This is a genomic window from Nonomuraea sp. B5E05 (genome assembly GCF_039880665.1).
Taxonomy (GTDB): Bacteria; Actinomycetota; Actinomycetes; order Streptosporangiales; family Streptosporangiaceae; genus Nonomuraea.
Genome location: NZ_JBDPMJ010000047.1, coordinates 1 through 43331 on the forward strand (window position 1 = coordinate 1; position 43331 = coordinate 43331).

Sequence of the window (43331 nt, forward strand, 5' to 3'; positions counted from 1 at the left end):
CACGGCATGGTGCCGGTCCAGGTGGAGGCGATGCCCACCACGGGGCGGCGCATGTCCTCGTCCGACAGGCCCATGGCGTAGAGGTGGGAGCGGGCGGGTGCGCGGTCGGGATCGTCGGCGATGCTCAAGGGGTCAACCTCCGGTGTACGGGTTGTCGCACCTCAATGATCCTGTGCCCGCTTGCGGTGGTTTCCTCCGGCCCCCTCACTGCTCGCGCAGGCCCCACGGTGAGCCGTACGCCACCAGCAGGTCCAGGAACGGACGTGGCTCGAACGCCTCCGGCCCCAGCACGCCCGTGCCCTTCCACACCCCGCCGGCCAGCAGTTCGAGGGCGACGACGGGATTGACGGCGGTCTGCCAGACCACGGCCTGGCAGCCGTACTCGTGCATCGACCAGGCGTTGTCCACCACGTGGTACAGGTACACCTCGCGCGGCCGCCCGTCCTTGACGCCCTTCACCCAGGTCCCGGCGCAGGTCCTGCCGCGCATGCGGTCGCCGAGCCCCGCCGGATCGGGCAGCACGGCGGCGACCACGTCGCGCGGGGCCACCAGGGCGGTGCCCTGGCCGGACCTGATCTCGACCGGCTCGGTGCCGGTCAGGCCGAGGGTGTGCAGCGTCTTGAGCTTGTCGATGAAGTCCTGGCCGAGGCCGTACTTGAAGGTGACCCGGCCGGCGTCCACCCAGCGGGGGACCAGCACGACCTCCTCGTGCTCGACGTTCACGCACTCGACCGGGCCGATGCCCTCGGGAAAGTCGAAGATCTCCGGCTCGCTGAACGGCTCCGTGGTGTGCCAGCCGCGGCCCTTCTCGTAGACGACCGGCGGGTTGAGGCATTCCTCGATGGTGGTCCAGATGGAGAACGACGGCGCGAACGCGTAACCCTCGACGGTCAGGTCGCCGCCGTCCCTGACGCCGATCTCCTCGATCTCGTCGAAGAGCTCGTCGGCGGCGTACCTGGCGAAGACGTCGGCGAGGCCCGGCTCCACGCCCATGCCGACCAGGGCGAGCCGCCCGGACGCGGACCACGCGTCCGCGCGGGCGAACTGCTCGTCGCCCAGCTTCACCCCCACCTCCTCGTACGGCCGGTCGGGGTGCGGCCGCGACATCGACATCGCCATGTCGAGATAGTCGGCTCCGGCCGCGAGCGCCGCCTCGAACAGCGGCAGCACGAAACGGGGGTCGGTGGCGTTCAGCAGGACGTCGCAGCGGTGCGCCGCGAGCAGCGCGGTCACGGCGGCGGTGTCGCCGGCGTCGATCCTGGCCGGGGTGAACCTGGCCGCCCGCCCGTCCAGCGCGGCGATGGCCGCCTCGGCGCGGGAGAGGTCGTAGTCGGCGACGACCATGTGCTCGAAGAACGGGCGGCGCGCCGCGATGCTGGTGATGGCGGTGCCCACGCCGCCGGATCCCACGAGAAGGATGCGCATGACGAAAAACCCCTTTTGGGTGGATTGGAGGGATGTGTCGTCTATCCAATGCCGGTAGGCTCAACAACGTCAATGGTGTTGACATAAGGGGCAGGCCATGGCCGAACGGGTGGTCGGCGAGGCGTCGCGCAGGCGGCGGCGCCCCACCAAACAGGGGCAGGTCCTGACCCACCGGCTCATCGTCGAGACCGCGCTGCGCATGTTGCGCGAGCACGGCGCGGCGGGACTCACCGCCCGCCGGCTCGGCCTCGCGCTCGGGGCCGACGCCAGCGCCGTCTACCGCTACTTCCGCGGCATGGACGACCTCGTCCTCGCGATCGCGGACGAGCTGTACGGCCACGCCATGGCCGGCTGGGCGGCCACCGGCGACTGGCGGGCCGACCTGCGCGACCTCGGCCTGCGCATCCACCACGCCTACCTCGCCCACCCGCAGGCCGCCCTGCTGACCGCCAGCCGCGTCACCGGCCGGCCGAACGAGGTGGCGGGCGACGAGACGATCCTCGGCATCCTGCGTGGCGCCGGCTTCCCCGACGACGACGCCGTCCGGATCTACCACGCGTTCATCGACCAGAGCCTGGCCTTCGCCATCCTCGACGCCGCCACCCTGGCCCTCCCCGAGGTGGCGCGGGAGGCCGACGAGGAGGTGTGGCGCGACACGTACGCCCGGCTGCCCGCCAGCACCCACCCCAACATCGCCGCCACCGCGCCGCTCCTGGTCGCCCGCATGAACGACAGCGCCTACCCGACGGCGCTCGACATGCTGCTGTCCAGCGCTTCGGCCCAGCTCAGCGGGTAGATCGCAGGTATGCCCGAAGGCCACCTCATCCATCGCCACGCCGACGAGCAGCACGCGGCGCTGTCCGGCCGCGTGGTGCGCGCCACGAGCCCCCAGGGCCGCTTCGACGCCCGCCCCTACGACGGGCGGGCCGTCACGGAGGTGGAGGCCCTGGGCAAGCACCTCCTCTACCACGTCGACGGCGCCCCCGCCATCCACGTGCACCTCGGGATGCGCGGCCTCTTCCTGCGCCACGCCGACCCCTCGGCCGTCCCGAAACGCGGCACCCGGCTCCGGCTGGCCACGGACGAGGTGGCGTACGACCTCATCGCCCCCATCCAGTGCGAGCCGCTCGGCCCGCAGGCCCTCGCCGCCCTGCGCGCCTCGCTCGGCCCCGACCCGCTCCGCGGGGACGCCTCGCCCTCCGAAGCGGTCGAACGGCTCATCGCCTTCCGCGGCCCCGTCGGCGCCGCCGTGCTCGACCAGGGCGTGTGGGCGGGCATCGGCAACGCGTGGCGGGCGGAACTGCTGTTCCTGACGGGCCTGCACCCGGGGGCGCGCGGCATCGGCCCTGACGCCGCCGCCCGCCTGTGGGAGGCGGCGACCGCGTACATGCCGCTCGGCAGGGACGCCGGGCAGGTCGTCAGCGACCCGGACGCCCCGGACGAGCGCTGGGTCTACAAGCGTGAACGTTGCCGCCGGTGCGGGGCCGCCGTACGGACCTGGCAGCTCGCCTCCAGAACCGCGTATGCCTGCCCGGTGGACCAGCCCGGGTAGCCTGGCAGCAGGAGTGACATGAGCATCACCACACGTGACCACCTGCTGGACATCCGGCGCATCTACCTCGAACCTGCGGCCGCCGAGCTGCGCCGGGGCCAGGAGATCCTCGCCCGCTACCCCGACGCCGAACACATCGAGATCGCCGGCCACCACCGCATCCCCGAGCTCTACGGCGACGAGCGCAACATCGCCCGATGGGTGCGCATCAAGACCGAGGCGCTGGTGCTCGGGGTGAAGAAGTCGCTGACGGCCCGCCCCAACGGCCGCTCCGCCGACTTCATCGCCCCTTCCACGGCCAACGGCTGCGCGATGGCCTGCGCCTACTGCTACGTGCCGCGTCGCAAGGGATACAGCAACCCGATCACCGTCTTCGCCAACATCGACAAGATCATCGCCTACCTCCGGCGTCACGCCGCCCGGCAGGGCGTCAAGTCCGAGCCCAACCAGGTCGACCCCCACGACTGGGTCTACGACATCGGCGAGAACTCCGACTGCTCCGTCGACGCCACGATCTCCCGGAACGTCCGCGACCTGGTGGAGACGTTCCGCGACCTCCCCGGCGCCAAGGCCAGCTTCGCCACCAAGTACGTCAACCGCGACCTGCTCGACTGGGACCCTCGGTCGAGCACCAGGATCCGCTTCAGCCTCATGCCCGCCGCCGACTCCAAGCTCCTCGACATCCGCACCTCACCCCTTACCGACAGGATCGCGGCGATCAACGACTTCGTCGCCGCCGGGTACGAAGTGCACGTCAACCTCAGCCCGGTCGTGGTCCGCGACGGCTGGCTGGAGAGCTGGGCCGAACTGCTGGAGCAACTCGACGACGCCCTCAACGCCGAGGCACGCCGGCAGCTCGCCGCCGAGATCGTGTTCCTCACCCACAACGAACGCCTCCACGAGGTCAACCTGGGCTGGCATCCCCAGGCGGAGGAGGTGCTGTGGCGGCCGGACGTGCAGCAGGCCAAACGGTCGCAGACGGGCGGCTGGAACGTCCGCTACCGCACCGGCCTCAAGGGCCGCTACGTGGCCGCCCTCACCGACCTGATCACCGCCAGGCTTCCCTACTGCCGCATCCGCTACGCCTTCTGAGCTCCGGTGCACAACGGGGTGGACATCCCGTATACCGCCCGGCGCGCCGAAGACCGATGGAGTTCACCTCAATGCGGTGCGAACTTTCGCGAAGAAGTCGGGATCCGTCGCCATTCGAACCAGGAACTGCTGGTGAGCATAGCTGCGCATTCCGGAGAGCCAGGTCGTCTCGGGCAGCCGCCGCAGTGCGAGGACGGTCTCGCGCGGCCTCTGATCCGGCCGGACGATGTACATGGCCTCGCTGATGACGCCGGGCAGGGAGCCGCCCTTGGTGCCGATGAGGAGCGTGTCGGGATCGGTGCCGGGCTGGCGCATCGGCCATTCCAGATGCCTGCTCGCCGTCTTGTCCGTCCTGAGGCCGGCCAGCACTCTGCGCAGAACGCCAGGATCGACGCGGGTCACGGTTTCGCTCCAGGAGGCCTGCTGGGCGAAGCCGGGAAGCGTGAGCCGCACCGGCTTTCCGGCCTTGACGTAGTTCTTCAGGCAGACGTCGGCGGCGAACATGCAGCCGCCGAAGGCGCGGAGCATCTCGCCGTTGATGGTGCCGACGCGCGTTCGCGCGATCTTGCGCAGCGCGCCGGGGCCGAGGCGCTCGCGCAACAGGTCGGCGGCGGCGTTGTCGCTTTCCTCGATCATGGCGGAGACGAGTTGGTCGAGCGTGACGCTCGTACCGGGCTTGAGCCGTTGAAGAGCCGCTTCGTGGGCGCCGCCATCGGTGCCAGGCAGGTGGTAGGAGTTCCACAGGGCCACGGAAACACGTTCGTCCGGCTCGATCTTTCCCTTGTGGACGGCGGCGGTGAAGGCGGCGAGGTGGATGATCTTGATGGTCGACGCTACGGGGGTGAGGCGATCGGCATTGTGGCTGATGCCCTGCGTCACCAGCGCGACGTCGTCGGGGTGAGCGCGGATGTAGGAGAGTACGGCCTCAGCGTCCTTCAGGTCGGCCGGGGCAGCGCTCGTCGGGGAGACCAGCAGCGAGGGCAGGAGCATGGCGAAAAGAGCTTTCATCTATCAAGCCGCCTTTCGAGATGATCAGTCGGTTTCTTGTGCTCGTGCGCGAGAGGTGCCCTCCGTGATCTGCCGAAGGGTGGCCATGTAGCTCTGGAAGGCGTCACGCCCGGCGTCGGTCAGCGACAGCCAGGTTCGAGGACGCTTGCCGACGAAGCCTTTCGTCACCCGCACATAACCCGCCTTCTCCAGCGTCTGGATGTGCTTGGACAGCAGCGAGTCGCTGACCTCGATCGTGTCCCTCAGGTAGCTGAACTCGACCGTGTCCGCCGCCGCGAGCATGGCCGTGATGGACAGCCGTACGGGCGCGTGGATGATCTCGTCCAGCTCGTGCCGAGGGTGGCTCACCGATCACTCACCGGAGCGGAACACGCGCACCGCGGCGTACAGCAGGGGAGCGCCCGCGATCAGCGTGACCACGACGTCGGGCACCACCCACTCCGGCCCCGGCTCCATCGGGCGCAGGAACATGTTGTAGAGGGACGCGAGCACGACCGTCCCCACGAATGCCCCGGTGACAGGGTAGATGATCCGGGACACCAGCCGGCTGTAGACCCGCTCGCGGAAGACGAGGCGAGCGCCGAGCACCGCGCCGACGACGAGGAAAAACCCCAGGCCGTTGTAGTCCTGGACCGCGCTGCGAGAAACGCGTGGGCGCGACCGGCTACGGGCAGGCGTTACATCGGCGCGTCCGCACAGGGACGGGTTCTCGGCGAGACGTGTGTGGGCCGGGGAGCTGATCGGGGTTGCTGGACGGCTATGGGGAAATGTGTGGTCGCCCAGGTTTGATCAGGGCTCGAGGCGGCTCTGGGCGATGCGTTTGCCCAGTCCGGCCAGGGAGTCGTCGGCCATGAGCGCGGGCAGGCGCGGCGCGTCCTCGTCGATCCGGCGCAGCACCGCGGGATGGTCGCCGCTGAAACGACTCCACGCCCTGACCACCTCCGGCATCGCCGCGATGGCCGCCTCCGAAAGGATCGCCTCCCGGGGCAACCACGACGTCAGGAACGCCGAGACCCGTTGCGGGCTCCACCACAGCGGCCGGTCCCCGACGAACTCGGCCAGCTTCTCGAACGCCTCCCGCGCCCCCTGCATCTCCGGCAGGTCCCGGAACCGGGCCAAGGTGTCGTCGGACGCGCCACGCACCAGCCCCGGGACGCCCTGGGCCCGGGTGATCGCCAGCGGCCGCACGCTCGCCAGCGTGTCCGCGACCTGCACCCCCATGATCCGGTCACCCAGCTCGAACGCGTCCAGGATCCGCCCGGCCACCGTCCCCGGCTCCGCTTCCGCCAGCCCCAGATCGTCGAGGAACTTCACCTCCTCGACCAGCGCGTCGACCGCCAGCCCGCCATGGGGTTGGTCGATGCCGACGACCAGGAGGTGCGGCTCCTTACCGTTGTCGTAACGGAAGGAGAGCACGGCCAGCACCTGCTCACCGTAGGGGTCGGCCTTGCCGTACCAGGCGCCCTCGCACGTCACCCGCCCCATCCGGCGCACCCACCCGGCAAGCGTCCCGGCCAGCCCGCGGGCGGCCTCGGCGTAGACCTCGGCGCCCGCCTCCGCCGTCGCGTCACCCGCCGGGGCGGCCACGTCCGGCAAACCCGGGGCGCCGGGAGGAGACAGCGGACGGCCCGCGTTGACCGCCGCGATGGCGACCAGCGTGAGCCGCGCCTCCGGACCGCCGTCCACCGCCAGCTCGCTCAGGAACGGCCGGATCTGCGCCGGATCCAACCCGGCCGTGATCCTGGCCGCCCAGAGCTCGGTCCGCAGCGGCGAACGCCACCTCAGCAGGTCACGCGCCTGGGTGACAGCCGTGGAAAACGTCTCTGTGCTCACCATCCGACCGTACCGCCCCTGCCGCCCCCGTCGCGAACAGCCTCAGCCCCGCAGCCGGAGCGCTCGCACACACTTCAGGCATGAGCGTTGCGCGCAGCGAGCCCGCGGAACGACGGTGGACGCAGAGCTAAGAAACGAGGGCTGTCGCTCAACAATGTGCACGGGCGCTTGGGCAGTCTGGAGCCGGCACCCCACCGAACACCGAGGTCGGCCACCTTGAAGGCTGTTGCCGATCCGCCAGCCGTTGAAGGGAACCTACGTGCCCAAGCTCTCCACCCGCCTGACGGCATTCTGCGTCGCCGCCGTGACCACCATCAGCCTGGCCGCCACGGCAAACCCAGCCCAGGCAGCCGCCGCCGAGACGCTGCCCCCCATGCGTCTCCAGCGCCGGAAACGCCTCGGTGTACGTCTACTACACCAACGGCGGCAGGACGATCGAACGACGGCGTGCGCAATTCCGCGAGAAGAACTACTCCCGCGGCCACGATGGCCGGGCGCGCCGGATCCAGCTGACCCCCACCGGGGAAGCTGTGGCCAGACGACGTCGGGCGGCGGACAGCGCAGAGCGACGCGATAGCCGTTCGCGCCGTCTGGTCAGGCTGCTTCGCCCGGCCGAGTGACCCGTCCGGCCGGGTGACTCTGGTCGGGTCGGCCCGTCCGGTCGGGTCATCGGGTCCCCGGCCGGGGGCCGGGTGAAGTGCTGCGGAGGTCAGTTGTCGCCGCCCAAGCCCGCCTTGCGCAGGGCCTCGGCCATGGCGCCCGTGGGTGCGGGGCGGCGCTGGCCGCCGCGCCCGCGCTGGCCGTCGCCGCGCTGTCCGTTGCCTCTGCCACCGTCGCCGCGACGGTCGTCGCGACCGCCCTGGCCTCGGTCGTCACCACGAGCGCCCTTGCCGCCTTGGCCGTCGCCGCGCGTGCCCTGCCCGTCGCCACGGCCGCCCTGGCCGCGTCCGCGCTGGCCGTCGCCACGGCCGCCGTTGCCTCGGCTGCTGTCGCGACCGTCGTCGGCGCCGCGGGGGCCCTGGCGGGCTGGGCCGCGGCGGGAGCCGTCGGCCGGGGAGTCGGTGGTGATCTCGTCTTCCAGGCGCAGCGTCAGGGAGATGCGCTTGCGGGGGATGTCGACGTCGAGGACCTTGACCCGCACGATGTCTCCGGGCTTGACCACGTCGCGGGGGTCTTTGACGTAGGTGCGGGACATGGCGGACACGTGGACGAGGCCGTCCTGGTGCACTCCGACGTCCACGAAGGCGCCGAACGCGGCCACGTTGGTGACGACGCCCTCCAGGATCATGCCCGGCGTCAGGTCGGAGAGCTTCTCGACGCCCTCCTTGAAGGTGGCCGTCTTGAACGCGGGCCTCGGGTCACGGCCCGGCTTCTCCAGCTCGCGCAGGATGTCGGTGACCGTGGGCAGGCCGAACGTGTCGTCGGTGAAGTCGTCGGGCCTGAGCGAGCGCAGTGCCGCGGTGTTGCCGATCAGCGTTTTGAGGTCGCTCTTGACGGCTCCGAGGATGCGCCGCACCACGGGGTAGGCCTCAGGGTGCACGCTGGACACGTCGAGCGGGTCGTCGCCGCCGCGGATGCGCAGGAAGCCGGCGCACTGCTCGAACGCCTTGGGCCCGAGCCTGGGCACGCTCTTCAGCGCCGACCGCGCGCGGAAGGGGCCGTTGGCGTCGCGGTGGCGGACGATGCTCTCGGCCAGCGTCGAGCCGATGCCGGACACGCGCGTGAGCAGCGGTGCCGACGCGGTGTTGACGTCGACCCCCACGGCGTTGACACAGTCTTCGACCACCGCGTCGAGCGAGCGGGAGAGCTTGGATTCGGCGAGGTCGTGCTGGTATTGGCCGACGCCGATCGACTTGGGGTCGATCTTGACCAGCTCGGCCAGCGGATCTTGCAGCCTGCGGGCGATGGAGACCGCCCCGCGCAGCGACACGTCAAGCTCGGGCAACTCCTGCGAGGCGTAGGGCGAGGCGGAGTAGACAGAGGCTCCGGCCTCGGAGACGACGATCTTCGTCACCGACGGCATGTGCTGGACCAGCTCGCCGGCCAGCTTGTCGGTCTCGCGCGACGCGGTGCCGTTGCCGATGGCGATCAGCTCGACGCCGTGCCGCTGCGCCAGCGCGCCCAGCACGGCGAGCGACTCGGACCACTGCCGCTTGGGCTCGTGGGGGTAGATCGTCGCCGTTTCGACGACCTTGCCCGTGGCGTCGACCACGGCGACCTTCACGCCCGTACGCAGCCCGGGGTCGAGCCCCATCGTCGGCCGCGCGCCGGCCGGAGCGGCGAGCAGCAGGTCGCGCAGGTTGGCCGCGAACACCCGCACCGCTTCGTCCTCGGCGGCCTGCCACAGCCGCATGCGCAGGTCGATGCCCAGGTGCACCAGGATGCGCGTGCGCCAGGCCCAGCGCACGGTCTCGGTCAGCCACTTGTCAGCCGGTCGGCCCTGGTCGGAGACGCCGAACCGGGAGGCGACGCGCATCTCGTAGTCGGGGCTGTCGTCGGGCTCGAGGGTGACGGAGAGGATCTCTTCCTTCTCGCCCCTGAACATGGCCAGGATGCGGTGGGAGGGCAGCTTCGTGAACGGCTCGCCGAAGTCGAAGTAGTCGGAGAACTTGGCCCCCGCCTCCTCCTTGCCCTCGCGCACCTTGGACACCAGCCGGCCGCGGTTCCACAGCTGCTCGCGCAGGGCGCCGATGAGGTCGGCGTCTTCGGCGAAGCGCTCGATCAGGATCGCCCTCGCGCCTTCGAGGGCCGCGGCCGTGTCGGCCACCCCCTCGGTGACGAAGCCCTCAGCGGTGGCCGCCGGGTCACACGAGGGATCGGCGAGCAGCTGGTCGGCCAGCGGCTCGAGCCCCAGCTCCCGGGCGATCTGCGCCTTGGTGCGCCGCTTGGGCTTGTAAGGCAGGTAGATGTCTTCGAGCCTGGCCTTGGTCTCCGCCGCCATGATCTGCTCGCGCAGCTCGTCGTCGAGCTTGCCCTGCGACTCGATCGACTCCAGGATGGCCGCCCTGCGCTCCTCCAGCTCGCGCAGGTAGCGCAGCCGCTCCTCGAGCGTGCGCAACTGCGCGTCGTCGAGGGCGCCGGTGGCCTCTTTGCGGTATCGCGCGATGAACGGCACGGTCGCGCCGCCGTCGAGCAGATCGACGGCCGCCTGCACCTGCCCGTCGCGTACGCCGAGCTCTGCCGCGATCCGCTGGTGAATAGAGAGCACTTGCCTGCCTTTCGATGGTCCCGCCGGTCAATTGTGCAGGACTACGCCGTCTTTCATGACCAGAGTGCGCCCAGGGTGAACGACCACGGCCTCCGCCGGGCCTCCCGAGGGCACGACCACCAGGTCGGCCCGGTCACCCTCGGCCAGGCCGTAGCCCGTCAGCCCCAGCGCGCGGGCGCCGCCGTAGGTGGCGGCCTCCAGCGCCAGCTCGATGTCCTCGTCCGCACGGAACGTGCTGCGGTAGGCGAGGTGCATCGCCCGCTCCAGCATGTCGCCGCTGCCGTAGGGGCCCCACAGGTCGCGGATGCCGTCGTGCCCGCACGCGATCGTGACGCCCGCGGCCCGCAACTTCTTGATCGGCGGCACGGGGTAGTTGTAGACGGCCCCGGTCGCCAGCGCCACGCCCGCATCGGCGAAGCCCTGCGCCAGCCGGTCGACATAGGCCGCATCGAGCTGGCCGAGCGCGTAGGCGTGGCTGACCGTGACCCGGCCGCCCAACCCGAGCACCCTGGTGCGCTCGGTGATGAGCTCGAGCTCCCAGCCGCCCAGCGAACCGCCGTCGTGCAGGTGGATGTCGAGATGCGTGCCGTAGCGCCCGGCCAGGCCGAAGATCAGGTCGAGGTGGCGCACCGGGTCGCGGTCGATGCCCGCGGGGTCGAGCCCGCCGACCGCCTCGACGCCGCCCTTCAGCGCCTCTTCGAGCAGCTCGGCGGTGCCCGGGCTGGTCAGCACGCCGTGTTGCGGGAAGGCGACCTGGCGCACGTCGAGAGGGGAGCGCGCGGCGGCCTCGCGCACAGCCTCCACGCCGCGCAGGCCGACCTCGGGATCGATGTCGGTGTGGGTGCGCACATGGGTGGTGCCGGCCGCGCTCATGCGCTCCAGCAGCGCGCCGATCCGCTCGACGCTCGGCACGCCCAGCTCGGCCCGGCGGGCGAGGTCGTTGCCGATGCGGCCGGCGAGCGTGTCGCCGGCGGAGTGGGGCACCCACGGCCCGCCATAGAGCGTCTTGTCGAGGTGGCAGTGGGACTCGACGAGGCCGGGTAGCACCAGCTGGCCCGTGACGTCGACGACCCGGGCGGCGGGCGCGTCGATGCCCTGGCCGACCCGGGCGATCCGGCCGCCGCGGACGAGGACGTCGGCGGGTGCGCCGAGCCCCCAGGGGAGCCCGCCACGGAGCAGCACGTCGGTCATGCCCAGCACCCTAAACGGCCGGGCCGACGATTTCCGTGTCGCCGCTGTGACGGTTCCGGACCGCCGGCGGGCGACGCGGGCTCATCCACATTGACGGCCGGGCCGGGTGAACGGGGTCAGCTGGGATTGCGGGCGAAGAGTTCGAGATGGTGGCACGTACGGCAGCGGTAGGCCTCGACCTGCCACTTGGGCCGGCCGAAGAGCTTGGCTCCGCCGAACAGTCCGCGTTCGAGCGCGCCCTCCACCCATCTGACGTACCCCTGGGAGCTCTGGCCGGAGTCCATGATGAACCCGGGCTCCAGCGACTCTTCTCCGCAATGCGTGCACCGCAAAATGGACATGCGGCCCGAGCGTAGTCAGATCTCGTCGAGATGGGAGACGTTCGCCATATCGGCGGCGTCGGTGCTGGGCCGCCCCTCGAACCAGGCGTCGAGGATCTCACCGAGCACCACGTCGGACGTCAGCCGGAGGCTGAGCGCGAGCACGTTGGCGTCGTTCCACGTGCGGGCGCCGTCGGCGGTGTAGGCGTCGACGCAGAGCGCGGCCCGCACGCCGGGCACCTTGTTCGCCGCGATGGACGCGCCCGTGCCCGTCCAGCAGCAGACGACCGCCTGGTCGGCACGCCCTTCGCTGACGTCTCTCGCGGCGAGTTCGCAGGCCCACGCCCAGTCGGCGCGTTCGCCGTCGCCGAGCGCGCCGTGGGCGACCACCTCGTGCCCGCGCCTGCGCAGCTCCGCCACGACCCGCTCGGCCACGCCGTCCTTGCTGTCGGCGGCCACCGAAATCCGCATGTGTCCTCCCGGCTGCTCACCTCAGATGTACCAGCGCCCCCGGCTGGAATCGAACCAGCGGCCCGCTGTTCCGGAAACAGGCGCGCTCTCCGCTGCGCCACGAGGGCCCGTGGCGGGTGCGGGAATCGAACCCGCCTGAAGCGACGTATGAAATCGCCGGGCACACCAGCGCCCCCACCCGCCTGGGAAGACGTCCGGGCGGGGCCGGGGCCGGAGGTCAGCCTCGACGCGCCCGGGACACGCCCGTGCGGCGCCGCATGCGCATTCGCCGGGTGGTCATGGGAGGTCCTTTCGCTGGATCAGGTGCCGGTATCGAGCATGGTGGTCGTACGCGCGACGGCGCAACGCGTTTATCCCGCACATGTCAGACTGGCGCATTGGGGCGGTATGTGCTTGGTTGTGCAGCCATATGAGCATTGACGAGAGTGACATCCCGGCGCTCGCCCGGGGGTGCGCGATCCTGGGCACCGGCGGCGGGGGAGACGTGCGTACGGGGTCGCTGGCCGCGGTCGGGGCCATCCGGGCGTACGGCGAGGTGCCGCTGGTCGAGCTGGCCGACCTGCCCGGCGACGCGCTGGTCGTGCCGCTGTCCGGGATCGGGGCGCCGACGGTCGGCCACGAGATGATCCATGGCGAGGACGAGCCCAAGCGCGTCGCCGAGGAGGTGGAGCGGCTCTTCGGCCGGCCGCCGAGCGCGATCATGTCCTCCGAGATCGGCGGCTCGAACGGGGTCGCGCCCGTCGCCTGGGCCGCGCGCCTCGGCGTGCCGCTGCTCGACGCCGACGGCATGGGCCGGGCGTTCCCCGAGGTCCAGATGGTGTCGATGTACGTGGCCGGGCTCCCGGCCGACCTGGTGATCATGTCTGACATCGTGGGAAACGTCGTGACCATCCGTCCGATCGACGGGCTCTGGTCCGAGCGTCTGGCGCGGGCCGTGTGCGTGGCCGCCGGCTCGCACGCGCTGATGGCCGACTACGTCCTCACCGCCGGCCGGGCCCGCGGCGCGGTCATCGAGGGCACGGTCACCCGTGCGCTGGCGATCGGCAGGGCCACGGAGGGCGCGGCCGACCCGCTCGGAGCGCTCCAGGACCGGCTCGGAGCGGTACGCCTGATCACCGGCAAGCTGACCGACGTGGAGCGGCGCACCACCGGCGGTTTCGTCCGGGGGACGGCCACGATCGAGGGCACCGGCGACGAGCGCGGCCGCCGCCTCACCGTGGAACTGCAGAACGAGAACCTCGTCGCCGTCGAGGACGGCGCCGTGCGGGCCATGGTCCCCGACCTCATCACGATCGTGGACACCGAGACCGCCGCCGCCGTCCAGACAGAGAGCCTGCGGTACGGCCAGCGTGTCAGCGTGCTCGCCTGGCCCTGCGACCCGCTCTGGCGCACGCCCAAAGGGCTGGAGACGGCCGGGCCCAGGGCGTTCGGCCACGACCTCGACTACGTACCCGTCGAGGAGCTGACGGCGCATGGCTGACCTGCGGATAGGGATCGACGTCGGCGGCACGAACACCGACGCGGTCGTGCTCGGCGCCGGCGGCCGGGTGGTGGCCAAGGCCAAGCGGCCGACGAGCAGGGACGTGACCGGAGGGTTGCGGGCGGCCATGGACGCGGTGCTCGCGGAGCTGGAAGGGGCCGCGGAACCGCGGACGCCGGACGGCGGCCTGCGGAGCCGGGTGGGCCGGGTCATGCTGGGCACCACCCACGCGACCAACGCGATCCTGGAGCGCATGAACCTCGGCCGGGTCGCCGTGCTCAGGCTCGGCGCGCCCGCCACCACCGCCGTGCCCCCGCTCTCCGGCTGGCCGGACGACCTGCGCGAGGCCGTGTCGGCGGGGGAGGCCATCGTCCCCGGCGGGCACTACGTCGACGGCCGCGAGATCAGCGCGCCCGACCTCGGCGCCGTCCGCCGCTTCCTGGACGGCGTGGAGGCCGACGCGGTGGCCGTCACCAGCGTCTTCAGCCCGGCGAGCGACGGGCACGAGCGGCTCGTCGCCGAGTTGGTCATCTCCGAGTACGGCCTGCCGGTCTCGCTGAGCCACGAGATCGGCACGCTGGGGCTGCTCGAACGCGAGAACGCCACCGTGTTGAACGCCGCCCTGTACGGCGTCGCCGCCCACGTGACCGGCGCGCTGACCGCCGTCCTGGCCGAGAGCGGGCTGGACGCGCGCCCGTACCTGGCGCAGAACGACGGCACGCTCATGACGGTGGAGCACGCCGCGCGGCTGCCGGTCGCGACGATCGGGTCGGGCCCGGCCAACTCCTTGCGCGGCGCCGCGTTCCTGTCCGGCGTGGCGGACGCGGTCGTGGTGGACGTCGGCGGCACGTCCACCGATCTCGGGGTGCTGGCCGGCGGCTTCCCCCGCGAGTCGGCTGCGGCGGTCGAGATCGGCGGGGTGCTCACCAACTTCCGCATGCCGGACATCCTCGCCATCGCCCTCGGTGGCGGGAGCGTGGTGCGCGGGCGCGGAGTCGGCCCCGACTCCGTCGGCTACCGGATCGCCGGTGAGGCGCTGGTCTTCGGCGGGGCCACGGCGACGATGACCGACGCGGCGGTGGCGGCGGGCCGCACCCCGCCGGGGGCCGCCGCATGGCGCGGGCGTCTCCCCGCGGCCGTCCTGGCCCGCGCGGCCGCACGACAGAACGGCGCGGACCCGCGGGCAGCGCCGGCGGGCGACGGCACGGGCGACGGCACGGGTGACGGGACGGGTGACGGGACGGAGACGATCGCCGACCTCCTGGCGAGGGCGATCGCCGTCGCGGACGAGATGGTCATCGACGCCGTGGACCGCATGGCACTCGGCAGGACCGACCGGCCCCTGGTCGCGGTGGGTGGCGGGGCGTTCATCCTGCCCGCCCGCATCCCTGGCGTGAGCCGGATGATCCGTCCCGAGCACGCCGAGGTGGCCAACGCCGTGGGAGCGGCCATCGCCCTCGCGAGCGGCAGAGTCGATACGATCTTGCCCGCGGGAGATAGTCGGCCAAAAGCGATCGAAAGGGCCAAGGAAGAGGCGGTGGCGCGAGCCGTGGCGGCGGGGGCGGATCCCTCCGGCGTCGAGATCGTCGATCTCCTCGAGGTGCCGCTGAGCTATCTCTCCGAGCCCGCCGTACGCGTACACGTCAAAGCAGCCGGACCCCTTGCCCGGTGAAAGATCGAAAGGATCCCCCCACCATGCGCTGGCACAAGCGCTTGCTCGTAGCCGGCCTCACCGGCGCCCTGGCCCTGACCGCAGCCGCGTGCGCGGGCGGCCAGGTGCGCGGCGCCGGAGGCACGCCGGAGCCGGCGAAGAGCTCCGGCCCGGCCGCCACGCAGACCGCGAAGGCCAACGACAACACGTTCGTCTACGTCCCGAACCTCGACGTGGTCACCGACTGGGACCCGGCGACCTCCTACTCCAACGAGATCGTCGCCCTGTCGAACATCTACGAGGGCCTGACCCGTTACAACTTCCAGTCCCGCGAGGCCGAGCCGCGCCTGGCCACCGAGTGGACCTCGGCCGACGGCGGCAAGGAGTGGACGTTCAAGCTGCGCCAGGGCGTGAAGTTCCACTCGGGCGCCACGCTCGACGCCGAGGCGGCCAAGAAGGCGATCGAGCGGACGATCGAGAAGAAGGGCGGCGCCGCCTACATCTGGGACTCGGTCGACACGATCGAGGCCGTGGACGCGACCACGCTGAAGTTCACGCTCAAGCGCGCCGCGCCGCTCGACCTGATCGCCTCCTCGGGCTACGCCGCCTACATCTACGACGTGGGCGCGGTGGACGCCGACGGCAAGACGACCGCCGGCACCGGCCCGTACACGATCGACTCCTGGCAGAAGGGCAAGGAGACCGAGCTCACGCTGAAGGCGTTCGAGGACTACTGGGGCGGCTGGACGCCCGAGCAGTACAAGAAGGTCGCCTTCCGGGTCACCCCCGAGACCACCACCGCGTGGCAACTGCTGCAGAAGGGCGAGGTCAACTTCGTCCAGCGGCTGAACCCGCAGCTGTTCGAGCAGGCCGGCATGACCGACAACGTCCAGACCGCGCGGTCGCCCTCGTTCCAGAACCTGCTGGTGTTGTTCAACACGGCCGCGGGCCCGACGAAGGACGTCAGGGTACGGAAGGCGCTCCAGCTCGCGATCGACTACGACGGCCTGGCGGCCGCGCTGAAGGGCGCGGGGCTGAAGGCCGGCGGCCTGGTGCCGGAAGGGCTGCTCGGCCACGTGAACGGCATGGAGCCCGAGCACGACCCGGCCAGGGCGCAGGCACTGCTCGCCGAGGCCGGGTACGGCCCCGACCTCGCCGAGCTCAAGCTCTCCCTCACCTACGCGCAGGGCGACGAGGACCAGAAGATGCTGGTCACGCTGCTGAGCTCGGCGCTGAAGAATCTCAACATCACGCTGCAGGCCAAGCCCATGACGTGGAGCGCCCAGTGGGACCTGGGGAAGAAGCAGGGGCAGGACATCTTCGTCATGTACTGGTATCCGGACTATCCGGACGCCTACTCGTGGTTCCTCAACGTGTTCAAGAGCGAGGACGAGCCGCGGTTCAACCTGTCGTACCTGAAGGACCGCGAGATCGACGCGGCCATCGACAAGCTGCCCGGGCTCATGGCGACCGACGCGCTCAAGGCGGAGGACGCGTTCGAGGAGCTGCAGAAGAAGATCATCGGGGAGCAGGCGGCGGTGGCGGTGCCGTACGTGCAGACCTACCAGCGCGCGCTGACCGCTGACGTCAAGGGATATGTGGACAACCCCGCCTATCCCAACGTCGTCTTCTTCTATGACCTCGAACGCGCACGCTGACCCCATGCTGCGCTATCTGGCCCGCCGGCTCGGCCAGGCCCTCCTGGTCGTCGCCGGCGTGGTCGTGCTCACGTTCGCCGTCATGCGGCTGGTTCCGGGGGATCCGGCGGTGGCGTTCGCCGGGCCGAAGGCCTCGCCGGAGGAGCTCGCCGCGGCGCGCGAGAGATTCGGGCTGGACGATCCGCTCCCGGCGCAGCTCTTCGCCTACGTGCGCGACCTGTTCACCGGTGACTGGGGGGTCAGCCTGCGCACCCGGCAACCCGTGCGCGAGGATCTCTATCTCGCCTTCCCCGCCTCGCTCGAACTGGTCGGGGCGGCATTGCTGATCGCGGTGGTGGTGGGGATCCCGGTCGGCGTGCTGGCCGCCCGCTACAAGACGAGATTTCCGGACCTGGGGGTGCGGTTCGGCAGCATGCTGGCCGTCTCCGTCCCCGTCTTCTGGCTGGCCCTGGCCCTGCAACTGATCTTCGCCGGCAAGCTCGACTGGTTCCCCGTGGCCGGTGAGTACGACTCCTCGCTCGACACCACCAGCCCTCTCACCCTGTGGACGAACATCACCGTCGTCGACGCCCTCATCACCGGAAACTGGCCCATCCTCACCAGCACCCTCCACCACCTGGCGCTGCCCGCCCTGGTCGTGGCCGCCTACCCCACGGGCGTCATCGCCCAGATGACCAGGGCGACCCTCATCGAGGAGTCCGGCCAGGACCACGCCAGGCTGGAACGCGCGCTCGGGTTCGGCGAGACGTCCATCCTGACCAAGTTCGCCCTCAGACCGGCGCTGAGCCCCGTGTTGTCGCTGATCGCCCTGGTCTTCGCCTACTCCCTCGTCAACGGCTTCCTCGTCGAGGCGATCTTCAACTGGCCGGGCCTGGGCCGCTACGCCGCCGAGTCGATCCGCTCGCGCGACACGCCGGCCATCGCGGGCGTCACGCTCCTGGTCGCCCTCGTCTACGTTCTGGCCAACCTGGTCGTGGACGTGCTCCAGGGCCTCCTCGACCCCCGGGCGAGGACCCGATGACGGGGGTGCCGCTGCGGCGCGTCCTGCCGCGGGTCCCCGACCGGTTCGCCGCCGTCGGGGCGGTGCTCATCGTGCTCGTCGTGCTGGCCGCGGTCATGGCGCCGTGGCTCGCCCCGTACCCGGACGAGCCTCGCCCGCTGGAGGGGTCGCTGCCGCCGAGCGGCGCGCACTGGTTCGGCACCGACCAGCTCGGCCGCGACGTGCTCACGAGGATCCTGTACGGCGGCCGCACCTCGCTGGCCATCGCGGTGTCCGTGCTGGCGGTCTCGGCGCTGGGCGGTGTCACGCTGGGCGTGGTGGCCGGGTACGCGGGCGGCTGGGTCAGGGACGTGATCATGCGGGTCACGGACGTGTTCCTGGCCTTCCCCGCGCTGCTGCTCTCGCTGGCGCTGGCGGTCGTGCTGCCGCCGAGCGTGAACACGGTCATCCTGGCCATCGCGGTGACCTGGTGGCCGTGGTACACCCGGCTGGCCGCGTCCGTGGCCGCCTCGATCGCCACCCGCCCGTACGTGGACGCCGCCCGGTGCCTCGGCGTGCCCGCGCCGCTGATCGTCCTGCGGCACGTGCTGCCGAACTCGCTCACCCCCGTCCTGGTCCAGATCTCGCTGGACGCGGGCGGCGTGATCCTCACCGCGGCGGCCCTGTCGTACCTGGGTCTGGGCGCGCAGGAGCCGACGGCGGAGTGGGGGCTGATGGTGCAGCAGGGACAGACGCTGTTCACCACGAACTGGTGGATCGGCACGTTCCCCGGGCTGGCGATCCTGGTGACGGCGTTCGCGTTCAACATGCTGGGGGAAGGGCTGCGCAACGCGCTCGACCCCAGGGCGAGGAGGGTCACGTGATCGAGGTGCGTGACCTCCAGGTGCGCTACGCGGGGCGGTTGGCGGCCGACGTCCCCGAGCTGGACGTGGGCGCGGGCGAGTGCGTCGCGATCGTGGGGGAGAGCGGCTCGGGCAAGTCCACGACGCTGCTCTCTCTCCTGGGTCTCACCGAGGGAGCCGAGGTCTCGGGACACGTCATGGTCTGCGGGGTCGACGTGCTCGCCGCCCCGCCGCGCCGGCTGCGCGAGATCCGCGGGGCCAGGGCGGCGCTGGTGATGCAGTCACCTCAGTCGGCGCTCAGCCCCGCCACCCGTCTCGGGGTGCTGATGCGCCGCGCGCTCAAGCTCCACGGCGTCGGCGGCGGCGCCGGCCGGGGCGGGAGCCTGGACGAGATCATGGCGGAGTCCGTGGCGGCGGTCATGCTCGACCGCGCGATCCTGCGGCGCTACCCTCACGAGATCTCCGGCGGCCAGGCCCAGCGCTTCGCCATCGCGCTGGCCATCGCCCTGGGCGCCGAGGTGATCCTCGCCGACGAGCCGACCAGCGCCCTCGACGTGACCGTGCAGGCCGAGGTGGTCGGGGTGCTCCACCGGCTCAGGGCGGAACGAGGGCTGGCGCTCCTGCTCGTCTCCCATGACCTGGCCCTGGTCTCGACGATCGCCGACCGGGTGCTCGTCATGAAGGACGGGGAGGTGGTGGAGTCGGGTCCCGCCGCGAGGGTGCTGACCGAGCCGTCGCACCCGTACACGCGCGAGCTGCTGGAGGCGCTGCCGTGACCATGCTCAGGGCCGAGCGGGTGACCCTCGGGTACGCCGGGCGCGCGGTCGTGCACGACGTGAGCCTGGACGTCACCGCGGGCGGCGTCGGACTGATCGGGGAGAGCGGCTCCGGCAAGACGACCCTGGCGCGCGCGTTCCTGGGCCTCCTCACCCCCATGGCCGGAAATATCTGGTACGGCGACCAAATCCTCAAAAAAGCGGACATGCGGGCGTTCCGGAAGGACGTCCAGCCCGTCTTCCAGGCCGAGGCCCTCGACCCCCGAATGCGGATCGGCGCCTCCGTCGCCGAGGCCCTGCCGGTGCGGGGGCCCCGCTCCGCCCGGGCCAGGGTGCCGGAGCTGCTCGAACAGGTCGGACTCGACCCCGGGCTTGCCGCCCGCAGGCCGCACCAGCTCTCGGGAGGCCAGCGCCAGCGGGTGGTGATCGCCAGGGCCCTGGCGGCCGGCCCCCGCCTGCTCATCCTGGACGAGCCCACGAGCGCGCTCGACGTCACCGTCCAGGCCAGGATCCTCGACCTGATCGCCTCTCTGGACACCGAGCGCCTGCTGATCACCCACAATCTCGCCGTGGTGCGGCGGCTCTGCCGCACCTCGCACGTGTTGTTCGCGGGCCGGGTCGTCGAGTCGGGCCCCACGCGCGACCTCCTGGCGCACCCGGCCCACCCCTACACCCGCGCCCTGCGCGACGCCGTGCCCGAGCTCGGCGGCTCGCCGCCGCGGGCCAGGGGCACGACGGAGGCTGTTCCTGCGGAGACGGGCTGCCCGTTCAGGCTGCGCTGCCCGCTGGCCGCGCCCGAATGCGAGCGGCCGCCCGCGCTCAGGGACGTGAGGGGCCGTCGGGTGGCCTGCCACCGGGCGGAGGACGTGCTGGTCACCTAGCCGGGAAGCGCGCCTTGAGGTGCGCGGTGAAGTCTTCGGCGAGCTTGTCCATCAGCCTCGCCGGCTCAGCGCGCTCCGCCGGGGCCACCCGGCCGTGGCGCCCTCGAACCACTCGGCCGTCACCTGGCGGCACCTGCTCGCGGCCTCGGCTCCGTCCTCGGTGAGCGCGATGCGCCAGGCGCGGCCGCCGCGGCTCAACCGCCGGGCGGTCACAGCGCCTTCAGCCCGCTGATCACCTCGAGCAGCACCTTCGCGTCGGGGGCCGGGGGCGGGTGTTCGACCTGCACGAGCTGGCGCGCGTGCAGGTCGCCGACCAGCACCCTGATCACGCCGATGGGCAGGTTGAGCTCGGCCGCCACGTCCACGAGCCGGGTCGGCTGGGTGCACTTCTGCAGGATGATCAGATGTTCGGGGTCGAGGCCGCGCGGCGTCGTCAGGCCGCCGGATGTGATGATCACCGCGATGAGGTCGATGGCCTCGCTCGCGGGCACCGTACGGCCCCTCGTCAGCAGATAGGCCGGGACGATCGGACCGGCGTCCTCGTCCAGCCAGCGCTCTTCTGGCCTGTCACTCACTGCGCACCACCCGCATGGGTCGAGCGGGTTCCTTGACGTGGGGATCCGGGTCCGGATCGGCCACGTGCTCAGCCGGGATCAACACGATCGCGGTGGTCCCTCCATATGGTGAACCGCGTAGTGTCACGCGGATGTCATGCCTGGCGGCCAGGCGGGAGACGACGAAAAGGCCGAGCCTGTCGGTGTCGGCCAGGTCGAACTCCGGCGGGCTGGCCAGCCGCTCGTTGAGTTCGTCCAGCACCTCCGGGCTCATTCCGAGCCCGCGGTCCTCGACCTCGAAGACGAACCCCCTGGCCGCCTCCTCGCCCCGCACGATGACCTGGGTGTGGGTGGGGGAGTAGACGGTGGCGTTCTCGATCAGTTCCGCGACGAGGTGGATCACGTCGCCGACGACGGGGCCCGCCAGGCGCTGGCCGGACATCGGCTCGACGGTGACCCGCGGGTAGTCCTCCACCTCGGCGGCCGCCCCGCGGGCGACGTCGAGCAGCGGCACCGGGCGGCTCCAGCCACGGCCCGGAGTGGCGCCCGACAGGATGATCAGGCCCTCGGCGTGGCGGCGCATGCGGGTGGTGAGGTGGTCGAGCTTGAACAGGTCCTCGAGGGCGTCCGGGTCGGTCGCGCGGTGCTGCATGTCCTCCAGCTGGATGCGCTGGCGGTGCAGCAACGTCTGGCTGCGCCTGGCCAGGTTGCGGAAGACGTGGCCGACGCCCTCGTTGAGCCGCGCCTGCCCGATGGCGGCCTCGACGGCGGTCTGCTGCACCGTGGAGAAGGCCTGCCCGACGTCGTCGATCTCGACGGTGGTGCTCGCCACCGACACCTCGGGCAGCTCGATCCGCTCGCCCCTGCGCAGCTTGCCGACCACGTGCGGCAGGCGCTCCTGCGCCACCTCCAGGGCGGCCAGCCGGAGCGCGCCGAGCTCCCGCGACAGCCGGTTGCCCATCCGCAACGAGAACACGATCGACACGACCACCAGCACCAGGGCCGTCCCCGCCAGCAGGTGCGCCCGGGCGAGCACCTGGTCGGCCACCGGGTCGGCGCGCCCGTTCAGGTTGGCGCTGGCCCGCATCTGGGCCGCCTGGAACGACTTGGCCAGCTCCTCCGTGACGCTCAGCCAGTCACGCGGCGAGCGGCCGGAGATGATCTGGTCCTCCATCATCCGCATCCGCTGGTAGGCGGCGGAGGTGATCAGGGCGATCTGGGGGTCGCGCAGCGGCGGGTCGAGCTCTCCGAGCGCCTGGTCGACGAGGAAGCGCCGGTTGCCGACGATCTGCGTGAACGTCCTGCGCTCCACGGCCGTGGTCGGCCCGAGCGCGATGGCCTGCTCCCGGGTGAGCAACTCCTTGGCGTAACTCATGTCGATGACCACGCGCGACTGCTCGTAGATCGGGATGTCGTCGATGAGCGCGACGCGGCGGTGCAGGCCGAACAGCGCGTCGGCGATCTCGTCGTAGGACTCCACTGCGTGCAGGCGGTCACTCAGGCTCGTGTCGATCTCTCTTCTGATCACGTCGAGCCTGTTCAGTTGCGTGTACACCGCGTTCACCTGCGTGCGGATCTCTTCCGATCTGTCCTTGGAGTTGCCCGAGAGCCGCGTGAAGGTGGCTTCAGCGGCGTCGGTACGGCTACGCTGCGCCTCCACCGCGGTCTGGGCCGCCATGTGGCGCAGGTGCTTGGCCGAGACGAGACGCTCTCGCTGGATCTCGTTGATCAGTTTGTACGCTGGATGGCGGAGGTTCGTCCAGAGGGTCTTGTACTCGCGCAGCTCCAAGCTCTCGGTGGCGGTGACGGCGGTGATGACGCCCCACAACACCACCATGGAGGTCAGAGGCACCAGTAGGAGTCCGACGATCTTCATGCGGATCGTTCGGCTACGACCCATGGCACCTCACTCCGGTCGGTCCCCTGCTGGCAACCCCGGACGGGACAAGCCCCGAGGATAGCAATTCGATCACCAGATTGCCCAATTTTTCGGGAGTTTTGGACATGTTTTCATGATCATGCAGTAGGTTTCCCCGGGTACATCGGTGATGGAGGAGGACGCGTTGCGCAGTCGTCTCGTTGCGGCCGCGGCGCTGGTGCTCCTCGCGGCGTGCGCAGCCCCCACGGAGGTGCGCCAGGCGCCGGAAGGCACGGCGCCTTTCGTGCATGTCTACAACACCGACGTGATCACCGAGTGGGATCCGAGCCGCTCCCACTCCAACGAGATCATCGCCTTCCAGAACATCTACGAGACCCTCACCCTCTGGAACCCGGTCACCAAGATCGCCACCCCCCGCCTGGCCACGTCCTGGCGCGCCTCGGCCGACGGCCGCACCTGGACGTTCACCATCCGCTCAGGCGTGACCTTCCACACGGGCAGACCGGTGGACGCGGCGGCCGTCAAGGCCTCGATCGAGCGCACCATCAAGTCCAGGACCGGAGCCTCCTACATCTGGAACGCCGTCTCCTCCATCAGGGTCGACGACCCCCAGACGGTGACCTTCACGCTGCGCTACGCCGTCCCGCTCGACCTGGTGGCCTCCGCCGGGTACGCCGCCTACATCTACGACACGAAGGCGGCCCCCGACCTGACGAAGTGGTTCGCGCAGGGAAGGGACGCGGGCTCCGGACCGTACACCGTGGCCCGGTGGCAGAAGGGCGCGGAGGAGGAACTCACGCTCACCGCCTACGACGGCTACTGGGGTGGCTGGCGCAGGCCGCACTACAACACCGTCAAGTTCCGTGCCGTGCCCGACCCCGTCAGGGCGTACCGGATGCTGACGGAAGGCGAGGCGACCTTCGTCGGCCGGCTCTCACCCCGGTTGTTCGCCAGGGCCTCGGCGACGCCGGGCATCCGCACGTCGGAGGCGCGCTCGTTCACCACGGCGATGATGTTGTTCAACACCGCGCGCGGCCCGATGAAGGACATCCGGGTGCGCCGCGCCATCCAGAAGGCCGTCGACTACCAGGGCGTGGTGCGGGCGCTCCGGGGCGCCGCGGGCCCGGCGAGCGGCGTCGTGCCGGAAGGGCTGCTGGGCCACGTGCCGGGCAGGGAGCCCCGGCAGGACCTGGAGGGCGCCGCCAGGCTGCTGGAGAAGGCGGGCTACGGGCCCGGCGGCCAGCCGCTGCGCCTGCGCGTGACGTACGGGCGGGGTCAGCACGACCAGCAGGTGCTCGTCGCGAGGTTGCGGGCGGCGCTGCGCCCGCTCAACGTCACCCTCGACGCCCTGCCCATGCACTGGAACGCGCAGTGGGAGCTGGGCAGGAAACGCGGCCAGGACATCTTCATCATGTACTGGTGGCCCGACTACGCCGACGGCTACTCCTACTTCGGCAACGTCTTCCACAGCTCGGACAAGCCGGAGTTCAACCTGTCCTACCTCCGCGACAAAGCCCTGGACACGCTGCTCTATCCAGTGCCCGAGCTGGCCATGACCGACAAGGCGGCGGCGCAGCAGGCCTACGAGCAGGCCACGGTCAGAGTGCTCGACCAGCGGGTGGCCGCGGCGGTGCCGTGGGTGGTCTACTCGCAACGCGCCTACCTGGGCGGCGTCGAGGGATATGAGGACAACCCGGCCTATCCCGACGTGGTCTTCGTGCACGGCCTCAGGCCGTCGGCGTGACCTCCTCTGAGGTGTCACCGCGGGTGGCGTCGACCCGCTCGCGCAGGCGGGCCCTGATCTCCTCGGGCGTGTAGGCGCGGCGGCGCCGCTCCGCCCGCGCGATCACCACTCCCGTGGCGGCCACTCCCATGATTCCGGCCAGACCGAGCATCTTCCACCAGCGCATGTGCCTAGGCTAACGGTGTGCTGACTCTCGACGAGGCCGTCAAGGTGACGCGCACCGGCGACCTGTGGATCTTCCGCGGACGCTCGGTGCCCGACCGTGCCATCCAGACGGTGACCAACAGCCCGGTCAACCACGTGGGCATGGCGATCGTGATCGAGGACCTGCCGCCCATGATGTGGCACGCCGAGCTGGGCCGGTCGCTGCCCGACCTGTGGGCGGGCACGCACCAGCGCGGAGTGCAACTGCACGACCTGCGCGACGCCGTGACGGTCTGGGCCGACCGGTACGACCAGCGGCCGTGGCTGCGCCAGCTCGACCCTGAGGCGACGCGCGAGATGGAGGACGCCGCCCTGCGCACGGTCGCCCGGCTCGACGGCACCCCGTTCCCCTCCACCACCCGGCTGGCCGCCCGCTGGGCCAGGGGCCGGATCCCGCGCCGCCGCCGGGAGCAGACGCTGGAGAGCGCCTACTGCGCCGAGGTCGTGGCGGTCACCTACGAGGAGATGGGGCTGCTGCCCGCCGGTCGCCGGCCCAACTGGTACGACCCCGGCAGGTTCTGGAGCGGCGACGACCTGGGGCTGCTCATGGGGTTCCGGCTCGGCAACGAGATCACCGTGGGCGTCGAGCGCGCGCGGCGCTAGATCGTAAAAAACCGGCAAAGGTCGCAGGCGTCTGAGTCGGCCCTGCCCGCTGACGGTGGCCCGTGGCCCCGTCGGCGGGCGTGCTCCCGGCGCAGATGCGAAGATGACGAACGTTTGACGCATTAGGCTCGGACACGATGGACATCCGCGTGCTCGGCCCGGTCGAAGTGCACGACCACGGTGCTGAGATCCCGATCGAGGGCGCCCAGCAACAGTGCGTGCTCGGGCTCCTCGCGGCCTGCCACGGCGCCTACGTACCGGTCGACCGGCTGATCGAGGCGCTGTGGGAGGAAGACCCGCCCAAGACCGCCAAGACCATCGTCCAGCTCAAGGTCTCCCAGCTGCGCAAGACGCTGGGCGGGCGCATCGCCAGCACCACGGCCGGCTACTCGCTCGCCGTGCCCGACGACGAGATCGACGTGCGCCGCTTCCGCCGCCTGGCCGCCGAGGGGCGGGCGGCGACCCGGCCGGAGCACGCCGCCGCGGTCTGGGAGCGGGCGCTCTCCCTGTGGCGCGGGCAGCCCCTGCAGGGGGTCGGCACCACCTGGGTCGACCAGCGCGTACGCGGCCCGCTGACCGGCGAGCGGTGGGACCTCGTCGAGGAGTACGCCGCCGCCCTCATCGAGCTGGGCCGCCACCGCGAGGTGCCCGCGCTGCTGCAGGAGCTCAGGGACGAAGAGCCGCTCAGGGAGACGCCGCACGCGCTGGCCATGACGGCGCTGTGGCACGACGGGCGGACGGCGGAGGCCCTGGAACTGTTCCACAGGGTGCAGCGGCTGCTCGCGGGGGAGCTGGGCGTGGACCCCGGGCCCCGGCTGAGCGACCTGCACCAACGCATCGTCGAAGGTCACCGGCCGGTGGTGCCGCGCCAGCTCCCGCGCGACGTCGCCGGCTTCGTCGGCAGGCAGGCCGAGACCGAGCGCGTGCGCGAGCTGCTGCGAGAGGGCCGCGTCGCCGTGGTCACCGGCGCGGCGGGCATCGGCAAGTCGGCGCTGGCCGTGCACGTCGGCCACCGGGTCGCCGCCGAGTTCCCCGACGGCCAGCTCCACGTCGACCTCAACGGCTACGGGCAGGGCGAGCCGCTGCCGCCCGAGCGGGTGCTGACCCGGCTGCTCGGCGCTCTGGGCGTGCCTGCGCCGAACAGCATCGCCGAGCAGCTCGACCTCTACCGCTCGACGCTGGCCACCAGGCGGGTGCTGCTCCTGCTCGACAACGCCGCCGACGCCGAGCAGGTGCGCCCGCTGCTGCCCGGCGGCTCCTGCGGGGTGATCGTCACCAGCCGTGACACGCTGCGCGGCCTCATCCTGCAGGGGGCGCAGAGCGTACGCCTGGCCACGCTCACCCCCACCGAGGCCCGCGACCTGCTCGCCGACCTGGTGGGCAAGGACGTCGTCCACACCGACCCCGAGGCCGTCGCCGAGCTGGCCGAGCTCTGCGGGCACCTGCCGCTCGCCCTGGCCATCGCGGGCGCCAACCTCATCGGCCGGGCCGACCTGCGCGAATACATCAAGGAGCTGCACGCCGACCGCTGGAGCACGCTGGCCGTCGAAGGAGACGCGCAGGCCACGGTCGCCACGGCGTTCGCCAGCTCGTACGCCGCGCTCCCCGACGACGCGCGCATGTTGTTCAGGCGCTTCGGGCTGGTCCCCGGCTGCGACTTCACCGCCCACTCCGCCGCCCGCCTGGCCGGCACCGACCCGGCCACGGCCACCCGGCTGCTGACCAGGCTCGCCTCCGCCCATCTCGTGGAGGAGCACACGCCAGGCCGTTACCGGCTGCACGACCTGGTCGCCCTCTACGCCCGCGAGCACTGCACGGCGGGTGACGACGACCCCGCCCGGCTGCACGCCTACTACCTGCACACCGCGCGGGCGGCCGCGCCGCTCCTCGCGCCCTCCATCGAGCTGCTGCCGCTCACGCCCGAAGACCCGCCGTACGACGCGGAGGAGTTCGCCGACGCCGGCGCGGCCACCGCCTGGCTGGACGCCGAGCAGCACAACCTGCTGGCGGTGATGGACCACGCCTCGGGACGCATGCTGTGGCGGCTGATCGAGACCCTGCGGGCCTTCATGTACGGCACGTACCAGCCCGACGTGATCGCGGCCCTGGCGCGGAAGGGCCTGGCCGCCGCCGAACGCGACGGCGACCTCGCCGGGCAGGCCAGCATGCACCACACGCAGGCCAACACCCGCTTCGTCCTGAACGAACCGCGCGCGGCCCTGCGCCACTACGAGCTCGCCGCCGAGCTCTACGAACGGATCGGCTGGGGCACGGGAACACTCCTGGCGCTGACCAACTTCGTCGTGGCCACCTCCAGCCTCGGCGACTTCCACGAGGGCGCGGCCAGGCATGAGCGCATCGTCCGGCTGTGGGAGGCGCTGGAGCCCTCCACGAAGCTCGCCGCCACGCTGGAGAACCACGCCATCGTGCTGCTGTGGTCAGGGCGCGCCCGCGAGGCACTGGAACAGCAACTACGCGCCAACCGCATGCGGGAGAGGCTCGGCGAGCCGCCCGCCTGGCGGGCCAGGGCCTGCTCCATCGTCGGCGACATCCGGCTGGCGATGGGCGACCTCGACGCGGCCGCGGAGGCGTTCGAAGAGGGCCTGAAGTCCGCCTATGCGGGCCGGCTGCCGGGAACGTTGTCGAGCGCGGCCATGGCGTACCACCTGAAGGGCGAGGACGCCAGGGCGGCCGACCTGGCGCGGCGGGCCGTGCAGACGGCCAGGGCCAGCGGATTGCGCAGCGAGTACGACGAGGCGCGCAGCACGCTCGCCCTGGTGGACGACTCCATCGAGCTCGGCGTGCGCATCTCCATGCTCAAGGAGGTGATCGCCTCCTATCGCTACCGCACCTATCCCTATCTCGACGCCCGCGTGCGCGTCTGGCTGGCCGAGGTCTGCCTGCGCGGCGGCCGGCACGCCGAGGCCGCCGAAGCGGCGGGGCAGGCGCTCGACGCGGCCACCCGGCACGGCCTGCGGCGGCTCGAAGGGCTGGCGCTCACCCTGCTCGCCCGGGCCGACCTGCTCGACGGACGCCCCGACGCGGCGCGCGAACACGCCAGGCGGGCCGCCGAGGTGCACGCAGAATGGGGACACCGGCTCGACGAGGCCGCCGCGCGGGCCGTGCTCGACGAACTCTGAGCCCGCTCAGGCCTGGGCGGACAACAACGACTCGAAGGTGCTGCGGAGCTCCCGGCCCGGGTCCACACCGAGCTGGTCGGCCAGCAGGCGGCGGGTGCGCTCGTACAGCTCCAGTGCCTCCGCCTGCCGCCCCACCTGGTAGAAGGCCGTCATGAGCAACGACACCAGCCGCTCCCGGTGCGGGTTGGCCGTCACGCTCGCGCGCAGCGGCGCGACCAGCCGCTCCGGTTCCCCCAGCCGGAGCCTCCTGCGCGCCAGCTCCTCGACGGCGGCCAGCCGCGCCTCCTCCAGCTCGACCGCCGCCACCTCCAGCGACCTGCCGCCTCCCGACCCGCCGAGCGCAGGACCGCGCCACAGGGCCAGCGCCTCGTCCAGCAGATCGGCGCCGGACCCGTCGTCGCGCCGCGCCGCCTCGGCGAGCAGCCGGCGAAAACGCAGCGCGTCCACCGACTCGGGGTCGGCCAGCAGCACGTACCCCGACGAGTCGGTCTCCACCCGGGCGCCGACCAGCGTCCTGCGCAACCGGTACACGTGTCCCTGCACGGTCATCCGCGCGCTGTCCGGGGGATCACCCTCCCACACGGCGTCGATCAGCCGCTCCACCGGCACCGGACGGTTCAGGTCCAGCAGCAGCGCGGCCAGGACGTAACGACGCTTACGCGGCCCGGTATCCAGGCGGCGTCCCCCGACACAGGCGTCAATGGACCCGAGCAGGCGAAACTCCAAGCGATCCATTCCGGACAGCCTGCCGGAACGCGCTAAAGGGCGGCTAAACACCACGGTGCCAACAGAACGCCAACACCTTCTGTCAGGGTCTACCCCTCACGATCTTCGCCCGACAGGAAGAGAACCATAGTGATCACGAAGAAGGCCGCGATCGCCGTCATGGCGGGCTCGCTCATCGCGGGGCCGATGGCCACCGTCGCCATGGCGCAGCCGAGCAACGCCGCCGTCGTCGCGAAGGACCGCCTCGGTCCCGGCGACTGGCTGCTGCCCGGACAGTCGCTGACCTCCGGCCGGTTCAAGCTCATCCAGCAGGCGCAGGGGAACTTGGTGTTCTACGACGGCACCAAAGCGCTGTGGAGCTCGCCCACCGCGGGCAAGCCGGGCGCCCGGACGACCATGCAGAAAGAGGGCAACCTCGTCATCTACGGCCTCGACAACAAGCCGCTGTGGTCCACGCAGACCGTCGGCAACCCCGGGGCCTACCTCAAGCTGCCCAAGCAGAGCGGCAACCTGGTGATCTACTCCAGGACCAACAAGCCGCTGTGGTCCACCATGGCCTACATCAGCAAGCTGCCCTCCGGCCAGGTGCTGCGCCCCGGGCAGTTCATCCAGTCGCACAACGGCCGCTACAAGCTGATCCAGCAGAAGGAGGGCAACGCGGTCCTGTACGACGGGCGGCGCAGCCTGTTCACCACGCCGACGGCGGGGCACCCGGGCGCGCGCTCGATCATGCAGAAGGAAGGCAACTGGGTCGTCGTCGACAACAACAATAAGGCCCTGTGGACCACCAAGACCGCGGGAAACCCCGGCGCCTGGCTCTCGGTCAGCAACGACGGCCGCGTCATCATCTACTCGGCCGCCAACAAGCCGCTCTGGACCAGCGAGATGCGCTGACCGGCTCGCGGGGGCGCTGCCTGCCTGCCGCCCCCGCCGGTGGCAGGCTGGAGGCATGCGCCTGGCTACCTGGAACGTGAACTCGGTCAAGGCACGACTGCCTCGCCTGCTCGAATGGCTGGCCGAGGTCAAACCCGACATCGTCTGCCTGCAAGAGACCAAATGCCCCGCGGAGGCGTTCCCCGCGGCGGAGGTGGGCGCGCTCGGCTACGCCGCCGCGGCCCACGGCGACGGGCGGTGGAACGGCGTCGCGCTGCTGTCCGCGGCCGGGCTCGACGAGGTGACCCTGAGCTTCCCCGGCGAGCCCGGATTCGCGGAGCTCGACGGGGTCGGCGCCGCCCGCCCCGAGGCCCGGGCCATCGGCGCCACCTGCGGCGGCATGCGGGTGTGGTCCCTGTACGCGCCGAACGGGCGCACGGTCGACTCGCCGCACTACGCGTACAAGCTGGACTGGTTCGCGGCGCTGCGCGACGCGCTCGAAGCCGAACTGGCCGCCGGGCCCCTGGTGGCGTGCGGCGACTACAACGTGGCGCCGTCCGACGCCGACGTGTGGGATCCCGCGCTCTTCGTCGGCTCCACCCACGTCACCCCGGCAGAACGCCAGGCGCTGGCCGACCTCCGCGCCCTGGGACTGCACGACGTCGTGCCGACGCCGATGAAAGGGCCGCACCCGTTCACGTACTGGGACTACCGGGCCGGGATGTTCCACCAGAACAAGGGCATGCGCATCGACCTGGTCTACGCGAGCGAGGACGTCGCGGGGCGGGTGCGGTCGGCGTACGTCGATCGCGAGGCCCGCAAAGGGAAGGGGCCGTCCGACCACGCGCCGATCGTGGTGGATCTGCGGCCATGAACTTATTCCGATTCACGGCCATCCGAGTATTCTGTGGTCTCGAATGTTTCGGGGGTGTTAAGAACCATCAAGGCCCACAGGGGGAGCTCCGTGGAACCTGCAGACGGCCGTGTCATTCTCTTCATCCTCATCGCCCTCGCCGTGTTCGCCCTCGGCCGCCGCTTCCAGACCATGGTCATCATGCGCCAGGTGTGGAAGCAGAGCGCCAGGCAGGTCAGCGCCAGGAAGGCCGTCGCGAACAACGCCGCCAAGTCGATGATCGGCATCACCCTGCTCGCGATATTCGTCGTCTGGCTGGTGCTCAACCTGAATCGCGTCATGTGAAAAAGGTTTTCGGTGATTACCGCGCAATTGCACCGAGCGGAGCAATCACCGGATTCCCGGCCCGACCGATCAGTGGCGGTGACGGCGGAGGCGGAGAGCCCAGGTGGCGAGCACGGCCGTGCCCGCGGCGGCCAGGGTGACGGCGCGGGTCAGGCGTACGGCCCGGCGGATGTCCTTGACGTCGGGCTCGGGCCCGTCACCCATCGTCGGACGGTGCTCGACCCTGCCCTCGTAGACGTTCGTGCCGCCCAGCGTGACGCCCAGCGCGCCGGCGAACGCGGCCTCGCAGCGGCCGGCGTTCGGGCTGGGGTGGCGGTGGCCGTCCCTCCTGAGCGCGGCCAGCGCGCCGCGCGGGTCCGGCCCTGTCAGGACGGCGAGCAGGCCGGTCAGCCGCGCGGGCACGTAGTTCGCCACGTCGTCGAGCCTCGCCGCGGCCCAGCCGAACCGCTCGTAACGCGGCGAGCGGTGGCCGACCATGGCGTCCAGCGTGTTGACGGCGCGGTAGGCCAGCAGCCCCGGCACGCCCGCCACCGCGCCCCAGAACAGCGGGGCCACGACGGCGTCGGAGGTGTTCTCGGCCAGCGACTCGACCGTGGCCCGCGCCAGCTCCTTGGCCTCCAGCCGGGAAGGGTCGCGGCCGCACAGGTGGGGGAGGCGGGCCCGGGCGCGTCGGAGGTCGTCGTGTTCGAGGGCGGCGGCCATGTACGAGCCCTCGCGGGCCAGGGTGGTGCCTCCCAGCACGGCCCAGGTGGCGACGGCCGTCACGACCGTACGCGCGGGCCGGCCGGGGATGCGCTGGGCCAGCACGCCGAGCGCGGTCGCGCCGCCGACGCACACGGCGACGTGCAGGACTCCGCGCGACCGCGCGTCCTGGTAGAGCGAACGTTCCAGCCTCGCCGCGGCACGCCCGAAAAGGGCCACCGGGTGGGCGGGAGTGCGGGGGTCGGCGACGAGCCGGTCGAGCGCCACGCCGAGAGCGAGGCCGAGAGGGTCAGACCAGGTGGGCATGGAGCTCATCTTCGTGCACGTCCAGCCATGCGGCGGCACGACGGATGCGCTCGCCGGCGCCGCTCGCCCACATCCTCGCCCAGTTGCCGCCGGCCGAGGCGCGGGTGCGCATGACGGTGTAGGAGCGGTGGAAGCGGAGCCTGGCCAGATCGAGGAGGCGGCGCCGGTCACGGGGCAGGACGCCGTACGCGTCGCAGAACAGGCGCAGGCGCTCGCCCACGTCGAGGGCGCGGAGGAGCGGAGGGCGGTCGATGGGGTCGGCGATCGGGGCCCAGTGGCGGAGGGCGGTGACGATGTCGAAGAGCCGCGTGGTCGGCCGGGCCAGATCGAAGTCGATCAACGCGTACGGCCGCCCCGCCCGAAAAATCACGTTATCCATCGTTAAGTCACAATGACCGATGACTTCCGGCGCTTTATCATCATTTGATCCCCCCTCCCAGCCGTCCATCACCAGCGGAAACCCCGCGGTCGCATCGTGGAACTCCCGCACCAGCACCGCGAGTCCGGCCAGCACCTCATCGCTCGCGCTCTCCCGCCGCAACCCGGTCGTGCCCGGCACGTACGTGAGGACCTGGCGCCCTAGCTCGTCCATCCCCACCACCCGTGGCGCCCCCTCGAACCCCGCCGCCTCAAGGTGCCTGAGCAGGGCGTGCACGGAGGGCGTGGACGTACTGGCCGGTCGGCGCACGGTGTCACCGACGCGCACCACCCCGTCAGTCACATCCCCGCCCTGCAAGGGAATCTCATGCAGGAGCGCCGCGACCATGCCACGGAAGCTTAGACTTTCCGCCCCGCTTCCGCCCGATCTTTTCGCCGGTTCCGGCAACAAGATCGCCCTTGTCGACGCCGTACCCTCCAGGGGTGGATGCCGCCGGCTTCCCTCTCCTCGGGTATCCTCCCTGTGGCCCGCACGCCCAGACAGAACACCGGCTGGACCGTGCGGCCATGGTCGCGGCGATCCTGTTCATGCCGGGTGTGATCGGGTCGACAGACTGACACGGGGAAAACGTGTGCGTGACATGTCGCCGGATCATGCACAATAAGGCGGGAGCGCCCTTAGCTCAGCTGGATAGAGCACCGGACTTCTAATCCGACGGTCGCAGGTTCGAATCCTGCAGGGCGCGCTGTGATCATGGTTTTACCTGTGGCAATGCGGGATCGGACTCGTTCTAGAATTTTCGTCTAGCGCCTACGTGCTCCAAACGCGCTCGCCCGCACCAACCCCGCACACTTCATGATCCATTGGCACCTCCGGCTGGTGCGGCAAGAACGGCGGCCCCGCCTCGCCGCGAGCAGGCGGCGAACGCGGGGCCGGACGTTTAATCCGACTGTTCAGCTCCTCAGCGAGATGAGTTTGCCCGGTTCGGTCTGGTCTTCCTCTCCGAAGAGCAGGGCGGCGGTCTTCTCGGCCGCGGCCATGGCCACCTGCGGGTAGACGGAGGTGTAGGTGTCGGCGGTGAAGGCGCTAGAGGTGTGTCCCAGCGTTTCCTGGACCACCTTCATTTCCACTCCGGCCGCGAGCATCAGTGAGGCTGCCCCGTGGCGGAGGTCGTGAAGGCGGATGGGTGGCAGGCCGGCGAGGTAGGCGAGCCAGAGGAACTGGTCGGAGATGTGCTGAGGGTGAAGCCGGGTGCCGTCGGGCTGGGTGAAGACGAACCCGGTGTCCGTCCACGCCTCACCCATGGCCAGCCGTTCCTGCAGTTGCTGTTGCCGATGGGCACGCAGCAGTTGTGCGGTGTCGCTGTCCAAGGCGATGGTCCGCACCGAGGCGTCGGTCTTCGGGGTGCCCTCATGAACTGCCCAAGCCAGCTGCACGAGCTGCCAGTTCACGGTCAAGACGTGGCCGTCGAGATTGACCTCCTTCCAGCGCAGCCCGCACGCCTCGCCGCGCCGCAGCCCGCGTAGCGCGATCAGCTGGTAGAGGGCGAACAGGCGGTGAGCTTTGGCTTCCCTGAGAAACCGTCGGGTGTGCGCGGGCGTCCAGACCATGACCGGGGAGGGGCGGGGCACGCTGGTGTAGGCGTCGATGGGATCGACTCGCCGCCCGCCCCGGCGCTGTTTCTCTGTCTCCCGGTAGGTGCGAAAATCCTCCTGCCAGGCGCGGACTCGGTCCTCGGTCCACACCATCGGCTTGGGCCGGGTGTAGGCGGCCATCTCCAGCACGGCGGCGGGGTTGAAGTCGATCAGCCGGTCTTGGCGCATGGCCATGTTGAGCGCGTGCCGCAGGGTGGCGCGGATGCGGTGCATGGTGGCGATGCTGATCGGTCGCCGGTACTTCACCGTGGCCCGCACCTGTGGGTCGGGGTCGGCGCGGCGTTCGGCGATGGTGTCGTTGAACTCCTCGATCTGCTCGAACATCAACGCGATGTCGCTGACCTTGAGCTGCTCCAACCGCAGCCGCCCCAGATACGGGGTGAGGTAGAGGCGGATGTGGCCCTCGTAGGAGCGGCGGGTGGTCGCCTCGATCTTCCGCTTGCGGTTGAGGAACTCGGCCAGCCACTGCTCGACGGTGATCTCCTGAGTCAGATGCTGCCCGGTCTTGACCTTACGGCGGACCGTCTCCACGTCCGGGAGCGTGTCGGTCTCGGCCAGCGTCCGCTTGATCAGATCGGCGATCTGGGTGCGGGTGGCGGGCTCGCGCGGGTCGGCCAGCGCGAGCAGGTCGCGCACCTGCCCGAGTTCGGCCTTGGCGGCGTCCTGGGTGGCGAACCCGCCCCTCCGTAGCGGTCCGCGCCGCTTGCCGTCGGTGCCTGGCGGGAGTTCGATCTGGTAGTTCCAGATGCCGTGCCGGTAGCTCCATCCGCCGTCAGCGCGGCGCAGCTTGGGGCATCGCTGCCCGAGTGCCTTGCCGTCGCTGTCGCGGCAGGAACAGCGTTTGAACGTGCTGCCTTCAGCCATCGGTTGTCCTGTCCTCCTCGATGAGGGTGTGATCGCCGAGCAGCGCGAGCAGGGCGGCGGTGGGCACCAGGTATCTCTTGCCGATGCGGATGATCCGGCAGGGGAACTGGCCGTCCCTGGCGAGTTGGTAGGCCGTGGTGCGTCCCAATCCGAGCGCCCGTCCTGCGGTGACCGCGTCGACCACAGCCGGCAGTTGCTGGATCTCGGCCAACGTCAGCGCGCGCCTCATCGCCGACCTCCAGGCCGGGAAGGAAGCGCGACTGCCGCCAGCCCGCCCGGCACGGCCACAGCGGTGCAGGAAATCGGGCAAGCATGATGCACGCCACCACCGACCGCCCCGAGCGCCGTGCCAGGCACGACGTATCGACACCCACCTCGGCACCAGCACTCAAGCCCCACTTGACCGCCGCTACGGGAGCCACGCATCGCGCGACGCTGTGAAGCACCGTGACGCTGCTGGGCAGCCCTTCGGGGGCGCCGACGTGGATTGGGAGGTTGTGCGTTCGGGGAGGGTTGCGCACGGCGGACGAGCAAGAGCGAGCCAGATCTGGTGCCGGCCACTGGTGCGAGGTGCTCAGCCGATCCTTGGTCGCGTTGAGGCAGCCCGGACAAGCCGTTCGGCGCCGTATGCCAGGGCACCTTCCCGCTGAGGCTGTCGACCCTGATGGGCGTGGTGGATGGCGGACGTCGAAGGGTGCTGTAGTTGGGTCCTGTCATGGTGATGTGACCCGATCATCCGAGCCACCTGGTCCCTGTCGCCTTCTAAATACCTGCCTCCAGGCGCGAATTCGGACATGAAGGCAGGCAAAGACCAGGCAAGATCGCGCTCCGCAACTCGGGTGTACTGCTTCCGGGGCAGGCTGCTGCCCATGCGCTCCGCTACAGCGCGAGACTACGCGTCTGACTCGCTGACACCTGGAGGCGAGTCACAACCTCCGATCCACCCCTGGTCCATGTCGTGTTGAGCGTCCGACTTGCAGCGCCGTTGACCTGGAACAAGAGGGCTCGCATTAGGAGAGCTCGAGTCGAACGGAGTTCGATTTATCTACTAATGGGCCATATGTGGTTGTTGCTCGGCGTGCATTGGCTCCACAGTAAGGACCTCCCCACTGTCCATCGCTGGGCGGGTGTTTGCCCTGGTGGAAGCGATACTCCCGCCGGAACCTTGTAGGGCGGTCCCGCTCTTCACGTGCGGGCGTCTTCGCGGAAGTGGTATTCCAAGCAGTCCGCTCAGGGGCACTCGTGCTGTGCTCTCGGCTGCGCTTACCTGGAGGCGACCATTCGGTTGCCTACGATGACGGGCGCACGTGCCCCATCTGGTGCTTCTTCGGGGTGGCGCGCGGGCGTGGCCGATTATGCTCGTCGCTGGTCATTCGACTCGCTGACGCCCCGGCCTCGATCGCTGCCAGAGGCATCGCGGTGCAAGGCCTGGGCGGCAAGGCATCCCCCTCGCTGGCAGTGGCGGCATGGCAGTGACTATAGGTCGCCTTGCCGATTCATCGCGGATTGGCTCTTTCCGGTTACAAAAACGATCTTTACTTTTAGTCTGACCTCATGTGATGATCGCTCAGATTTGCCACATCTGTTCGAAAGGCTGTGAGTGAACCTACGCCAACCGGCGTCCGGCTTATCTGCCCGGACGCGCCGCCGTGCTGCCCTGATCACCGCACTGACACTGCCCATCTCGCTTATGACAGCACCGGCGACAGCCCAGGGGCCCATGTCGTCTCCTACTCCCACTCCCCAGCAGGCTGCCGCCAACACGCCCACGAGTGCGAAGCTCGCCCAGGCGAAGAAAGACAACAAGCGTGTCGAGATCGAGGCACTGCGCTCTGAGACGGGTACATACTATGCCAACCCCGACGGCAAAACGCTTACTGCTGAGGTGTCCAGCGCCCCCGTTCGGGTGAAGAAGAATGGCGACTGGCAGCCGCTTGACCCGACCCTGATCGAAGAGAACGGCGTTCTGCGGCCTAAAGTCGCTAAGGGCGACATCACGCTATCGCTCGGCGGCGACAAGACCGCCGTTGCCTACAAGGGCGACAAGGGTGAGGGGAGCGTCTCCGTCCCGGCCGTGTTGCCGAAGCCGGTGGTCAAGGGCAACACTGCCACCTACCCCGACGCCTATGGAGCTGGCGCTGACCTCGTCATCCGCACTCACTCGACAGGATTTCGGCACGAGATCGTACTCCGGCAACGCCCTGCCAAGGAGCTGAACCTCCGCGTCCCGCTCACCCTGCCCAAGGGGCTCAAACTGGGCAAGGGCAGCGACAAGACGCCGGGAGTGCTGGACAGCAAGGGCAAGGAGATCGCCGACCTGGCCTCCGCGCTCGTGCTGGATGCCACCGAGATGCGCGAACCCGCCACCGGTCACATGAGCCAGGCCGAGACCAGCCTAGAAGGCGACGGCACTCTGGTGCTCAAGCCAGACGCTGAGTTCCTGGCCGATCCGGCCGTCACCTATCCGGTCACGCTGGCCGCGCCGCTGGAGGACTGGGTCGGAACGGGTATTGCCGGCGACACGTTCGTCAGTCACAGCTATCCCAGCAGTGCCAGCAACAAGGGTCTCAACCGGATCATCGTGGGCCGGTCAAACAGCGGCACGGTGACCTGGCGCGGCTACATACGCTTTAACATCAAGGGCACCCCGCTGGAAGGCGGCACGGTCGACAACGCCGACCTGCGGCTGTGGAACTACGACACCAACGACTGCAGCGACACCGCCACTGCCGGCATCGTCGCGCGCCGCATCACCAAAGACTGGGACATCAACACGATGACGTGGGGCAGCGGACAGCCCGACGTTTCCCCCAACGGCCAGAGCGGCGAAAAGGGCGCCTACGGGGTGGACTGCCCCGAAGGCGAGGGCGAGATATGGCACACGTTGGAGGACATCACCCAGGAATGGATGAACGGCGCCGATGACTACGGCGTCCAACTGTCCTCTGCCAGCGAAAGTGTGCCCACCAACTGGCGTTGGTACCGATCCGACGAATACGGCGGCTACGACACCTACCCGTACACTCCGCGCGGGCCCGTCCTCATCATCAAGTACGAGCCTGCCGTTGTGCAATCTCGTGGCTACGTCCTGCCGTACTACGACAATCCGACGCTCAGCGAGATCAAGGCCGAAACGTACTACACCGACACTGTTCCGGCATTCCCGGAGGTCACGGAGGAGGATGCGCGCGCTGTGCGCGAAAACTCCGTGGAGTACGCGCTGGAGGATTCTTCCGTCGGGTTCAACGTTCCAACGGACATGACCCGTGAAGAGTGGCTGGAATCACTCGATGTGGAGCCGGTTACTCCCAACCCGAGTCCTTCCCCCGTCCCAACTCCCACTCCGCTGCCTACGCCGGCGGGCCGGTGGTCGTTCGAAGAGGGGATCGGGCGGACCGCCGCTGATTCCGCGGGAAGCGGACACGATGCCACACTCGGTGCCACGACGAGGTGGGTGCCCGGCAGAACAGGGACCGCTCTGTCGAACTCGACTGCCGAGCAGGGTGTAGCTGCACTTCATCAACCGGCTCCCCTGGATGGTCGCGCGGCAGCCGCGCGAGAGGCGGCGAGTTCCGGACAGCGTGTGACGGTGCTTGAGGAAACAACAGACTCGTCCATCACCTACGCAGCTCCTGACGGAAAGACGTTCACAACCGAATACGCCACAGGCCCAGTACGGACGAAGAAGAAGGGCTCGTGGGTTCCCATCGACACCACTTTGGTCGATGACGGCGGGACCTGGCGGCCCCGCGCAATCGCCCAAGGCGTAGAGGTGAAGATTTCTGCCGGTGGAGATGCCCCGTTCGCGAGGATGAGTGCTGGCGGGCACAGCTACGCCCTCCGTTGGCCGACGCCGCTGCCCAAGCCGAGGATCCATCGCAATACCGCAACCTATGCCGATGCTGCGGGAACCGGTGGCGACCTGGTCGTGACGGCGTTGCCAACCGGGTTCCGGCATGAAGTGGTGCTGCGTCAGCGGCCCGCTAAGACGGTAGAGCTGCGGATCGGACTTGAGGACGAGGGCCTGGCCCTATCGGAGGGCAAGGACGGCCGCCTGCTACTCAAGGGCAAGGACGACAAGCTGATCGCCACGGGGACACGGCCGGTCGTGTCGGACGGCAGCGGCGAAGGACGGCGCCCGCTGACCAAGCTTGGCAAGGTCGGCACAGAGGTGTTCAGCGAAGACGGTCGTACGGAACTGGTGGTCAAGCCGGACCAGGCGTTCCTGGCCGACGCCAGCACCACGTACCCGGTGCGGGTGGCCGCGGCGGTCACCCTGCCTGTCAGCGCCGACATGGAGGTCACCACGCACGACACGGTCGACTCGCCCGCCTTGCCGGACACCTCGATCATCATGGCTGGCACCATGGCGGGCTGGATCAAGTCCCGGACGCATCTGAAGTTTGACACTCCCAGCCTGCAAGGCAGCACGGTGACCAACGCCATGCTGTCCATGAACACCGTCGACAGCCATAACTGCGGTACGGCGCTGGCCCGCGGCATCCAGGTCGCCCGGCTGACCGGTGGCTGGGATCCGGAGAACCTGTACTGGGGCGGCATGCCGGCCTTCACCACGGAGGACGCCTCCACCAACTTCAAGGGCGTCAACTCCGACTGTGCGGTCTGGCCGGACAGGATGGAGTGGGATGTCACCGGCATCGCCCAGGACTGGGCCGCTGGCGCCGCCAACCATGGGCTGGTGCTCAAGTCGCCTGGCGAGGCGGACGTCGACAACTACCGGGCGTTCACCTCTTCGGAGGACACGGACTTCAACGCGCCGCCGACGCTTACCATCATCACCAGCGGGTCGGCACAGCCGCCGACCGCCACAGAGCTTGCCATGTCACCCGCGCAGAACGTCAACGGTGCCATCGTCACCAGTTCCGTGACTCCGCAACTGGCGGCGACCGTCTCCGACATCGGGGAAGCCAGCCTGACGGCTGAGTTCGAGGTCGAGCACGATCCTTCGGCGACCAGCCAGGGAACGGGCCAGATCTGGGCCGGGACCTCGGTTGCCACCGCCTCCGGAGGTCGGGCGACTGTTGTCGTCCCGGCGGGCAAGCTGGTGGACGGATGGAAGGCACGCTGGCGCGTACGAGCGGTGAACGGCGCCACCTCCGCCACATCGGACTGGTCCGAATGGCAGTCCTTCAGCATCGAGACCGAATCGAGCGATTCGGGGCCCATGGCGATGACCTCCGGTCCGGTGCTGCGTACGAACGACAGCTTCACCATCGCTGCCTGGCTTCGATGGAGTGACAAGGACGGCGACTTCACCGTACTGGAGCAGAAGGGGGACAATGTCGCGCCGTTCCGTTTCGGCAACGACCCCGAGCACGGTCTCGTGTTCACCCTTAGAGGCGCTGACAGCACTGATGCGGCTTCTGAAGGGGTCGTCTCCGGGACCGAACCTCCAGTGAACGAGTGGTTCCATCTGGCCGGCGTCTACGACGCCACCGCCGGCTTGGCCACGCTCTACCTCAACGGCGCTCCACTCCTGTCCGAGCCGGTCACGCAAGCGGCATGGAACGCCGCAACCGCGCTGTCGCTGGGTACTCGGATGGACGGTAACCTCGACGAGGTCGTAGTCTTTCAGCAGGCGCTGACCGCTGCAGAGGTGTCCACGCTCCCCACGCTCGCCGCGCCCGCCGAAGAGACGGCGACCGCCGCGCCACGTGCTGGGGAGTCCGCGACCGCCGCCCCACGTACCGCAGCGGCAGCCAGCTCGGCGTTCCCCTACCAGCGGCTGTCTCACAAGGAATGTCAGGACGAGATCGCCAAGCGCCCCAATCGCCCCGCCGCCATCTACAAGAACGCCTTCAACATGTGCTGGGTGATGCGCATCGGTGAGGTGAAGGACAACAGTGACGACAACGAGCTCGGCGATGTCTTCATGTACACGGCCAAGCTCACCGTCGTCATGCACTCCTATGTGGGAATCGGCTGGAAGGCTGCCGGAAGCGGAATGCCGGCCAGGGACGCTGCGGCCGGCGTCAACAGCAGGCAGATCAAGGCCTGGGTCCGGATCGACAACTGGGACGCCCTGGACGACGACTACCTGGAACGCTCGGTGGCGGTCGGGCTGGGAGTCGGTGGAAGCGGGTGCACGACCAACTTCCCGAACGGCCGGACCGCCACTCTCGAGCAGTGGATCAATGAATCGAAGTCGAGCCCGGAGAATGGCTTCGAGATGACGATCGGTGCTCCAGGCTCAGGTACAGGGGATCAGATCAGGTACTGCAAGATCAGCCCGTGGGTCAATTATCAGCAGGCCGATCTCGAGTCTCGTCACTATCACCTGCACCCCACGAAGAATCCCGCGCTCTTCCGCTGCGACACGTCGTCGAAGATCAGAGCGTACAAGGGTGGCTGCATCGTCTGGCACATCCGGCCGATCTTCATGCTCGACGAGAATGACGATCTCGTCACCAAATCGGCTTCGCACATCGCGGCGGCACTCTACAATCCGCAGACCACCATTCCCAAGGCCGGGAACGGAGTACCGAAGAAGATACCCGGTGCGTTTCAATGGTGGGCACCGGGGTGCACCTACGGTGGCTGTCTGAAGGTGACCAGAGCTAGTGCGAAGGTGAAGGGGACGATCCCCTACAACAACCGGAAGAAGGCAATCTCCACCTGCAAGCTGTTCATTCGCCAGTACTGGGATCCGGACAGCTGCGATGAATATCCATTCGCATCGACTCTGCAGGGCGCGAGCCAAACAGATTACCATTTCTCGGTAGCGGTGATCGAAGGAGAAGACAACTGTCTGGCGGGCAGCAGGCTGGGTCACTGGTATAACCGGGTTCGACTGTTGGAGACCGACGAGTTCTGGGTTGACACGATCGCTAGAAACACGTCCAGTCCGAGGAGCGGCGCCCCCGGATATGTGGCGACCAACCCGACTCCGGAGGAGCTCTTCCACCTGGACGGCTGTACCGTAGACGGTTAGGATCATCTGGCTGATTTGGATCCGGTTGCGGCACGATCGCGTATGCACGATCGTGCCGCACCCTCCTTGTGGAGTCATGATGAGCGAAATATTCGATGTCTATGAAGCGACGGCGCACCTGCTCTTCGAAGAACCAACCTGCATCACGTGGATCGGTGGCCTATCCTTACCAGAATGCGTCCGCCGTTTCGGCGGAGATCCGCTCCAGATACGTGAGGCCGATTTCGAGGACATATACGAGGAAGGGTATGACCTCGACCCTGACGACCCGCGCGACGGCGCCATCCTGCTCGATCAGCAGGGCGACTGGGTCGTGGTGGTGGAGCCGACGAGCCATCGCGGAATCTCGTCCGCGTTGCTGCGGCGGCTCTCCTCGGACGGAGCCGCCTTGAGTGTCTACTGGACCGTCAACGGGGATGCCTACGTCAAGTGGGCCGAGCGCGGCCATGTCCTTTATTCCTTTGACCCGGTGGCCCTCGATTCCGTGAACCCCGATGAGGCAGAGGTGGGCTGGGTCGTCGATCATGGTGTGGGCCTCGACGCCTGGGCTCAGGACTGGTTTGCAGCAACGCTGACGCTGGCCGAGAAGATCACCTCGGTGCGCTTCGATTCGGCGTGGCCCGGGCGTACTCACCTGGGGGTGACCGTCGGTCCTATACCCACGGCATGAGCCGGGCGGCCGAGAGCACGGGACATTTCCAGTCGCTTATGCGGGTTGCGGCCTGGCCACCTACCGGTATCGAAGACGACCTCCTCAGCGAGGGTGCCGTCCGCCAGGTCATGACGTGATGATGGCCCACTCAAGCAGAGCGACCTCGTGGAGTTCCTGATCGATGAACGGCTCACGGCGCTCGTCGGCGTCGGACCACGCCGGCGTCTGCTCGACGTACTCCCAGCCGCTCATCGCGGCCGTCGTGTCGATGGTGTGCCAGCCGATCGACAGCTCATCGAACTTCCAGTGGCAGATCTTCATCTGGATGCCGTCGAAGTCCAAGACGATGGGGCGGTCGGCGAACCGGTACCCGTCCTCGACGAAACCTAGACGAGTAAGTCCGAAGGCTTGCGGTGCATAGGGGAAGGGCCTCCATGATCGTTTTGTGACGAACGACATCGAGACCCTTCTCACCGCACTCTACGTGAAGATCGACGATGAGTTGGGAGGAC

At 69.7% G+C, this 43331-nt stretch carries 37 protein-coding genes and 3 tRNA genes; 19 read left to right on the plus strand and 21 right to left on the minus strand.

Annotated features, from left to right (window positions below; all coding sequences use genetic code 11):
- Positions 1-204 precede the first annotated feature (204 nt).
- Positions 205-1425 (minus strand): saccharopine dehydrogenase C-terminal domain-containing protein, encoded by a 1221-nt coding sequence (locus ABGB01_RS43270; protein WP_347779920.1) that lies wholly within the window; start codon positions 1423-1425, stop codon positions 205-207.
- Between the two features lie 97 nt (positions 1426-1522).
- Between ABGB01_RS43270 and ABGB01_RS43275 the strand changes: the two genes are divergently transcribed.
- Genes ABGB01_RS43275 through ABGB01_RS43285 form a run of 3 tightly spaced genes read left to right on the plus strand, consistent with a single transcriptional unit; the run spans position 1523 to position 4069 of the window.
- The gene (locus tag ABGB01_RS43275; RefSeq protein ID WP_347779922.1) at positions 1523-2221 is read left to right on the plus strand and encodes a TetR/AcrR family transcriptional regulator; all 699 of its coding nucleotides are present in this window, start codon (positions 1523-1525) and stop codon (positions 2219-2221) included.
- A 9-nt stretch (positions 2222-2230) separates the two neighbouring features.
- Entirely contained in the window at positions 2231-2977 is a 747-nt protein-coding gene (locus ABGB01_RS43280; RefSeq protein ID WP_347779924.1) for a DNA-formamidopyrimidine glycosylase family protein, read from the plus strand.
- 18 nt (positions 2978-2995) lie between these two features.
- Positions 2996-4069, plus strand: a complete 1074-nt coding sequence (locus tag ABGB01_RS43285; RefSeq protein WP_347779925.1) for a spore photoproduct lyase family protein — start codon at positions 2996-2998, stop codon at positions 4067-4069.
- A gap of 63 nt (positions 4070-4132) precedes the next feature.
- On the opposite strand, the gene ABGB01_RS43290 is transcribed toward ABGB01_RS43285, so the two are convergent.
- From ABGB01_RS43290 to ABGB01_RS43335, 10 genes are all read right to left on the minus strand, one after another.
- Positions 4133-5059, minus strand: a complete 927-nt coding sequence (locus tag ABGB01_RS43290) for a serine hydrolase (RefSeq protein WP_347779927.1) — start codon at positions 5057-5059, stop codon at positions 4133-4135.
- A 42-nt stretch (positions 5060-5101) separates the two neighbouring features.
- Positions 5102-5425 carry a transcriptional regulator gene (locus ABGB01_RS43295; protein WP_347779928.1) on the minus strand — a complete coding sequence of 108 codons (324 nt, stop codon included), beginning with the start codon at positions 5423-5425 and terminating at the stop codon, positions 5102-5104.
- A gap of 3 nt (positions 5426-5428) precedes the next feature.
- Entirely contained in the window at positions 5429-5665 is a 237-nt protein-coding gene (locus tag ABGB01_RS43300; RefSeq protein ID WP_347779929.1) for a hypothetical protein, read from the minus strand.
- A gap of 201 nt (positions 5666-5866) precedes the next feature.
- The gene (locus ABGB01_RS43305; protein ID WP_347779931.1) at positions 5867-6910 is read right to left on the minus strand and encodes a hypothetical protein; all 1044 of its coding nucleotides are present in this window, start codon (positions 6908-6910) and stop codon (positions 5867-5869) included.
- Between the two features lie 709 nt (positions 6911-7619).
- A complete protein-coding gene (locus ABGB01_RS43310) occupies positions 7620-10118 on the minus strand; it encodes a Tex family protein (RefSeq protein ID WP_347779932.1) in 2499 nt (832 codons plus the stop codon).
- A 27-nt stretch (positions 10119-10145) separates the two neighbouring features.
- Positions 10146-11309, minus strand: coding sequence for an amidohydrolase (locus tag ABGB01_RS43315; RefSeq protein WP_347779934.1), 1164 nt, complete (start codon positions 11307-11309; stop codon positions 10146-10148).
- Positions 11310-11425: 116 nt separating this feature from the next.
- Positions 11426-11650: a PF20097 family protein gene (locus ABGB01_RS43320; protein ID WP_347779935.1), complete on the minus strand. Its 225-nt coding sequence runs from the start codon at positions 11648-11650 to the stop codon at positions 11426-11428.
- A 15-nt stretch (positions 11651-11665) separates the two neighbouring features.
- Positions 11666-12100 (minus strand): RpiB/LacA/LacB family sugar-phosphate isomerase, encoded by a 435-nt coding sequence (locus ABGB01_RS43325; protein WP_347618841.1) that lies wholly within the window; start codon positions 12098-12100, stop codon positions 11666-11668.
- 34 nt (positions 12101-12134) lie between these two features.
- Positions 12135-12207 (minus strand) — tRNA-Arg (locus ABGB01_RS43330).
- 3 nt (positions 12208-12210) lie between these two features.
- Positions 12211-12283: transfer RNA gene (locus ABGB01_RS43335), tRNA-Met, on the minus strand.
- A gap of 226 nt (positions 12284-12509) precedes the next feature.
- Here ABGB01_RS43335 and ABGB01_RS43340 point away from each other — a divergent pair.
- The 7 genes from ABGB01_RS43340 to ABGB01_RS43370 are packed head-to-tail and all read left to right on the plus strand — an operon-like array spanning position 12510 to position 20388.
- Positions 12510-13580, plus strand: a complete 1071-nt coding sequence (locus tag ABGB01_RS43340; protein ID WP_347779937.1) for a DUF917 domain-containing protein — start codon at positions 12510-12512, stop codon at positions 13578-13580.
- The gene (locus ABGB01_RS43345; RefSeq protein WP_347779938.1) at positions 13573-15252 is read left to right on the plus strand and encodes a hydantoinase/oxoprolinase family protein; all 1680 of its coding nucleotides are present in this window, start codon (positions 13573-13575) and stop codon (positions 15250-15252) included. The genes ABGB01_RS43340 and ABGB01_RS43345 overlap by 8 nt, the downstream gene beginning before the upstream one ends.
- Before the next feature lie 23 nt (positions 15253-15275).
- On the plus strand, positions 15276-16889 hold the full coding sequence (locus tag ABGB01_RS43350) for an ABC transporter substrate-binding protein (RefSeq protein ID WP_347779939.1): 1614 nt from the start codon (positions 15276-15278) through the stop codon (positions 16887-16889).
- 4 nt (positions 16890-16893) lie between these two features.
- Positions 16894-17910 (plus strand): ABC transporter permease, encoded by a 1017-nt coding sequence (locus ABGB01_RS43355; protein WP_347779941.1) that lies wholly within the window; start codon positions 16894-16896, stop codon positions 17908-17910.
- Entirely contained in the window at positions 17907-18752 is an 846-nt protein-coding gene (locus tag ABGB01_RS43360) for an ABC transporter permease (RefSeq protein ID WP_347779943.1), read from the plus strand. Before ABGB01_RS43355 ends, ABGB01_RS43360 begins: the two co-directional genes overlap by 4 nt.
- On the plus strand, positions 18749-19507 hold the full coding sequence (locus tag ABGB01_RS43365; RefSeq protein WP_347779944.1) for an ATP-binding cassette domain-containing protein: 759 nt from the start codon (positions 18749-18751) through the stop codon (positions 19505-19507). Before ABGB01_RS43360 ends, ABGB01_RS43365 begins: the two co-directional genes overlap by 4 nt.
- A gap of 2 nt (positions 19508-19509) precedes the next feature.
- Positions 19510-20388 carry an ABC transporter ATP-binding protein gene (locus ABGB01_RS43370; protein WP_347779968.1) on the plus strand — a complete coding sequence of 293 codons (879 nt, stop codon included), beginning with the start codon at positions 19510-19512 and terminating at the stop codon, positions 20386-20388.
- 51 nt (positions 20389-20439) lie between these two features.
- On the opposite strand, the gene ABGB01_RS43375 is transcribed toward ABGB01_RS43370, so the two are convergent.
- The 3 genes from ABGB01_RS43375 to ABGB01_RS43385 are packed head-to-tail and all read right to left on the minus strand — an operon-like array spanning position 20440 to position 22818.
- Entirely contained in the window at positions 20440-20601 is a 162-nt protein-coding gene (locus tag ABGB01_RS43375; protein WP_347779945.1) for a hypothetical protein, read from the minus strand.
- Positions 20598-20963 carry a DUF742 domain-containing protein gene (locus ABGB01_RS43380; protein WP_347779946.1) on the minus strand — a complete coding sequence of 122 codons (366 nt, stop codon included), beginning with the start codon at positions 20961-20963 and terminating at the stop codon, positions 20598-20600. The genes ABGB01_RS43375 and ABGB01_RS43380 overlap by 4 nt, the downstream gene beginning before the upstream one ends.
- A complete protein-coding gene (locus ABGB01_RS43385) occupies positions 20956-22818 on the minus strand; it encodes a nitrate- and nitrite sensing domain-containing protein (RefSeq protein WP_347779948.1) in 1863 nt (620 codons plus the stop codon). The genes ABGB01_RS43380 and ABGB01_RS43385 overlap by 8 nt, the downstream gene beginning before the upstream one ends.
- Before the next feature lie 187 nt (positions 22819-23005).
- Here ABGB01_RS43385 and ABGB01_RS43390 point away from each other — a divergent pair, with 187 nt between their 5' ends.
- Entirely contained in the window at positions 23006-24565 is a 1560-nt protein-coding gene (locus tag ABGB01_RS43390) for an ABC transporter substrate-binding protein (protein WP_347779949.1), read from the plus strand.
- On the opposite strand, the gene ABGB01_RS43395 is transcribed toward ABGB01_RS43390, so the two are convergent.
- Entirely contained in the window at positions 24549-24731 is a 183-nt protein-coding gene (locus tag ABGB01_RS43395; protein WP_347779970.1) for a hypothetical protein, read from the minus strand. The two genes, ABGB01_RS43390 and ABGB01_RS43395, sit on opposite strands and share 17 nt — an antisense overlap.
- Before the next feature lie 17 nt (positions 24732-24748).
- Between ABGB01_RS43395 and ABGB01_RS43400 the strand changes: the two genes are divergently transcribed.
- The gene (locus ABGB01_RS43400; protein WP_347779950.1) at positions 24749-25372 is read left to right on the plus strand and encodes a hypothetical protein; all 624 of its coding nucleotides are present in this window, start codon (positions 24749-24751) and stop codon (positions 25370-25372) included.
- A 137-nt stretch (positions 25373-25509) separates the two neighbouring features.
- Complete coding sequence (locus ABGB01_RS43405; protein WP_347779952.1) at positions 25510-28512, plus strand: BTAD domain-containing putative transcriptional regulator; 3003 nt, start codon at positions 25510-25512, stop codon at positions 28510-28512.
- 6 nt (positions 28513-28518) lie between these two features.
- On the opposite strand, the gene ABGB01_RS43410 is transcribed toward ABGB01_RS43405, so the two are convergent.
- Positions 28519-29247 carry an AfsR/SARP family transcriptional regulator gene (locus ABGB01_RS43410; protein WP_347779954.1) on the minus strand — a complete coding sequence of 243 codons (729 nt, stop codon included), beginning with the start codon at positions 29245-29247 and terminating at the stop codon, positions 28519-28521.
- A 120-nt stretch (positions 29248-29367) separates the two neighbouring features.
- On the opposite strand from ABGB01_RS43410, the gene ABGB01_RS43415 reads away from it, so the two are divergent.
- The 3 genes from ABGB01_RS43415 to ABGB01_RS43425 all read left to right on the plus strand — a co-directional run bounded on the left by ABGB01_RS43415 (position 29368) and on the right by ABGB01_RS43425 (position 31309).
- Complete coding sequence (locus ABGB01_RS43415) at positions 29368-30132, plus strand: hypothetical protein (protein ID WP_347779956.1); 765 nt, start codon at positions 29368-29370, stop codon at positions 30130-30132.
- A gap of 55 nt (positions 30133-30187) precedes the next feature.
- On the plus strand, positions 30188-30985 hold the full coding sequence (locus tag ABGB01_RS43420) for an exodeoxyribonuclease III (protein WP_347779957.1): 798 nt from the start codon (positions 30188-30190) through the stop codon (positions 30983-30985).
- A 90-nt stretch (positions 30986-31075) separates the two neighbouring features.
- Entirely contained in the window at positions 31076-31309 is a 234-nt protein-coding gene (locus ABGB01_RS43425; RefSeq protein WP_132600066.1) for a hypothetical protein, read from the plus strand.
- A gap of 69 nt (positions 31310-31378) precedes the next feature.
- Here ABGB01_RS43425 and ABGB01_RS43430 read toward each other — a convergent pair whose 3' ends face one another.
- Positions 31379-32317 (minus strand): cobalamin biosynthesis protein, encoded by a 939-nt coding sequence (locus ABGB01_RS43430; protein WP_347779958.1) that lies wholly within the window; start codon positions 32315-32317, stop codon positions 31379-31381.
- Positions 32301-33038, minus strand: a complete 738-nt coding sequence (locus ABGB01_RS43435) for a phosphotransferase (RefSeq protein ID WP_347779959.1) — start codon at positions 33036-33038, stop codon at positions 32301-32303. The genes ABGB01_RS43430 and ABGB01_RS43435 overlap by 17 nt, the downstream gene beginning before the upstream one ends.
- Positions 33039-33367: 329 nt before the next feature.
- On the opposite strand from ABGB01_RS43435, the gene ABGB01_RS43440 reads away from it, so the two are divergent.
- Positions 33368-33441 (plus strand) — tRNA-Arg (locus tag ABGB01_RS43440).
- 208 nt (positions 33442-33649) lie between these two features.
- On the opposite strand, the gene ABGB01_RS43445 is transcribed toward ABGB01_RS43440, so the two are convergent.
- On the minus strand, positions 33650-35215 hold the full coding sequence (locus tag ABGB01_RS43445; RefSeq protein ID WP_347779960.1) for a tyrosine-type recombinase/integrase: 1566 nt from the start codon (positions 35213-35215) through the stop codon (positions 33650-33652).
- On the minus strand, positions 35208-35444 hold the full coding sequence (locus tag ABGB01_RS43450) for a helix-turn-helix domain-containing protein (RefSeq protein ID WP_347779961.1): 237 nt from the start codon (positions 35442-35444) through the stop codon (positions 35208-35210). Before ABGB01_RS43450 ends, ABGB01_RS43445 begins: the two co-directional genes overlap by 8 nt.
- Before the next feature lie 1461 nt (positions 35445-36905).
- Between ABGB01_RS43450 and ABGB01_RS43455 the strand changes: the two genes are divergently transcribed.
- Both ABGB01_RS43455 and ABGB01_RS43460 read left to right on the plus strand, forming a co-directional pair.
- Positions 36906-42167, plus strand: coding sequence for a DNRLRE domain-containing protein (locus tag ABGB01_RS43455; protein WP_347779963.1), 5262 nt, complete (start codon positions 36906-36908; stop codon positions 42165-42167).
- Positions 42168-42246: 79 nt separating this feature from the next.
- Entirely contained in the window at positions 42247-42837 is a 591-nt protein-coding gene (locus ABGB01_RS43460) for a DUF6461 domain-containing protein (RefSeq protein WP_347779965.1), read from the plus strand.
- A gap of 108 nt (positions 42838-42945) precedes the next feature.
- Here ABGB01_RS43460 and ABGB01_RS43465 read toward each other — a convergent pair whose 3' ends face one another.
- Complete coding sequence (locus tag ABGB01_RS43465) at positions 42946-43278, minus strand: hypothetical protein (RefSeq protein WP_347779967.1); 333 nt, start codon at positions 43276-43278, stop codon at positions 42946-42948.
- Between the last annotated feature and the right edge of the window lie 53 nt (positions 43279-43331).

Bases quoted from the DNA above. Each gene is read 5' to 3' on its own strand.
- ABGB01_RS43340 (WP_347779937.1), top strand. From the start codon at position 12,510: ATGAGCATTGACGAGAGTGACATCCCGGCGCTCGCCCGGGGGTGCGCG.
- ABGB01_RS43320 (WP_347779935.1), bottom strand. From the start codon at position 11,650: ATGTCCATTTTGCGGTGCACGCATTGCGGAGAAGAGTCGCTGGAGCCC.
- ABGB01_RS43275 (WP_347779922.1), top strand. From the start codon at position 1,523: ATGGCCGAACGGGTGGTCGGCGAGGCGTCGCGCAGGCGGCGGCGCCCC.
- ABGB01_RS43450 (WP_347779961.1), bottom strand. From the start codon at position 35,444: ATGAGGCGCGCGCTGACGTTGGCCGAGATCCAGCAACTGCCGGCTGTG.
- ABGB01_RS43350 (WP_347779939.1), top strand. From the start codon at position 15,276: ATGCGCTGGCACAAGCGCTTGCTCGTAGCCGGCCTCACCGGCGCCCTG.
- ABGB01_RS43445 (WP_347779960.1), bottom strand. From the start codon at position 35,215: ATGGCTGAAGGCAGCACGTTCAAACGCTGTTCCTGCCGCGACAGCGAC.
- ABGB01_RS43325 (WP_347618841.1), bottom strand. From the start codon at position 12,100: ATGCGGATTTCGGTGGCCGCCGACAGCAAGGACGGCGTGGCCGAGCGG.
- ABGB01_RS43360 (WP_347779943.1), top strand. From the start codon at position 17,907: ATGACGGGGGTGCCGCTGCGGCGCGTCCTGCCGCGGGTCCCCGACCGG.
- ABGB01_RS43290 (WP_347779927.1), bottom strand. From the start codon at position 5,059: ATGCTCCTGCCCTCGCTGCTGGTCTCCCCGACGAGCGCTGCCCCGGCC.
- ABGB01_RS43285 (WP_347779925.1), top strand. From the start codon at position 2,996: ATGAGCATCACCACACGTGACCACCTGCTGGACATCCGGCGCATCTAC.
- ABGB01_RS43345 (WP_347779938.1), top strand. From the start codon at position 13,573: ATGGCTGACCTGCGGATAGGGATCGACGTCGGCGGCACGAACACCGAC.
- ABGB01_RS43370 (WP_347779968.1), top strand. From the start codon at position 19,510: ATGCTCAGGGCCGAGCGGGTGACCCTCGGGTACGCCGGGCGCGCGGTC.
- ABGB01_RS43395 (WP_347779970.1), bottom strand. From the start codon at position 24,731: ATGCGCTGGTGGAAGATGCTCGGTCTGGCCGGAATCATGGGAGTGGCC.
- ABGB01_RS43355 (WP_347779941.1), top strand. From the start codon at position 16,894: ATGCTGCGCTATCTGGCCCGCCGGCTCGGCCAGGCCCTCCTGGTCGTC.
- ABGB01_RS43455 (WP_347779963.1), top strand. From the start codon at position 36,906: ATGACAGCACCGGCGACAGCCCAGGGGCCCATGTCGTCTCCTACTCCC.
- ABGB01_RS43465 (WP_347779967.1), bottom strand. From the start codon at position 43,278: ATGTCGTTCGTCACAAAACGATCATGGAGGCCCTTCCCCTATGCACCG.
- ABGB01_RS43410 (WP_347779954.1), bottom strand. From the start codon at position 29,247: ATGGATCGCTTGGAGTTTCGCCTGCTCGGGTCCATTGACGCCTGTGTC.
- ABGB01_RS43430 (WP_347779958.1), bottom strand. From the start codon at position 32,317: ATGCCCACCTGGTCTGACCCTCTCGGCCTCGCTCTCGGCGTGGCGCTC.
- ABGB01_RS43280 (WP_347779924.1), top strand. From the start codon at position 2,231: ATGCCCGAAGGCCACCTCATCCATCGCCACGCCGACGAGCAGCACGCG.
- ABGB01_RS43270 (WP_347779920.1), bottom strand. From the start codon at position 1,425: ATGCGCATCCTTCTCGTGGGATCCGGCGGCGTGGGCACCGCCATCACC.
- ABGB01_RS43315 (WP_347779934.1), bottom strand. From the start codon at position 11,309: ATGACCGACGTGCTGCTCCGTGGCGGGCTCCCCTGGGGGCTCGGCGCA.
- ABGB01_RS43420 (WP_347779957.1), top strand. From the start codon at position 30,188: ATGCGCCTGGCTACCTGGAACGTGAACTCGGTCAAGGCACGACTGCCT.
- ABGB01_RS43460 (WP_347779965.1), top strand. From the start codon at position 42,247: ATGAGCGAAATATTCGATGTCTATGAAGCGACGGCGCACCTGCTCTTC.
- ABGB01_RS43405 (WP_347779952.1), top strand. From the start codon at position 25,510: ATGGACATCCGCGTGCTCGGCCCGGTCGAAGTGCACGACCACGGTGCT.
- ABGB01_RS43385 (WP_347779948.1), bottom strand. From the start codon at position 22,818: ATGAAGATCGTCGGACTCCTACTGGTGCCTCTGACCTCCATGGTGGTG.